The sequence below is a fragment of the Monashia sp. NPDC004114 genome (assembly GCF_053603855.1).
Genome location: NZ_JBSGGK010000002.1, coordinates 226,496 through 281,862, shown reverse-complemented (window position 1 = coordinate 281,862; position 55,367 = coordinate 226,496). Strand labels below are relative to the sequence as shown.

The 55,367-nt window shown below is 70.5% G+C and carries 57 protein-coding genes and 1 riboswitch (2 of these 58 running past the window's edge); of the genes, 25 read left to right on the top strand and 32 right to left on the bottom strand.

Features of this window, described 5'->3' with window-relative positions; translation table 11 throughout:
* From ACWEOW_RS04085 to lipB, 5 genes are all read right to left on the bottom strand, one after another.
* On the bottom strand, positions 1 to 141 hold the start of the coding sequence (locus ACWEOW_RS04085) for a DUF4191 domain-containing protein (protein WP_452267874.1). It extends 588 nt beyond the left edge of the window; 141 of the gene's 729 nt are visible here — the first part of the coding sequence; it begins with the start codon at positions 139 to 141; the stop codon falls past the left edge of the window.
* Between the two features lie 5 nt (positions 142 to 146).
* On the bottom strand, positions 147 to 1,172 hold the full coding sequence (gene lipA / locus ACWEOW_RS04080) for a lipoyl synthase (RefSeq protein WP_452267873.1): 1,026 nt from the start codon (positions 1,170 to 1,172) through the stop codon (positions 147 to 149).
* Between the two features lie 161 nt (positions 1,173 to 1,333).
* Positions 1,334 to 2,401: an ABC transporter permease subunit gene (locus ACWEOW_RS04075; protein ID WP_452268029.1), complete on the bottom strand. Its 1,068-nt coding sequence runs from the start codon at positions 2,399 to 2,401 to the stop codon at positions 1,334 to 1,336.
* A gap of 5 nt (positions 2,402 to 2,406) precedes the next feature.
* Complete coding sequence (locus ACWEOW_RS04070; protein ID WP_452267872.1) at positions 2,407 to 3,369, bottom strand: ABC transporter ATP-binding protein; 963 nt, start codon at positions 3,367 to 3,369, stop codon at positions 2,407 to 2,409.
* A gap of 70 nt (positions 3,370 to 3,439) precedes the next feature.
* Positions 3,440 to 4,099, bottom strand: coding sequence for a lipoyl(octanoyl) transferase LipB (gene lipB, locus ACWEOW_RS04065; RefSeq protein WP_452267871.1), 660 nt, complete (start codon positions 4,097 to 4,099; stop codon positions 3,440 to 3,442).
* Between the two features lie 119 nt (positions 4,100 to 4,218).
* Here lipB and ACWEOW_RS04060 point away from each other — a divergent pair, with 119 nt between their 5' ends.
* Positions 4,219 to 5,289: a Gfo/Idh/MocA family protein gene (locus ACWEOW_RS04060; RefSeq protein WP_452267870.1), complete on the top strand. Its 1,071-nt coding sequence runs from the start codon at positions 4,219 to 4,221 to the stop codon at positions 5,287 to 5,289.
* A gap of 68 nt (positions 5,290 to 5,357) precedes the next feature.
* Positions 5,358 to 6,866 carry a protein kinase domain-containing protein gene (locus ACWEOW_RS04055; protein ID WP_452267869.1) on the top strand — a complete coding sequence of 503 codons (1,509 nt, stop codon included), beginning with the start codon at positions 5,358 to 5,360 and terminating at the stop codon, positions 6,864 to 6,866.
* Here ACWEOW_RS04055 and ACWEOW_RS04050 read toward each other — a convergent pair.
* The 3 genes from ACWEOW_RS04050 to lpdA are packed head-to-tail and all read right to left on the bottom strand — an operon-like array spanning position 6,844 to position 11,042.
* Positions 6,844 to 7,752 (bottom strand): TIGR01777 family oxidoreductase, encoded by a 909-nt coding sequence (locus ACWEOW_RS04050; RefSeq protein WP_452267868.1) that lies wholly within the window; start codon positions 7,750 to 7,752, stop codon positions 6,844 to 6,846. The genes ACWEOW_RS04055 and ACWEOW_RS04050 overlap by 23 nt on opposite strands.
* 25 nt (positions 7,753 to 7,777) lie before the next feature.
* Positions 7,778 to 9,631, bottom strand: a complete 1,854-nt coding sequence (gene sucB, locus ACWEOW_RS04045) for a 2-oxoglutarate dehydrogenase, E2 component, dihydrolipoamide succinyltransferase (RefSeq protein WP_452267867.1) — start codon at positions 9,629 to 9,631, stop codon at positions 7,778 to 7,780.
* 31 nt (positions 9,632 to 9,662) lie between these two features.
* The gene (gene lpdA, locus ACWEOW_RS04040; protein ID WP_452267866.1) at positions 9,663 to 11,042 is read right to left on the bottom strand and encodes a dihydrolipoyl dehydrogenase; all 1,380 of its coding nucleotides are present in this window, start codon (positions 11,040 to 11,042) and stop codon (positions 9,663 to 9,665) included.
* 147 nt (positions 11,043 to 11,189) lie between these two features.
* Between lpdA and ACWEOW_RS04035 the strand changes: the two genes are divergently transcribed.
* Together ACWEOW_RS04035 and ACWEOW_RS04030 are read left to right on the top strand one after the other, a co-directional pair.
* The gene (locus ACWEOW_RS04035) at positions 11,190 to 11,537 is read left to right on the top strand and encodes a hypothetical protein (protein ID WP_452267865.1); all 348 of its coding nucleotides are present in this window, start codon (positions 11,190 to 11,192) and stop codon (positions 11,535 to 11,537) included.
* A 142-nt stretch (positions 11,538 to 11,679) separates the two neighbouring features.
* Positions 11,680 to 11,868, top strand: coding sequence for a DUF5302 domain-containing protein (locus tag ACWEOW_RS04030; protein ID WP_452267864.1), 189 nt, complete (start codon positions 11,680 to 11,682; stop codon positions 11,866 to 11,868).
* Between the two features lie 57 nt (positions 11,869 to 11,925).
* On the opposite strand, the gene ACWEOW_RS04025 is transcribed toward ACWEOW_RS04030, so the two are convergent.
* Complete coding sequence (locus ACWEOW_RS04025; protein WP_452267863.1) at positions 11,926 to 13,401, bottom strand: leucyl aminopeptidase; 1,476 nt, start codon at positions 13,399 to 13,401, stop codon at positions 11,926 to 11,928.
* 152 nt (positions 13,402 to 13,553) lie between these two features.
* On the opposite strand from ACWEOW_RS04025, the gene gcvT reads away from it, so the two are divergent.
* Complete coding sequence (gcvT, locus tag ACWEOW_RS04020; protein WP_452267862.1) at positions 13,554 to 14,672, top strand: glycine cleavage system aminomethyltransferase GcvT; 1,119 nt, start codon at positions 13,554 to 13,556, stop codon at positions 14,670 to 14,672.
* 40 nt (positions 14,673 to 14,712) lie between these two features.
* Here the strand turns inward: gcvT and ACWEOW_RS04015 are convergent, their stop codons facing one another.
* Genes ACWEOW_RS04015 through ACWEOW_RS03990 form a run of 6 tightly spaced genes read right to left on the bottom strand, consistent with a single transcriptional unit; the run spans position 14,713 to position 20,483 of the window.
* The gene (locus ACWEOW_RS04015; protein WP_452267861.1) at positions 14,713 to 15,579 is read right to left on the bottom strand and encodes an adenosylcobinamide-GDP ribazoletransferase; all 867 of its coding nucleotides are present in this window, start codon (positions 15,577 to 15,579) and stop codon (positions 14,713 to 14,715) included.
* Positions 15,572 to 16,168 (bottom strand): bifunctional adenosylcobinamide kinase/adenosylcobinamide-phosphate guanylyltransferase, encoded by a 597-nt coding sequence (locus tag ACWEOW_RS04010; RefSeq protein ID WP_452267860.1) that lies wholly within the window; start codon positions 16,166 to 16,168, stop codon positions 15,572 to 15,574. The genes ACWEOW_RS04015 and ACWEOW_RS04010 overlap by 8 nt, the downstream gene beginning before the upstream one ends.
* A complete protein-coding gene (locus ACWEOW_RS04005) occupies positions 16,165 to 17,034 on the bottom strand; it encodes an ECF transporter S component (protein ID WP_452267859.1) in 870 nt (289 codons plus the stop codon). The genes ACWEOW_RS04010 and ACWEOW_RS04005 overlap by 4 nt, the downstream gene beginning before the upstream one ends.
* Entirely contained in the window at positions 17,031 to 18,653 is a 1,623-nt protein-coding gene (locus tag ACWEOW_RS04000; RefSeq protein WP_452267858.1) for an ABC transporter ATP-binding protein, read from the bottom strand. The genes ACWEOW_RS04005 and ACWEOW_RS04000 overlap by 4 nt, the downstream gene beginning before the upstream one ends.
* Positions 18,650 to 19,726 carry an energy-coupling factor transporter transmembrane component T gene (locus tag ACWEOW_RS03995; RefSeq protein ID WP_452267857.1) on the bottom strand — a complete coding sequence of 359 codons (1,077 nt, stop codon included), beginning with the start codon at positions 19,724 to 19,726 and terminating at the stop codon, positions 18,650 to 18,652. Before ACWEOW_RS03995 ends, ACWEOW_RS04000 begins: the two co-directional genes overlap by 4 nt.
* A gap of 19 nt (positions 19,727 to 19,745) precedes the next feature.
* Positions 19,746 to 20,483 carry an SCO2322 family protein gene (locus ACWEOW_RS03990; protein WP_452267856.1) on the bottom strand — a complete coding sequence of 246 codons (738 nt, stop codon included), beginning with the start codon at positions 20,481 to 20,483 and terminating at the stop codon, positions 19,746 to 19,748.
* A gap of 93 nt (positions 20,484 to 20,576) precedes the next feature.
* A riboswitch (cobalamin riboswitch) is annotated at positions 20,577 to 20,736 on the bottom strand.
* Between the two features lie 47 nt (positions 20,737 to 20,783).
* Here ACWEOW_RS03990 and ACWEOW_RS03985 point away from each other — a divergent pair.
* Both ACWEOW_RS03985 and ACWEOW_RS03980 read left to right on the top strand, forming a co-directional pair.
* Positions 20,784 to 20,999, top strand: coding sequence for a hypothetical protein (locus ACWEOW_RS03985; RefSeq protein ID WP_452267855.1), 216 nt, complete (start codon positions 20,784 to 20,786; stop codon positions 20,997 to 20,999).
* Positions 20,996 to 22,360 carry a serine hydrolase domain-containing protein gene (locus ACWEOW_RS03980; RefSeq protein WP_452267854.1) on the top strand — a complete coding sequence of 455 codons (1,365 nt, stop codon included), beginning with the start codon at positions 20,996 to 20,998 and terminating at the stop codon, positions 22,358 to 22,360. The genes ACWEOW_RS03985 and ACWEOW_RS03980 overlap by 4 nt, the downstream gene beginning before the upstream one ends.
* 58 nt (positions 22,361 to 22,418) lie before the next feature.
* Here ACWEOW_RS03980 and ACWEOW_RS03975 read toward each other — a convergent pair whose 3' ends face one another.
* From ACWEOW_RS03975 to ACWEOW_RS03965, 3 genes are all read right to left on the bottom strand, one after another.
* Entirely contained in the window at positions 22,419 to 22,997 is a 579-nt protein-coding gene (locus ACWEOW_RS03975) for a DUF3043 domain-containing protein (protein WP_452267853.1), read from the bottom strand.
* A gap of 98 nt (positions 22,998 to 23,095) precedes the next feature.
* Positions 23,096 to 23,665: a protein-L-isoaspartate O-methyltransferase family protein gene (locus ACWEOW_RS03970; RefSeq protein ID WP_452267852.1), complete on the bottom strand. Its 570-nt coding sequence runs from the start codon at positions 23,663 to 23,665 to the stop codon at positions 23,096 to 23,098.
* 40 nt (positions 23,666 to 23,705) lie between these two features.
* The gene (locus ACWEOW_RS03965) at positions 23,706 to 24,518 is read right to left on the bottom strand and encodes a class I SAM-dependent methyltransferase (RefSeq protein ID WP_452267851.1); all 813 of its coding nucleotides are present in this window, start codon (positions 24,516 to 24,518) and stop codon (positions 23,706 to 23,708) included.
* Between the two features lie 96 nt (positions 24,519 to 24,614).
* Between ACWEOW_RS03965 and ACWEOW_RS03960 the strand changes: the two genes are divergently transcribed.
* The gene (locus tag ACWEOW_RS03960) at positions 24,615 to 25,979 is read left to right on the top strand and encodes a M20/M25/M40 family metallo-hydrolase (RefSeq protein WP_452267850.1); all 1,365 of its coding nucleotides are present in this window, start codon (positions 24,615 to 24,617) and stop codon (positions 25,977 to 25,979) included.
* 61 nt (positions 25,980 to 26,040) lie between these two features.
* On the opposite strand, the gene ACWEOW_RS03955 is transcribed toward ACWEOW_RS03960, so the two are convergent.
* Entirely contained in the window at positions 26,041 to 26,829 is a 789-nt protein-coding gene (locus tag ACWEOW_RS03955) for a metallophosphoesterase family protein (RefSeq protein ID WP_452267849.1), read from the bottom strand.
* Positions 26,830 to 26,837: 8 nt separating this feature from the next.
* Positions 26,838 to 28,052 (bottom strand): quinolinate synthase NadA, encoded by a 1,215-nt coding sequence (gene nadA / locus ACWEOW_RS03950; protein ID WP_452267848.1) that lies wholly within the window; start codon positions 28,050 to 28,052, stop codon positions 26,838 to 26,840.
* 139 nt (positions 28,053 to 28,191) lie between these two features.
* On the opposite strand from nadA, the gene ACWEOW_RS03945 reads away from it, so the two are divergent.
* The 4 genes from ACWEOW_RS03945 to erpA all read left to right on the top strand — a co-directional run bounded on the left by ACWEOW_RS03945 (position 28,192) and on the right by erpA (position 32,055).
* Positions 28,192 to 29,010, top strand: a complete 819-nt coding sequence (locus ACWEOW_RS03945) for an SDR family NAD(P)-dependent oxidoreductase (RefSeq protein WP_452267847.1) — start codon at positions 28,192 to 28,194, stop codon at positions 29,008 to 29,010.
* Complete coding sequence (locus tag ACWEOW_RS03940) at positions 29,007 to 30,137, top strand: S-adenosylmethionine:tRNA ribosyltransferase-isomerase (RefSeq protein WP_452267846.1); 1,131 nt, start codon at positions 29,007 to 29,009, stop codon at positions 30,135 to 30,137. Before ACWEOW_RS03945 ends, ACWEOW_RS03940 begins: the two co-directional genes overlap by 4 nt.
* A gap of 192 nt (positions 30,138 to 30,329) precedes the next feature.
* The gene (locus ACWEOW_RS03935; RefSeq protein WP_452268028.1) at positions 30,330 to 31,496 is read left to right on the top strand and encodes a glycerate kinase family protein; all 1,167 of its coding nucleotides are present in this window, start codon (positions 30,330 to 30,332) and stop codon (positions 31,494 to 31,496) included.
* Positions 31,497 to 31,677: 181 nt separating this feature from the next.
* Entirely contained in the window at positions 31,678 to 32,055 is a 378-nt protein-coding gene (gene erpA / locus ACWEOW_RS03930; RefSeq protein ID WP_452267845.1) for an iron-sulfur cluster insertion protein ErpA, read from the top strand.
* Between the two features lie 100 nt (positions 32,056 to 32,155).
* On the opposite strand, the gene ACWEOW_RS03925 is transcribed toward erpA, so the two are convergent.
* Positions 32,156 to 32,350, bottom strand: coding sequence for a hypothetical protein (locus tag ACWEOW_RS03925; protein WP_452267844.1), 195 nt, complete (start codon positions 32,348 to 32,350; stop codon positions 32,156 to 32,158).
* An 87-nt stretch (positions 32,351 to 32,437) separates the two neighbouring features.
* On the opposite strand from ACWEOW_RS03925, the gene ACWEOW_RS03920 reads away from it, so the two are divergent.
* Complete coding sequence (locus ACWEOW_RS03920) at positions 32,438 to 33,424, top strand: carbohydrate kinase family protein (protein WP_452267843.1); 987 nt, start codon at positions 32,438 to 32,440, stop codon at positions 33,422 to 33,424.
* 58 nt (positions 33,425 to 33,482) lie between these two features.
* Complete coding sequence (gene aat, locus ACWEOW_RS03915) at positions 33,483 to 34,157, top strand: leucyl/phenylalanyl-tRNA--protein transferase (RefSeq protein WP_452267842.1); 675 nt, start codon at positions 33,483 to 33,485, stop codon at positions 34,155 to 34,157.
* Here the strand turns inward: aat and ACWEOW_RS03910 are convergent.
* Both ACWEOW_RS03910 and ACWEOW_RS03905 read right to left on the bottom strand, forming a co-directional pair.
* A complete protein-coding gene (locus tag ACWEOW_RS03910; RefSeq protein WP_452267841.1) occupies positions 34,126 to 34,443 on the bottom strand; it encodes a sulfurtransferase TusA family protein in 318 nt (105 codons plus the stop codon). The two genes, aat and ACWEOW_RS03910, sit on opposite strands and share 32 nt — an antisense overlap.
* Positions 34,440 to 35,621, bottom strand: a complete 1,182-nt coding sequence (locus ACWEOW_RS03905) for a cysteine desulfurase family protein (RefSeq protein ID WP_452267840.1) — start codon at positions 35,619 to 35,621, stop codon at positions 34,440 to 34,442. Before ACWEOW_RS03905 ends, ACWEOW_RS03910 begins: the two co-directional genes overlap by 4 nt.
* Positions 35,622 to 35,769: 148 nt before the next feature.
* Between ACWEOW_RS03905 and ctaC the strand changes: the two genes are divergently transcribed.
* Genes ctaC through ACWEOW_RS03890 form a run of 3 tightly spaced genes read left to right on the top strand, consistent with a single transcriptional unit; the run spans position 35,770 to position 38,851 of the window.
* Entirely contained in the window at positions 35,770 to 36,687 is a 918-nt protein-coding gene (gene ctaC / locus ACWEOW_RS03900; protein WP_452267839.1) for an aa3-type cytochrome oxidase subunit II, read from the top strand.
* Positions 36,684 to 38,444, top strand: coding sequence for an aa3-type cytochrome oxidase subunit I (gene ctaD / locus ACWEOW_RS03895; RefSeq protein ID WP_452267838.1), 1,761 nt, complete (start codon positions 36,684 to 36,686; stop codon positions 38,442 to 38,444). The genes ctaC and ctaD overlap by 4 nt, the downstream gene beginning before the upstream one ends.
* Before the next feature lie 5 nt (positions 38,445 to 38,449).
* On the top strand, positions 38,450 to 38,851 hold the full coding sequence (locus tag ACWEOW_RS03890; protein WP_452267837.1) for a cytochrome c oxidase subunit 4: 402 nt from the start codon (positions 38,450 to 38,452) through the stop codon (positions 38,849 to 38,851).
* A 347-nt stretch (positions 38,852 to 39,198) separates the two neighbouring features.
* On the opposite strand, the gene ACWEOW_RS03885 is transcribed toward ACWEOW_RS03890, so the two are convergent.
* The 5 genes from ACWEOW_RS03885 to ctaE all read right to left on the bottom strand — a co-directional run bounded on the left by ACWEOW_RS03885 (position 39,199) and on the right by ctaE (position 44,131).
* Positions 39,199 to 39,552, bottom strand: a complete 354-nt coding sequence (locus ACWEOW_RS03885) for a metallopeptidase family protein (RefSeq protein WP_452267836.1) — start codon at positions 39,550 to 39,552, stop codon at positions 39,199 to 39,201.
* 126 nt (positions 39,553 to 39,678) lie between these two features.
* Complete coding sequence (qcrB, locus tag ACWEOW_RS03880) at positions 39,679 to 41,436, bottom strand: cytochrome bc1 complex cytochrome b subunit (protein WP_452267835.1); 1,758 nt, start codon at positions 41,434 to 41,436, stop codon at positions 39,679 to 39,681.
* A complete protein-coding gene (gene qcrA, locus ACWEOW_RS03875; RefSeq protein WP_452267834.1) occupies positions 41,433 to 42,542 on the bottom strand; it encodes a cytochrome bc1 complex Rieske iron-sulfur subunit in 1,110 nt (369 codons plus the stop codon). Before qcrA ends, qcrB begins: the two co-directional genes overlap by 4 nt.
* Before the next feature lie 49 nt (positions 42,543 to 42,591).
* Complete coding sequence (gene qcrC / locus ACWEOW_RS03870; RefSeq protein ID WP_452267833.1) at positions 42,592 to 43,398, bottom strand: cytochrome bc1 complex diheme cytochrome c subunit; 807 nt, start codon at positions 43,396 to 43,398, stop codon at positions 42,592 to 42,594.
* Between the two features lie 70 nt (positions 43,399 to 43,468).
* Entirely contained in the window at positions 43,469 to 44,131 is a 663-nt protein-coding gene (gene ctaE / locus ACWEOW_RS03865) for an aa3-type cytochrome oxidase subunit III (protein ID WP_452267832.1), read from the bottom strand.
* A 180-nt stretch (positions 44,132 to 44,311) separates the two neighbouring features.
* Between ctaE and ACWEOW_RS03860 the strand changes: the two genes are divergently transcribed.
* Both ACWEOW_RS03860 and trpD read left to right on the top strand, forming a co-directional pair.
* Positions 44,312 to 44,782, top strand: a complete 471-nt coding sequence (locus tag ACWEOW_RS03860; RefSeq protein ID WP_452267831.1) for a response regulator transcription factor — start codon at positions 44,312 to 44,314, stop codon at positions 44,780 to 44,782.
* Positions 44,783 to 44,790: 8 nt separating this feature from the next.
* Positions 44,791 to 45,843 (top strand): anthranilate phosphoribosyltransferase, encoded by a 1,053-nt coding sequence (gene trpD / locus ACWEOW_RS03855; RefSeq protein WP_452267830.1) that lies wholly within the window; start codon positions 44,791 to 44,793, stop codon positions 45,841 to 45,843.
* A gap of 3 nt (positions 45,844 to 45,846) precedes the next feature.
* On the opposite strand, the gene ACWEOW_RS03850 is transcribed toward trpD, so the two are convergent.
* Both ACWEOW_RS03850 and ACWEOW_RS03845 read right to left on the bottom strand, forming a co-directional pair.
* Complete coding sequence (locus ACWEOW_RS03850; RefSeq protein ID WP_452267829.1) at positions 45,847 to 46,131, bottom strand: Lrp/AsnC family transcriptional regulator; 285 nt, start codon at positions 46,129 to 46,131, stop codon at positions 45,847 to 45,849.
* Between the two features lie 19 nt (positions 46,132 to 46,150).
* Positions 46,151 to 47,926, bottom strand: a complete 1,776-nt coding sequence (locus ACWEOW_RS03845) for a DEDD exonuclease domain-containing protein (RefSeq protein ID WP_452267828.1) — start codon at positions 47,924 to 47,926, stop codon at positions 46,151 to 46,153.
* A gap of 239 nt (positions 47,927 to 48,165) precedes the next feature.
* Here ACWEOW_RS03845 and ACWEOW_RS03840 point away from each other — a divergent pair, with 239 nt between their 5' ends.
* Both ACWEOW_RS03840 and ACWEOW_RS03835 read left to right on the top strand, forming a co-directional pair.
* Positions 48,166 to 48,462: a hypothetical protein gene (locus tag ACWEOW_RS03840; RefSeq protein WP_452267827.1), complete on the top strand. Its 297-nt coding sequence runs from the start codon at positions 48,166 to 48,168 to the stop codon at positions 48,460 to 48,462.
* 103 nt (positions 48,463 to 48,565) lie between these two features.
* Entirely contained in the window at positions 48,566 to 49,918 is a 1,353-nt protein-coding gene (locus tag ACWEOW_RS03835; RefSeq protein WP_452267826.1) for a hypothetical protein, read from the top strand.
* Positions 49,919 to 49,960: 42 nt separating this feature from the next.
* Here ACWEOW_RS03835 and ACWEOW_RS03830 read toward each other — a convergent pair whose 3' ends face one another.
* Positions 49,961 to 51,751 carry an AMP-dependent synthetase/ligase gene (locus ACWEOW_RS03830; RefSeq protein WP_452267825.1) on the bottom strand — a complete coding sequence of 597 codons (1,791 nt, stop codon included), beginning with the start codon at positions 51,749 to 51,751 and terminating at the stop codon, positions 49,961 to 49,963.
* Between the two features lie 210 nt (positions 51,752 to 51,961).
* Here ACWEOW_RS03830 and ACWEOW_RS03825 point away from each other — a divergent pair, with 210 nt between their 5' ends.
* Genes ACWEOW_RS03825 through ACWEOW_RS03815 form a run of 3 tightly spaced genes read left to right on the top strand, consistent with a single transcriptional unit; the run spans position 51,962 to position 53,923 of the window.
* Complete coding sequence (locus ACWEOW_RS03825; RefSeq protein ID WP_452267824.1) at positions 51,962 to 52,405, top strand: SRPBCC family protein; 444 nt, start codon at positions 51,962 to 51,964, stop codon at positions 52,403 to 52,405.
* Positions 52,406 to 52,409: 4 nt separating this feature from the next.
* Positions 52,410 to 52,958 (top strand): hypothetical protein, encoded by a 549-nt coding sequence (locus ACWEOW_RS03820; RefSeq protein ID WP_452267823.1) that lies wholly within the window; start codon positions 52,410 to 52,412, stop codon positions 52,956 to 52,958.
* Positions 52,955 to 53,923 (top strand): ROK family glucokinase, encoded by a 969-nt coding sequence (locus ACWEOW_RS03815; RefSeq protein ID WP_452267822.1) that lies wholly within the window; start codon positions 52,955 to 52,957, stop codon positions 53,921 to 53,923. The genes ACWEOW_RS03820 and ACWEOW_RS03815 overlap by 4 nt, the downstream gene beginning before the upstream one ends.
* 131 nt (positions 53,924 to 54,054) lie before the next feature.
* On the opposite strand, the gene ACWEOW_RS03810 is transcribed toward ACWEOW_RS03815, so the two are convergent.
* The gene (locus ACWEOW_RS03810) at positions 54,055 to 54,672 is read right to left on the bottom strand and encodes a hypothetical protein (RefSeq protein WP_452267821.1); all 618 of its coding nucleotides are present in this window, start codon (positions 54,670 to 54,672) and stop codon (positions 54,055 to 54,057) included.
* A gap of 138 nt (positions 54,673 to 54,810) precedes the next feature.
* On the opposite strand from ACWEOW_RS03810, the gene ACWEOW_RS03805 reads away from it, so the two are divergent.
* Positions 54,811 to 55,367, top strand: the 5' portion of a protein-coding gene (locus tag ACWEOW_RS03805; protein WP_452267820.1) for a 1-acyl-sn-glycerol-3-phosphate acyltransferase. The gene runs 310 nt beyond the window's last position; the window shows 557 of its 867 coding nt (coding positions 1-557); it begins with the start codon at positions 54,811 to 54,813; its stop codon lies off the right edge, out of view.

Below are 55,367 nucleotides of genomic sequence, written 5' to 3'. Positions count from 1 at the left end.
CACCGCCAGGAACGCCAGCAGCATGTACCACCCGATATTGGGGTCACTCTGCTTGGTGATCCGGTAGACGTCGCGGATCTGGGCCAGCCGGCCCTGCTTCTTGTCCTCGGGCGCGGTGTCGCCGTCCTTCTTGCGTGCCATGGTGCTCAGGATACGGCTGCCTGTGCGCGAGCCACCAATGACGCCGCCTCTTGGCGGGCCGGCGACTCGGCGGCGTCGGCCAGGTGGGCGAGGTGGGCGGGGATCTCACGGCCCCACTTGCGCATGGCCGTCGCCCAGAGGCGCCCGGCGCGGTAGGAGGACCGCACGAGCGGACCGGCCATGACGCCCTTGAAGCCGACCTGCTCGGCCAGCTCCGACCAGTGCACGAACTCCTCCGGCTTGACCCAGCGGTCGATCGGGTGGTGCAGCTTGGACGGGCGGAGGTACTGCGTGATCGTGAGGATGTCGCACCCCGCGTCGTGCAGGTCGCGGATCGCCTCGTCGATCTCCGCGTCGGTCTCGCCCATGCCGAGGATGAGGTTCGACTTCGTCACGAGACCCGCCTCGCGGGCCATCGACAGCACCTTGAGCGACTTCTCGTACGTGAAAGCCGGACGGATCCGGCGGAAGATGCGCGGGACCGTCTCGAGGTTGTGCGCGAACACCTCGGGACGGGCGTCGAACACCTGCCCGACCAGCTCCGGCTTGGCGCCGAAGTCGGGGGGCAGGATCTCGACCCCGGTGTTGGGGTTGAGCAGGTGGATCTGCCGGATCGTCTCGGCGTAGAGCCCGGCGGCACCGTCGGGCTGGTCGTCGCGAGCGACGCCGGTGACCGTGGAGTACCGCAGCCCCATCTGGCGCACCGACTCGGCCACGCGCCGCGGCTCGTCCAGGTCGAGGTCACGCGGGCGTCCGGTCGCGATGTCGCAGAAGTCACAGCGCCGGGTACAGATGTCGCCGCCGATGAGGAAGGTGGCCTCCCGGTCCTCCCAGCACTCGAAGATGTTGGGGCAGCCGGCCTCCTGGCACACGGTGTGCAGACCCTCGGTCTTCACCATGGAGTGCAGGGCGGTGTACTCCGGGCCCATCTTGGCCGTCGTCCGGATCCAGGACGGTTTGCGCTCGATGGGGGTCTCGGCGTTGCGCGCCTCGACGCGCAGCAGACGGCGGCCGTCGGGGGCGACAGTCACTGGCTCTCCTTGGTCGGGTGATGCTGCACCCACAGGTTACGCCCCCGCCGGGGAGCCCCTGACCACCGAGGTATGCCGGCCGGTGAGGCCCGTCGCACCCGCCGCCGCCGCGCGTGGCGGGCCTGTCGACGTCGACGTCGGCCCGAAGTCGCCGCCGATGCTCAGCTGACGTCGCGGCGACGGAAGGCGAGCAGTGCGGCGGCCACCCCGAGGGCGCTGACGATGACGAGGTACACCCAGCCGTGGGTGTAGCTGTTCGTCAGCTGTTCGGACATGCACTCGGTCGGCTTGCAGACCGTGGCGTAGTACGTCGAGCCGTCGTGGACGAACGACTCCACGTTGGTGCGCATGAACCACGGCTGCCAGCGCCCTCCGGACAGCTCCGAGGCGATGAGTCCCTCCGCCACCACGGTCCAGGCCAGCACGGTCCCGATCACGCCCGCGGTCGAGCGGAGCAGGATGCCGATCACGGCGCCACCCAGCCCGCCGAGTGCGACCACCACCCCGACGCGCAGGAGCTCCTGCGTGATCGTCCCGGTGCTCGGGCCGTCGGGCAGGGCCAGGTCCGAGTCGGGGCGGTTGATGGTCGTGATCATGGTGGCGCTGAGGATGGCCAGGCCGATGGCGACGGTCGCGATGCCGACGCCGGCGAGCGTCGCGGCGACGAGCTTGGAGGTGGCAACGCGGACCCTCCGGGGCACGAAAGTCAGCCAGTTGCCGAGGGACCCGGTCGCGTACTCGGCCGCGACGAAGCTCGCGCCGAGGATGAATGCCAGGAACGCGAACACGTAGAAGCCCTCGACCGCGATCGACCGGATGATCTCGTCCTTGGCCAGGTTGGTGAGCCCGAACTGCTGCAGCGTCGGCGGGTCGAACATGTGGTCGCAGCCGAAGTCAGCGGGAGCGCCGTCTTGTTGCGACTGTGCCTCGCTCTTCTTGCAGTCGGCGAGCTGCTGGGCCTTCTGCGCGGGGTCGAGCTGTGCCTGGTCCCGCTGCATCTGCTCGACCATCGAGTGGTACTCGTCCACGCGCTGGGCGATGTTCTCGGGCGTCGTCTCCTGGTAGATCGAGAACGTCGCCATGCCGACGACCGCGAAGATCGCGACGATGACGGCCTTGGTGAGCCGACGCCACCAGAGTCGTCGCAGCTCGACGCCGACGAGACCGACGAACGAGGTGCCGGTCGGCCGGACGTCCGAGCGCGGCCGCGAGTCGGAGCCGGCCAGCATGCTGGTCACGCCGCACCTCCCATGAGTCGCCCGCCTGCGGCCCGGTCCGCTGCGCTGCCCAGGCCTTCCTCTGCCGTGAGCGCCAAGAACGCCGACTCGAGGTCGGGCCGGATCGGCACGAGCTCGCTGACGAACAGGCCATGTCCGGCCAGCGCCCGCGTCACCGCCGATGGGTCGTCCGTTGTGACGATCAGGTGCCGGCCTTCGCGAGTGACGGTGAGACCCTCGGCCTCGAGGACCTCGTGTGCGCGTTCGGGCGACGCGACGCCCACCTTGACCTGCGCGACACCCTGCCCGCCGAGGATGTCGCTGACGACGCCCTCGGCCAGGAGCGAGCCATGCCCGATGATCGACACGGTGTCGGCGACCTGCTCGACCTCGGCCAGGATGTGTGAGCTGACAAGCACCGTCTTCCCTTGTGCGCCAAGCGATTTCATCGTGTCGCGCACCTCCCTGATACCTGCTGGGTCGAGGCCGTTGGTCGGCTCGTCGAAGATGAGCAGGTCGGGGTCCTTGAGCAGGGTGGCCGCGATCGCGAGGCGCTGCTTCATGCCCAGCGAGAAGCCGGCATACCGGTCGCGGGCACGGTCGTGAAGGTGGGTGGCCTCGAGCACCTCGTCGACCCGGTGCCGCGGGGTGCCGATGGCACCCGCGAGGAGCGTGAGGTTCTGGTGCGCCGAGAAGGCCGGGAAGAACTTCGGGGACTCGACGATGGCCCCGACCCGGTCGATGACGGCGGGAAGGGTCCGCGGCACCTCGTGCCCGAAGATCTCAGCGGTTCCCGAGTCTGCCCTGGCCAGGCCGAGCAGCATTCGGATCGTCGTGGTCTTGCCCGAGCCGTTGGGGCCGAGGAAGCCGTGCACCCCGCCGTGCGGGACGGTCATCGTGAGCCCGGCGACGGCGACGCGGCGGCCACCACGGCTCAGGTAGGTCTTGCGCAGATTGACGGTGCGGACGGCGACGTCCATCGAGTCCCCCTTGGGCGCCCATGAGTTCGGTCTGGGTCAGGCACACCCTAGGCGGTCGGCACGGGATGCATCAGGCGGGGACACGCCCGTTCGGCCGGAGAGCTGGAACCAGGTCGGACAGGTGCTTCTCGACGTGCGGGAGTACCTCGACCACCGGCACGTCCCGCCCCAGCTCGAACGACAGTGACGTGACACCCGCGCCGACTATGCCGCAGGGGATGATGACCTCTCCCCAGGACAGGTCCGGGTTGCAGTTGAAGGCGAAGCCATGCATGGCGACCTGACGGCTCACCCGGATGCCGATGGCGCCGATCTTGCGACGCGGACCCCGCTCGTCGGCGGCGATCCACGTCCCGCTCTCGCCCTCGACCCGGCCGGCCTCGACCCCGAAGTCCGCACACACCCGGATCATCATCTCCTCGAGCGTCCGGACATACCCGACGACGTCGATCGGGGCCGGCAGCCGGACGATCGGGTAGCCGGTGATCTGGCCCGGTCCGTGCCAGGTGATCTTGCCGCCGCGGTCGACGTCGATGACCGGCGTGCCGTCCTTGGGACGCTCCTGGGGCTCGGTGCGCTTGCCGGCGGTGTACACCGCCGAGTGCTCGAGCAGATAGACGGTGTCGGGCTCTTCGCCGGCTACGACCTTCGCGTGGGTGTCGCGCTGGACCTGCCACGCCTGCTCGTAGTCGACGAAGTCAGGGTCGAGCCCGAGGTGCACGAAACGCATGGCGTCAGCGTACGCGCGCCGCGCGACGGGTCCGCACCCGTCCGAGGCTGCGCCGACTCAGCCGCCCTCTCCGCCGCGGTTCGTTTGCGCGCGAGCCTCGGACGGCATACAACCTCGGTATGCCGCCTTCCGACGTCACGTCCGCCCCGTCCCTTCGCGTCGGCCTCGTGGGCTACGGCTCGGCCGGCCGTGGGATCCACGCTCCACTGATCGTTCGGGCCGGGCTCACGCTCGCGGCCGTGTCGACGTCCAACCCGACCCGTGCCGAGGAGGTGCGCGCCGAACACCCGGATGCGGTCGTCGTGCCCGACCTCGACACGCTGCTTGCGCTCGACGGAGTCGACGTGGTCGTGCTCGCGTCGCCGAGCGGCGTTCATGCAGAGCAGGCCGAGCGTGTCATCGGCGCCGGTCTGCCCCTCGTGGTCGACAAGCCGCTGGGGGTGGACGCGAGGAGCGCACTCGACGTCGTCGACCTCGCAGCGCACCACGGTGTGCCCCTGACCGTCTTCAACAACCGGCGGTTCGACCCCGAGCTGGCGGCCCTCACCCGCGTCCGGGACGACGAGCTCGTCGGCGAGATCTGGCGCGCAGAGTATCGCTGGGACCGTTGGCGGCCTGTGCCGAAACTGCGGTGGCGCGAACAGGTCGGCCCGGAGGAGGGAGGCGGGCTGCTGCTCGACCTGCACACGCACCTCGTCGACCAGGCGGTGCTCCTGCACGGCGAGGTCGAGGCGGTCTACGCCGAGGCCGACTCGCGAACCACGGTCGCGGAGGACGACACGTTCCTGGCGTGCCACCACACCTCCGGCGTCGTCAGCCACCTCATGGCGAGCTCGGTCAACGGCGCTCCCGGCCCTCGCGCACGCGTGCTGGGCTCGGGTGGCTCCTACATCATCGGCAAGCAGTTCGACGACGTCAGCTCGTTCACGGAGTTCTTCAACCAGGGGGATGCGGTCGGGTGGGTGGTCCGCGGAGACGAGCGTGAGCCCGGTCCGGTCGTGACCGGAGCTGACCAGGCGGACTTCTACCGTGCGGTCGCAGCGGCCCTGGCGACCGACGACCCGCAGGCGACGATGCCGGTGGACCCGCGCGACGCGGTGCACGTGCTGGCTGTGATCGACGCGGCACGCGTCAGCGCCCGCGGCTGCCGGGTCGTGGACGTCGTGACGCCGGGCGAGGTGCCCGACTGACCGAGACGTCCCTCCCTGCCTGTGGATGACGCCCACGCGGCTGGGCGCGGTGCTGCTTGCATGGACGAGTGACGGAGCGACAGCAACCCTTGGCGGTGCCGGGCTATGCCCTCGGGCGGGTGATCGGCGAAGGGGCGAGCGGCGTCGTGTGGTCCGGGACCGGTCCCGGCGGTCGACCGGTCGCCGTCAAGGTGCCGCATCTGCGGGCGGATGCATCGGACCTCGCGCAGGCACGGGTCGAGCAGCATGTCCTCCGTGCCGTCCGACACGAGCATCTGGTTCCGCTGCGCGACGCCGTCGCTCTCCACGACGGCCGCACCGCCCTGGTGTTCGACCTCGTCCCGGGCCAGGCGCTCGCGGGCATCGTGCGATCGCGCGGGCGCCTGCGCGCGGGCGAGACCGTCACGGTCCTGACGCCCATCTGTGAGGCGGTCGCGGCGATCCACTCCGCCGGCGGACTCCACGGCGACCTCTCTCCAGGCAACGTCATGGTCACGCCTGCTGGCCGGCCCGTCCTGCTCGACCTTGGCTCCACGCGCGTCGTCGGTGCGGAGCCCGGGCTTGTGCACGGCACGCCGGGATTCGTCGCGCCGGAGATCCGCGCCGGCGACGAGCCCTCGATGGCCACCGATGTCTACTCCCTCGGGGCGCTCGCCTGGTTCTGCGCCACGGGCAACGGGGCCCCCGACACGCCGCTGCGCCTCGACCCGGAGGTGATCGAGAGCCACGTCGGCCCAGCGCTCGCCGGGCTGATCAGCGCCTGCATCGACCCGGATCCTGCATGCCGCCCGACCTCGGCTGAGCTGCCGCGGCGCTTCTTCGACGCCGCTGTGCCCGAGCCGGTCGAGGTCGTCCTCGACCTGGACCCGGCCGCGGCCCTGACCCACCGGCTGCGCGAGACGGCCGGCCACGACGCCGTCGGTCCGGACGCCGTGGCGGCGCGAGACCGCGGCTCGTGGAAATGGCTCACCCGTTCAGGCGTCGCCGCCGCTGCTGCCCTCACGCTCGTCGCCGCCGCCGGCTGGGCACTGGCGGCGAGGGTGCCGCCCGGCGCCACGACACCCGGCAGTGTGCCAACTGGGAGGCCGGTCGCACGGGCCGCTGCCGCCACCGTGGGCGGTTTGGGCACCCCATCGGCCAGGTCGGGCGCGCGGCGTGGGGACCAGGTGGTGTCGGCGCCCGGGTCTCCGTCGGTCCGGCCATTCGCCCTCCTCCAGGCGCTGAGCGACCGTCGGGGCCGCGCGCTCGTCCGGCGCGACACGGTGGCGCTCGCCGCGGTCCATGCCGACGGGTCGCCGAGCGCCCTCGCGGACCAGCAGCTCGTGGCGTCGATGCGCGAGTCGGGGACTCACTGGGAGGGCCTGCGGTCCCAGGTCGCCGACGCGAAGTTCGTGTCAGGGACAGGCCGCATGGCAGTCGTCCGCGCCCGAGTGAGCTGGGCGGCATACGTCGTCGTCGACTCAGGTGGCGTGCGCCATCAGCGGGCGGCCGAGCGCGGCGACCTGCTGGACTTCCGCCTCCAGTGGGGCGCAGCGGGCTGGCGGATCGTCTCGATCAGCGCTGCACGAGCCAGCTGACCGCAGTGTCGAGGTCGCGGTGCTCGAAGTCGAAGCCCGAGCTGTGCAGGGCTGCCGGCTCGACCCGCTGGCTGGCCAGGATGGAGTCGGCGAACTCTCCGACGACGACGCGCAGCGCCAGCCGCGGCGCGGGCAGGACGGCGGGACGCGACAGCGCTGAGCCGATGGCCCGGGCGATGTCCTTCTGTCGAGCCGGCTGCGGCGCCACGACGTTGAACGCCCCGGTCAGCTCCGGCCGGTCCACCAGGTGCGTGATCGCCCGGACCTCGTCGACGAGGGTGACCCATGGCCACCACTCCGTTCCCGACCCCAACGGGCCGCCCAGCCCGAGACGCGCCAGACGCAGCAGCGGCTCGAAGGCGCCGCCCTGGCGCGACATGACGAGCCCGCTTCGGACCCAGGCCACGGGTATGCCGGCGCTCACCGCCGGCTCGGCGGCGGCCTCCCAGCGGGTGACCAGGCCGGCGAGGAAGTCGTGCCCTGCCTCGCTCTGCTCCGTCAGGACCTCGTCGCCGCGGTCGCCGTAGTAGCCGACCGCCGAGGCGTTGACGAGGCGGACCGTCCGGCCGGTGCGAGCACGGTGAGCGACCAGGGCCTGTGCGATCGTGCCGGTCGCGTCGGTGCGGGAGCGCTCGACCTCGCGCTTGTGCTCCGGGGTCCAGCGCCGGTCGCCGATCCCGACCCCGGCCAGGTTGACCACCGCGTCGACGCCATCCAGGGCGCTCTCTTCGAGGCGGCCGCGCTGTGGGTCCCACCCGACCTCGTCAGGTGTCGTGGCATCCCGGCGCACGACCCGCAGCACGCTGTCACCTCGGTCGGTGAGATGACGACGAAGCGCGTCGCCGATCAGACCGGACGAGCCGGTGATGGCAACGCGCTTCGTCATGATCACAACCCTGGGAGGCCTCTGCTCAGGCCTCGAAGCGGCCCTCCTCGAGGCGGGTCTTCATGGTGCCCAGGAAGCGGGCAGCGTCCGCGCCGTCGACGATGCGGTGGTCGTACGACAGTGCGAGGTACATCATCGAGCGGATCGCGATGGTCTCGCCGCCGTCGGGGTCGGTGACGACGACCGGGCGCTTGACGATCGCGCCCGTGCCGAGGATCGCGACCTGCGGCTGGTTGATGATCGGGGTGTCGAACAGCGCGCCCCGGCTGCCGGTGTTGGTGATGGTGAAGGTGCCACCGGCCAGGTCGTCGGGCGTGATCTTGCTGTTGCGGGTGCGCTCGGCCACATCGGCGATCGCCCGGGCGAGCCCGGCGATGTTGAGGTCACCGGCGTTCTTGACGACCGGGACGATGAGGCCCTTGTCGGTGTCGACGGCGATCGAGAGGTTCTCCGAGCCGTGGTAGACGATCTCGTCGCCCTCGACGCTCGCGTTGACCATCGGGTGCGCCTTGAGCGCCTCGGTCGCGGCGAGCGCGAGGAACGGCAGGAAGCTGAGCTTGACGCCCTCTCGCGCCTCGAAGTCCCGCTTGGAGCGGTCGCGGATCCGGGCCACCTTCGTCAGGTCGACCTCGACGACCGTCGTCAGCTGCGCTGACACCTGCAGCGACTCGACCATGCGCGTGGCGATGACCTTGCGAAGCCGGCTCATCTTCTCGCGCGTGCCGCGCTTGGGGGAGACGGTCGCCGACGGTGCAGCGGCCGCCGGAGCGGCCGGAGCCGCCTGGGCGGACGGGGCCGCGGGCTGCTCCGGGGCCGGAGCTGCGGGGGCCTTGGCTGCCTCGGCAGCATCGAGGACATCCTGCTTGCGGATCCGGCCGCCGACGCCGGTGCCCTTGATGCTCCCGAGGTCGACGCCGTGCTGGCTGGCCAGCTTGCGTACGAGGGGCGTGACGTATGCCGCAGCCTCGTCGCGGGAGGCGGCGTCCCCGGACCCGTTGCCCTCGGGTGACTGCTGCGCTGCGGGACGCTCGGCGTCGGCCGGAAGCCCGGCGGGTGCGGGAGCTGCTTCCGCCGCCTCGGGAGCCGCTGCGGGCGCAGGCGGTGCCGGCGGAGCGGGAGGTGCGGCGGGAGCGGGAGCCGGGGCCTGCGGGGCCGGAGCGCTCGACGCCTGCGGCGCGGCGGAAGCGGCGGCTGCCGGTGCGCCACCGCCGATGATGGCGAGGTCGCCACCCACCGGCACCGTCTCGTCCTCGCCGACGAGGATCTTGGTCAGGGTGCCCGCGAACGGGGACGGGATCTCGGTGTCGACCTTGTCGGTCGAGACCTCGAGGAGCGGCTCGTCGACGGCGACCTCCTCGCCCTCGGACTTGAGCCAGCGAGTCACGGTGCCCTCGGTGACGGACTCGCCGAGAGCCGGCATCGTCACGGTCTGGCCGCCGCCACCCGACTGCGCAGCTGCCGCAGGGGCCTCAGCTGCGGGGGCTGGCGCGGCGGCTGCGGCCTCGGGCTCGCTCGTGGCCGGCGCCGGCTCCTGCTCGGTGCTCGGTGCCTCGGCGGCCGGTGCCGGCTCCTGCGCGGGTGCGGCCTCCGGAGCGGGTGCCTCGGTGGCGGCAGGCGCGTCGCCCCCGCCCGGCGCTGCTGCTACGTCGCCGATCACGGCGAGGTCGGCGCCGACGGGCACCGTGTCGTCCTCCTGCACGAGGATCTCCTGCAGAGTGCCCGCGACAGGTGAGGGGATCTCGGTGTCGACCTTGTCGGTCGAGACCTCGAGCAGCGGCTCGTCCACCTCCACGCGGTCACCGACGTTCTTCAGCCAGCGGGTGACGGTCCCCTCGGTGACGGACTCACCCAGGGCCGGCATGGTCACGCGATCTGACATGACGTGTTTTCTCCTCTTCCCAGTGACTGGCTCAAGCGTGTGCGTGCAGGGGCTTGCCCGCCAAGGCCAAGTGTGCCTCGCCGAGCGACTCGTTCTGTGTCGGGTGCGCGTGGATGAGACCGGCGACGTCCTCGGGGTGTGCCTCCCAGTTGACGATGAGCTGGGCCTCGCCGATCTGCTCGCCCATGCGGGCACCGATCATGTGGACGCCGACGACAGGTCCGTCCTTCTGGCGCACGAGCTTGACGAAGCCCTGGGTGGCCAGGATCTGCGACTTGCCGTTGCCGCCGAGGTTGTACTCGTAGGTCTCGACCTCGCCGTACTGCTCCTTCGCCTGGGCCTCCGTGAGGCCGACGCTGCCGATCTCGGGGTCGCAGTAGGTGACCCGCGGGATGCCGGCCTCCTCGATGACGGCGGGGGACAGGCCGGCGATCTCCTCGGCGACGAAGATCCCCTGGGCGAACCCGCGGTGCGCGAGCTGAAGGCCCGGCACGATGTCACCCACGGCATACACGTTGGAGACGTTGGTGCGCAGCCGCTCGTCCGTCGGCACGAAGCCGCGGTCGACGGTGACGCCGGCTGCCTCGAAGCCGAGCCCGTCGGTGACGGGGCCGCGCCCGACGGCGACGAGCAGCAGATCTGCCTCGATGGTCTCGCCGGAGTCGAGCGAGATGCTCACGACGTCGCCGGTCTGCGTGGCGCCGGTGAACGACACCCCCGTCTTGACAGAGATCTTGCGTTTGCGGAAGGCGCGCTCGAGCTGCTTGCTGATCGCCTCGTCCTCGGCGGCGACGAGCCGGGGGAGCGCCTCGATGACGGTCACCTCAGAGCCGAAGCTCTTGAAGACCGACGCGAACTCGACGCCGATGACGCCACCGCCGAGGACCACGACGCGGGCAGGCACATGGTCGATCTGCAAGGCCTGCTCGCTCGTCATGATGCGGCCGCCGATCTCGAGCCCGGGCAGCGACTTCGGGTAGCTCCCGGTGGCGAGGACGACGTTGCGCCCGGTCAGCCTCCGGCCGCCCACGACCACGGTGTTGGGGCCGTCCAGCGCGCCGATGCCTTCGACATAGGTGATCTTGGCCGCCTTGACCAGGCCCTGCAGGCCCTTGTGCAGCCGGGTGACCACGCCGTCCTTGTAGCGGTGCACCCCTGACATGTCCACGGCCTCGAACGTGGACTTGATGCCGAACTGGGCGCCCTCGCGTGCCACGTCGGCGACCTCGGCCGCGTGCAGCAGGGCCTTGGTCGGGATGCAGCCGACGTGGAGGCAGGTGCCGCCCAGCTTCCCCTTCTCGACCAGGGCCACCGAGAGGCCCAGCTCTGCAGAGCGGAGGGCGCAGGCGTAGCCGCCGGACCCCCCGCCGAGGATGACGACGTCGTAGTCGTCCGCGGCACCAGCCGACATATGGTTGCGCTCCTTTTGGGATGGGTGCGTAGCTCAGGGTTCGAACTGCACAGCATCTTGTCATTGATCGAGGGCGACGTCACAGCCAGGTCACGCCTGCCCGCGCAGTGACGGCCCGACCACGGGTCGAGCACGTACAGTGCCGCCATGGGCTGGTTCTCACGCCGCGGAGGTCGCAAGAGCGACGACCACCAGGGTCGCTCCGACGGGCCCCAGATGGACATCGACCGCAAGGCCGTGGACAGCCACCTACGCTCGTTCGCGGAGTCGCACCTCGGTGTCGAGGCCTATGTGGAGCCCGCCACGAGCGTCACGAAGACGACCATCGTGCTCATCGCCTGGGACGGCGAGTGGACTCGTCGGGCGGTCGGGTCACCGAAGGACGCGTTCGAGATCAGCCAGAAGCTCGGCATCCCCGCCTACGACGTGAACCACACTGGGTATCCCAGCCGCATGCGCGAGTGGAACTCCCGCAAGCGCAGCGGAGACGCCTGAACGGGGCGGACGGGATACATCCAGGGCCTGTCGAACCTCTGTCAAGGCAAAAGTACTGGCGCGTATGCCGGTCGGTTGGCAGGGTGGGAGGCGTCCCACCGTGCCGTGAGCGGCGCGCCACCACACCGAGGAGGCACTTCGAATGACCAAGAAGGATGCGGCGGCCGCCGGCCCGAGCGAGGAGATGAAGGCGAAGTTCAAGGCAGCCCTGGACAAGAAGCACGCCCACGGCGGCAAAGACGTCTCCGACGACGGCGACCGGTCGAAGGTCCACGGTGCACACGGACCGGCCAAGCAGCAGCAGATGTTCCGGCGCAAGTCCGGCGGCTGAACTACTCTGGCTCGCTCCGCTTGGTCTGACGAACACGCGAGCGGAGCGAGCCCGAAATTACGCGTAGGACTCCGCGAGGCCCACGAGCGTCCGGACCCCGAAGCCGGTACCGCCCTTGGGCCAGTAGCCCGTTGGGGCCTTGTCGTTGAACGCCGGTCCGGCGATGTCGATGTGGCTCCACAAGATGCCCTCGCCGACGAACTCGCTCAGGAAGATCCCGGCAGTCAACATGCCGCCCTCGCTGCCGCCCTTGTGCGCAAGGTCGGCGTTGATCGAGTCGAGCGCCGGCCGCAGGTCCTTCGACAGCGGCATCGGCCACATGGCCTCGCCCACCTGGTCGGCGGCCTGGAGCACCCTCCCGCGGAAGGTGTCGTCGTTGGCCATGACGGCCGCGGTGTTGGCGAGGGCGACGACCTGGGCCCCAGTCAGCGTCGCGACATCGACGATGGCGTCGGGTTTGGTCTCCGACGCGAGCGCGATGCAGTCGCCGAGCACCATCCGGCCCTCGGCGTCGGTGTTGAGGACCTCGACGGTCTTGCCACCGCGCATCGTCACGACGTCGCTCGGGCGCTGCGCGGTAGCGCTCGGCATGTTCTCGGCGAGCCCGAGGTAGCCGGTCACGGCAACGGGCAGCCCCAGCTCGGCGACGGCCAGCACCGCACCGGCGACCGCCGCCGCACCCGCCATGTCGCACTTCATCGTGAGCATGCCGGTGGCGGGCTTGATGCACAGGCCACCCGAGTCGAACGTGATGCCCTTGCCCACGAAGGCGATCGAGGCCTTCGGGCGAGCCGGGGAGTAGCTGAGCACGGCGATCCGCGGCTCGTTTGCCGAGCCCTGTCCAACGCCGACCGTGCCGCCGAACCCACCGTCCCGCAGCTGCTTCATGTCGTAGGACTTGAGCTTGACCTTCGTGCCCTTGATCCGCTCGGCCAGGGAGTCGACGAAGGTCTCCGGGTAGAGCAGGTTGGGCGCCAGGTTGACCAGGTCGCGCACGTAGGCGACCGCCTCGCCGAGGGCGGCGGCACGCTTGACAGCGCGACGCGACGCGGCGTCGGCCGGGCCGACGATGGCGACGGCGCCCACAGCGTCGGTGCTCGTCGTTCCGGCCTTCGACACGGCATACCCACCCAGGGCGCAGCCCTCGGCGACAGCGGCGACCAGCTCGGCCGAGCTGCCCGGGACCACGACGACCGCCTTCTTCTTCTTGCTCAGCGAGCGGACCGCCGCGCCGACGCCCTTGCGAACGTCCTCGAGGGACGTCGAGTCCGGCTTCGACGTCAGCTCGCCGACGCCGGCAAGGACGACGAGCTTGGCGGCGACCTCCGGGACGGCGGCGAGCGTCGTCACCTCGCCGACCTTGCCGGCGAGCTCGAGGTCGGCGACGACCGACTTCAGGTGCGATGCCGTCTTGCGAGGCAGCCCGTGCCCGGCCGCGAGGGTCGCCCCGTCCTCACCGGAGACGAGGGCGACGACGAGCGCATCGCCGGCCGTCTCTGCGGCCGATCGGGTGGAGAGGGTCAGGTTGGGCACGTCGGACTCCTTCGTCGTGTGCTCGCGGGCGCACGAGTGTGGGCGCGTCCGGAGGGGCAGATGGTGTGTCACCGTGGGGCACGGTCTGCCGTAGGCGGCGCTCGATGATAACGAGCCCGGCCGTGCGTGTCGGTGGCGGTAGGTTGGCGGCCATGACGACAGAGACGTCGGGGACGACCTCCCCGCTCACCTCGCCCCTGCACGACCGCCACGTCGCCCTCGGCGCCAAGATGGCGGACTTCGGAGGCTGGGACATGCCGATCGAGTATCCGGGCGGTGGTGTCGTGGCCGAGCACACGGCGGTGCGCGAGCGGGTCGGTGTCTTCGACGTGAGCCACCTGGGCAAGGCCTCGGTCAAGGGGCCGGGCGCCGCTGACTTCGTCAACGCGTGCCTCACCAACGACGTGCGACGGATCCAACCGGGCCAGGCGCAGTACACCCTCTGCTGCGACGAGTCCGGCGGCGTCGTCGACGACCTCATCGTCTATCTCAAGGCAGACGACGACGTCTTCCTCATCCCGAACGCCGCGAACACGGCGGAGGTCGTGCGTCGCCTTCAGGCCGCAGCGCCCGAGGGCATCGAGGTGACCAACCTGCACCACGACTATGCCGTCATCGCTGTGCAGGGGACCAAGTCGGACGAGACCCTCGAGGCGCTCGGACTGCCCGCGGGTCACGGCTACATGTCGTTCGTCGAGGCGGAGTGGAACGGCCGGCCGGTCATCGTCTGCCGGACGGGCTACACCGGCGAGCGCGGTTACGAGCTGGTCCCGCTGTGGGACGACGCGCCCTCACTCTGGGACGCCCTCATCGATGCCGTCCAGCCCTACGACGGTATGCCGTGCGGCCTCGGCGCGCGAGACACGCTGCGCACTGAGATGGGCTATCCCCTTCACGGACAGGACCTTTCGCTCGAGATCTCTCCAGTGCAGGCGCGAGCCGGCTGGGCGGTCGGGTGGAAGAAGGACACGTTCTGGGGCAAGGCCGCACTGGAGGCCGAGAAGGCTGCACCGGCGCGCCTGTCCCGTGGGCTGCTGGTGACCGGCCGCGGCATCCCGCGAGCCCACTGCACGGTGAGCCGAGACGGCGCGCCGGTGGGCGAGGTCACTTCGGGGACGTTCTCACCCACGCTGAAGCAGGGGATCGCACTGGCACTGCTGGCACCTGACGTGGCCGACGGCACCGCCGTCGAGATCGACGTCCGCGGGCGGCCGGTCGCGGCGACAGTGGTCAAGCCGCCCTTCGTGGAGGTCCAGGTCCGCGAGGCCTGACGGTCACTTCGAGTGGCTCACCCTCTCGTCGAGGGAGCGCTCAGTCTAACTGGCCCCAAAGGCCGTTCACGGCCGTGGCCGTCACCAAGGCCACGGCAAGGGCGATCTCCATGGCCGCCCCGATGACGTCGCCCGTGATCCCGCGAAGCCGGCGCACGGCACGGCAGCGGATGGCGAGGGCGCCGACGACACCCGCGAGCACCACGACGACGCAAGCGGCAGCCGCCCGAAGATGTCCGGGCGGTTTCGCCGCCGACACGGTGAGCCATCCCACCCCCCCGGCCAGCAGGCAGACGACGACGATCTGGGTCACGACGGCCTTGCGTGACACCGACCCCGCGACCGCCTGACCGAGACCCTCGGGTCGAGCAGCCGGTATGCCGCTGCGCGCGCAGATCGCGGGAGCCAGCCGGCTCGCGAGGAGCGCCGACCCGGCCATCGTGATCCCGGCATAGTCGACGAGAAGCCCCGCGAGACAGGCGGCGTCCAGCAGGAGCACCAGGACGAGGACCGCCATCCCCGCGGGACCGACATCGCCTTTGCGCATGACGGCCAGCGAGCGCTCGGGGTCGTGGCCCGCCGTCAGCCCGTCCGCGAGATCGGCCAGGCCGTCGAGGTGGAGCGCCCGTGACAGCAGGGCCGTGATTGCCAGCGCCAGCGCGCCGGCCACGAGTCCGGGCAGCACGCCATGTGTCGCGAGCAGCCCGAGCGCGACCCAGGACGCGAGCGCCGGCCCGATGGTGGCTGGTGCAAGGAGCATGGCCGTGCCGAACGTCCTGACATCGACGCGCCGGGGGTGGCCCACGGGCAGGGCCGTGAAGGTGCCGAAAGCCAGGCGGCAGCCGTTGGTGAGCAGCCGCCCGCGCTGGTGGCCGGGTGTGTCGTTCGCAGACACGGCGTCAGCCATCGGGGGAGCGGGGCATGCCGGCGGCTCCGACGACAGGGACGTTGCTGAGGTCGAGGACGCGTCCCGCGACGACGAGGTGGACACGTGCGGCCACTTCCGCCACGGCTGCGTTGAGCCGGCCCAGCTCGTCCTGGAAGAGCCGTCCGGATGCTGTGGTCGCCACGAGCGACCAGCCGACCTCGTTCGTCACGACGACGACGGGCTGGCTAGTCGAGCACAGCGACTCGACCAGCTGGGCCGATCGGGTGCGAAGCGCAGCAGCCCCCTTCTCGAGGTCGTCCCAACCCACCTGGTCCACGACAGCGGTCATCCAGGTGCCGAGGCAGTCGATGAGCAGCGGTCCGGTCGCACGGTCGATCACCGCAGCGATCTCGGTCGACTCGACCGTGCGCCACGTCTCGGGTCGGCGGGCCTGGTGGGCCTCGACGCGCCGCGCCCACTCCGGGTCCGACCCGTCGGCGGGCCGTCCGGTCGCGACGTAGGTGACCGCGGCCGACCCGCGGAGCAGCTCTTCGGCGTGCCGGCTCTTTCCGCTCCGCACCGGGCCGGTGACCAGGGTCGTCGTCGCTGCTCGCGGGCTGGGGCTCACCGGGCACCTCCCTCGCTGTCAGGCGCTTCGGGCTCGGGCCTGCCGCCAACGGCAACCGGGACCGGCGGGGGAGCGAACTCTACCGGTGCCCCGAACGCCGCCCGCCTCGCGCCCCGCCGGAACACCCGCAGCAGCGCCGGTCCGGCTGCGAGGACGAGGGCCGCGTTGAGGACTCCGCGGGGCAGGTCCCAGGCCAGAGACGTGGACAGGTAGAAGAGCGCGTAGTGAGCAAGGTTGTCGGACAGGGGTGCTCCCGGCACGAAGCCCATCCCGGTCGGGGCGTTGGCGCCGAGGAAGGGCCAGAACCAGAGGTTCATGACGACGCCGTAGGCGAGCCCGGTGACGAGGGCGTACCCGGCAAGGACCCAGCGCTCGGAGCGCGCCCCGGCATGCCCCGGCAGCAGCCCGGCGCCGAGGCCTATGCCTCCAGCACAGATCATCTGGAACGGCAGCCAGGGCCCGACCCCGCCCGTGAGCAGGGCGCCGGTCGTGACGGCCAGTGCACCCGAGACGAAGCCGACCCCCGGACCGAGCACGCGCCCGGCGACGATGACGATGAAGAACATCGGCTCGAGGCCGGCCGTCCCGGCGCTGAGCAGGCGCAGCATGCCTCCAGCCGCTGCCGCTACGCCGAGCACCGCGATCGTCTTCGCGTCCAGGCGTCCGGCAGTCACTTCGGCCAGGCAGACCACGACGAGCAGGCCGAGCAGCAGGGCGAACAGCCACGGTGCGTCGTTCCCGTGGTCGCGCGCGAAGCCGGCAGACACGAAGAACGGCCAGAAGAACGCGACCAGGCCGACGACGCCGACGATGGCGACGGCCGTAACGGCCGGCCAGCGCAGCGGGATGACACGGTGTCCGGTCATGCCGTCCTCCCGAGAGCTTCGGCGACCTCGTCGACCGTCAGCCAGGTCTGGGGCAGCAGCACCTTGGTCACCTGCGGCGCGAACGCCGGTGAGGACGAGAGGATCTCGCGAGCCGGGCCGTCGGTGACGATCTCCCCGTCGGCCAGGATCACGACGCGATCGGCGATCTCTGCCGCCAGCTCCACGTCGTGGGTGGCGACGAGGACAGCCGTACCTCCGGACGCGAGGCCGGCGAGGACCTCCCCCAGCCGCTTCTTGGCGCCGTAGTCGAGCCCGCGCGTCGGCTCGTCGAGCAGGAGCACCTCGGGCGAGGCGGCCAGGATGACGGCCAGCGCGACCTCGAGGCGCTGGCCCTCGGACAGGTCACGAGGGTGGGTGGAGCCGTCGATCCCTGACGAGATCCGGTCGAGCAGCCCGCGGGTCGTGCCGGCAGCGGCGCCGAAGTCGGCGTCGGCCGCTGCACACTCGGCCGAGACGGAGTCAGCGTAGAGGAGCAGCTCGGGCTGCTGTGGCACGAGGCCTACGGTGCGGACCCGCTCACGAGCGGGGACCCCGTGCGGGTTCATCGCGGAAGGGCCCAGCCGGATGCGCCCTGAGGCCAGCCTGTGCTGTGCTGCGAGGGCTCCGAGAAGGGTGGACTTGCCGGCACCGTTGCGGCCCATCAGGGCCGTGACCGACCCCTGCGCCACCACGAGGTCGAGATCGTCGATGACGACCCTGCCCGCGCGCGTGACTCGGGCACCGGAGACGTTGATCGCGTCACGCGGACCGGCACGGCGGGGTGTCGCGGTCTTTGCGGGAGGGCTCGCGTCGAGAGTCGCGCGCAGAGCCCCGGCTCGTCGGCGTGCGTCACGGATGGACAGGGGAGTGGGCGACCAACCGGCAAGGCGCGAGAGTCCCACGACGGGTGGGAAGATGCGGGACCGGCTCATCGCCTCGGCCGGGTCGAGCAGCGCCGACACCGTGCCGTCGTCGACGAGGAGGACACGGTCGGCGTGATGCACCACCCGCTCGAGCCGGTGCTCGGCGAGGACCACCGTCACACCGAGATCGTGCACGATGCGATGCAGGGACGCGAGGACCTCCTCGGCCGCGACCGGGTCGAGCGCCGAGGTCGGCTCGTCGAGCACGAGGATCCGCGGGCCGGCTGCGAAGAGCGCTGCGATGGCGACCCGCTGCTGCTGCCCGCCGGAGAGCGCGGCCAGGGGCCGCGAGCGCAGCGGGGTCAGCCCGAAGAGGTCGAGCGTCTCCTCGACCCGCCGCCGGATGGTGGTGGAGTCCAGGCCCAACGTCTCCATCCCGTAGGCAACTTCGTCCTCGACCACGTCCGTGACGAACGTGGAGGAGGGGTTCTGCTCGACGAGCCCGACGACCGTGGCCAGGTCGCGCGGCCGGTGCTGCGCCGTGTCCAGACCGTCGACCGTGACCCGCCCACGCAAGGTGCCGCCGCTGAAATGCGGGACGAGGCCGTTCACCGTGCGCAGCAGGGTCGACTTGCCGCTGCCGGTGGGGCCCACGACGAGCACCAGCTCGCCTTCCGGGATCTCCAGCGTGACGTCACGAAGGCTGGGACCCGGAGCGCCGGCATACTGCACGGACACCTGTTCGAAGACGATCACGGGGTCACCTCACGGGGTCTGGGCGTGAGCCAGGCCGGCAGCGCGGCGACCAGGATCGCGACGACAGCAAGCAGCGGGACTGCCGGGAGCTCGGCCTGCTGGCCCGGGACGAGGCCCGGCCAGCCCTGGGCGGAGGCGACGACCAGCACCGCCGCCGGGACCGCGCCGGCCAGGACGGTCAGGGTCTCGGTCCACGCCCAGCGGTCGCGGCGGTGTCCGGACCGGTGGTCGCGCGATGCGCCGACGAGCAGGCTCGCCGCGGCCAGGGCAGCGCCGGCGAGCAGCAGGGGCAGTCCGAGCACGCCGCCCGCCGAGGAGTCCAGCAGGCCGTACAGGCCGGCGAGGACGCCCGCGAGGCCGGCCAGCGCGAGGCCGGTGGCCAGCCGGCGACTCGAGGACGTCGTCGTGACGGCCCGCCCGTAGCCTCGGGACTCCATCGACGCGGCGAGAGCCAGCGAGCGCTCGAACGCCGTCTCGAGCACCGGCACGGCGAGGCGCGCCAGCTCGCGCAGCCCGCGGCCGTCCCGGCCACGCAGCGTGCGGGCGGCACGGACGTTACGGGCGTCCGTCACCAGCTGGGGCGCGAACGTGAGCCCGACGACGACCGCCGTGCCCACGTCGTAGAGCGTGGCAGGCAGGTAGCGCAGGAGGCGTCGCGGGCTCGCCAGAGCGTTGGCTGCACCGAGGCACGCGAGGATCGCCGCGAGCCGAAGGGCGTCGTATGCGGCATACAGCAGCGACTCGAGCGTGACCTCACCGCCGATGCGGATGGTCGAGGCCCAGTCGGGCAGCGGCACCTGCGGGATCGTGAACAGCGGTGTGTCGCCACGGATGCCGTTGCCCAGCACGGCCGTCATGACGACACGGAAGGCGACGACGGTCACCCCGACGACGAGGAACGCCAGGAGCACGTTCGGAGTCGCCGGGTCGCGGCGCTCGCTCACGACGAGCACGCACACCCCGATGACGAGCAGGAGCAGGACCGGGTTCGTCGTGCGGGACGCAGCTGTCGCGAGCCCCAGCCCCCACAGCCACCAGGCTGCGGGGTGCTGGAGTCGCGGACGGAGCTGCATCGAAGGCCGGTCCTCCTCCTCAGGCGTCGCTGCCGGCGCGAGAGCGCGCCCGGTAGACGAGGTAGCCGATAAGGGCGAGGAGGGCCAAGCCGACGATGACGTATGCCGCCGTCGACCCTCCGCTGCTGCTCGACGTCGGCTGGGCGGCCGCGTCGGCGGGAGCGGTCGTCGACGGTGTGGCTGACGTGCTGGCGGCCGGTGCAGCGATGGCGACCGCCGTGTCAGGGGCCTTCGCCTCGGCGCTGACCTCCTTGACCTCGCCGCCGCAGCCCGCGGCCGGGTAGCCGGCGACCGAGCAGATGAGTCCCTTCTCGACCCGCAGCTCGCCCGCGGCCTTGAGCACATCGGTGCTCGTCCCCTTCTCCGGGACGACGGCGCAGACGGCCTTCGGCTCGGGTGGGGTCGCGCCGTTCTCGGAGTCGGCAGGGCGCCCGAAGTCGACGACGACCGCGACCCGCTTGCTGCCGGCCTGCGGCGCCGTCGAGCCACACACCTGCTCGAAGGTCATGACCGCGCGGGGGAAGCGGCTCGAGCTCTCGTCACCGACGGCATACCGCCAGCCGTCGACGGACCCGTCGGCGGGGACGGTCTGGTCGGGACCCTTCTGGGCGAACACCCACGCGCCGTTCTCGAGCTGGTAGAAGCCCCAGAACCGGTAGGCCGCAGCCTGGGCGGGCGCGACAGTGAGCGCGCCCAGGAAGGCTGCGACGAGCAGGGCAAGGACGACCCGGAGCGGGCCACGACGAACAGGGGACACGGTTACCTCCTCGCGGTCGGACACCGTGTCGGACCTCGACCATCGGGTCGGCCCGGCAGGGTGACTCCGGTCCGCATTCCACGACAGACTGACAAAGGAGCCGGTAAGGGCGCGGGTTTTCCGGCTGGTCGCCTGGCGAGGCAGGGCCTCGTTCGAGCGGCATCACGGTTGCGGGTCAGCGCCGGATTCTCACCGGCTTGCCCCGTCGCCCTTCGGTACTGCGAACCGTGGCACGCCCGTGCGGGGCCCGTCAAACACGCCCCATGCGGCCAGGGTGGACGCGCCAACTAGGGTGACGCCATGAGCGGTGACTGGACCTGGCTGTATCTCGACGCCCACGGCAACAGCATGGCCGGAGAGGGCCTGGCCACGAGCGGCTTCCCGACCCAGAGCGATGCCGAGAGCTATCTCGGCGAGTCGTGGCGTGAGCTGCTCGCTGCAGGTGTCGAGGCGGTCACGCTCCGCCAGAACGACGCCGTCGTCTACGGCCCGATGAGCCTGCGAGCAGCCGAATGAGCGCCGTGGACGCCGCGGCCGCTTCGGAGTCGCTCTCCGACGGGCTGGAGCGCTCGCTGCTCCGTCAGGTGGTCGCCGCACAGAAGGAGTGGCGGTCGCCAGGGGTCAGCGCCGGAGTGGTGCGGGACGGCCGGCTCGTGTGGTCGGCACACGTCGGCTCGGCTCGTCTCGGCGAGGCGCCGGTCGCGGCCGACGACGACACCCAGTTCATGATCGGCTCGGTCACCAAGACCTTCACGGCCCTGGCCGTGATGTCCTTGCGTGACGAGGGCCGCCTGAGCCTCGACGACCAGCTGGGGACGTTCCTGCCCGGCACCAGGCACGCTCAGGTGCCGGTGCGGCAGATGCTGGCTCATGCCTCGGGCCTGCAGCGCGAGCCGGTGGGCAACATCTGGGAGAGTCTCGAAGCCCCTGACCGTGCTGCGTTCCTCGACGGCGTCGAGGAGGCCGAGCAGGTCCTTCCCGCGCACCACGCGTTCCACTACTCCAACCTCGCCTACGGGCTGCTGGGCCAGGTGATCGAGCAGGTCACCGGGCAGGACTGGGAGGACGTCGTGCGGGCGCGGATCCTCGAGCCACTGGGGATGACCCGCACCGGCCTCGAGCCGGCTGACGACCGCGCCCTCGGCTACCAGATCGACCCCTACGCGGGGACCGCCCGCGAGGAGCCGCTCTTCACGCTGAATGCGACGGCGCCGCTCGGCGGCCTCTGGTCCACGGTGGCCGACCTGGCCAGGTACGCCGCATACGTCGCCGACCCCGACGACCGGGTCGTGCGCCCGGAGACAGTCGAGGAGATGTGCCGGCCGCTGATCATGACCGATGTCGACGGCTGGAGCGGGGCATATGGCCTCGGCTTCGGCATGGGCCGCCGCGGCGACCGCGTCTATGTCGGGCACGGCGGCGCCATGCCCGGCTACCTCGCCGGCCTGCGAGTGCGCCGCAAGGAGGGACTCGCGGCAGTCGTCTTCGCCAACACGACCTCAGGCGCGCTGCCGTTGACACTCGCGACCGACCTCGTCGAGTCGGTCCTCGAGGCCGAACCGACGCTGGCCTCGGCGTGGGTTCCCGAGTCGGCCCACGCCGAGCTCGACGAGCTGCTCGGGCTGTGGTGGTCCGAAGGGTCGCCGCTGACCTTCTTCGTGCGCGGCGGCGAGCTCTGGTCGCGCCTCAGCGAGGACGAACCGCTCTCCGAGACGCGGTATGCCGCTGACGGCCCGGACCGGTACCGCGCCGTCGCCGGGCGCGAGCGCGGCGAGGTGCTCGAGGTGGTCCGTGCATCCGATGGGTCGGTCGAGAAGCTGTACTTCGCGACCTATGCCGTCACGCGGCAGCCGCTCGCCTTCGCCGACCTGCTCTGAGCTGTCTGGCTCGCTTTGCTCGTCGGTCCAGGCGCGACGCGCGCCGAACCGCCGTTGGTCAGCGGGGACTCTCGCCGCGCGCGACCTGAGGCTTGGGCATCCGGGTGCGGCGCATCTGGAACGCGCGCATGATGGCGTACCACGCGTCGCCCTTCTCCGCGTGGCCGAACTTGTCCTCGACGCGCCTGCGGATCCGCCGCCACATGAGCATGGCGTCGCCGATCGCGACGAGGATCAGGCCGTAGACGAGGACGAACACCGCGAGCAGGGCCCAGCTGGTCTTCACGAAGCTGAGCAGCAGCACGATCAGCATGATCGGGAGCATGAACTCGCCGATGTTCCACCGAGCATCGACACTGTCGCGGATGAAGCGACGGCGGGGTCCCTTGTCCCGCACGGGCAGGTAGCGCTCGTCGCCGGTCATCATGCCGGCACGCTGCTTGGCCATCGCCTCGCGGCGGGCCGTCTTGTCGGTGGAACGAGCGGCCTTGCGGTCGGTCACGATGAGCGGACGCTTGTTCAGCGCCTCCTGGTCGCGCCGCTTGGGCGTCGGCCGACCCTTGGCGCCGGATCGGTCGGGCTGCGTCTCGACCTGGGGTGCGAGCTCGTCGTTGAGGGTCTTTTTGCGTCCGAACACGGGGACACTCTAAGCCGCGCGGGCCCCTGGGCCTGAATCCGCCCGAATCCACACCCGTTCGGTGCCCCATCGGGCACTCGTGGCCAGCGCCACGACCGTCACTCCCGCCTCTGCCGCAACGGGACGAAGCGGTAGAGACCGTGCGTGCTCGTCGTCAGCTCGGCCCGGTCGAGCTCCACGAGCGTCATCCGGCTCTGGATCGGCACGACCATCCGGCCGGGGTCGGCCAGCTGGTCGACCAGCGGCTGCGGTAGCGAGGTCGCCTCGGCTGACACGAGCACCCGGTCGAACGGTGCGTGCTCGGGGTCGCCGAGGACGTCCGGCGCGGCCTCGTGGATCGTGGCCCACGGCATACCGCATCCGGCGAGGTTGGACGCGCCCCAGCTGACCAGGTCCGGCTCGAGCTCGACCCCGACCACCTCGCCGTCGGGGCCGGTGAGGTGGGCAAGCAGGGCGGTCGTCCACCCCGAGCCCGAGCCGACATCCAGCACCCGATGGCCCGGCTGCACGTCCAGCAGCCTGAGCATGTCGGCCACGGTGCGGGGCTGGGAGTTGGTCTGGCCGTGGCCGATGTGGATCGGACCGTCGTGGCCGGCGCGCCAGCGCGCTCCTCGGGGCAGGAAGCGCGCCCGCGGAACCGCGATGAAGGCCTCGTCGACCGGGTCCATGATCCGAGTCAAGCACCACTCGCCCGTCCTGCGGCGGCTGTCAGCGGGGACGGGGCCGGGCGATGACGTGCAGGAGGGTGCCGAGGCGGCGATATGGCTCGGTTGCGCCGAGGCGGTCCTCGACGTCGAGGAGCGCCGACAGCTCCGGCTCGCCCGGGGCCGGGGTGTCGACGGCGACGTCGTCGGTCGCGACACGAATGCCGTACCACGCTTCCATGGTGAGACCGGCTGCGGCGCAGGCAGATTCGAGCGAGGTGAGCGTGTCGGCGCGAGCGTCGACGCCGATCTCGTTGCGGTAGCGCGCATCCCGGCCCTCGGCTGCCGCCTGCGCGATCTCCTCCAGCATCAAGCTGGCGCCTGCCCAGTCGTGTCGCGCGGCAGGTCGCCAGGCCATGGCGTCGCCGTTGCGCGCAACGACGGAGACGACGCCTCCCGGCACCACGTGGCGCGCGAGAGCCCTGATCGCGGCTGCGCTCTCGGGGAGGTACATGAGCACGCCGTGGCACATGACGACGTCGTATGCCGTCGGGCGCGCCACGGTCGCGAGCCCGGTCAGGTCGGCGGCGAGGAGAGTCACGCGGGCGCGCTGCTCCTCGGTCAGCGCGGCGGCGGCCCGCTCGAACTCGCCGCGCATCCGGGGGTCGGGCTCGACCGCGGTGACAACGTGGTCGCGGGCGGCGAGCCGGAGGGCCTGAGTGCCCTGGCCCGCGCCGACGTCGAGCACCTGAAGTCGCCCCGAACGAAGGTGCCGGTCGAGCTGTCGGCTCACGAGCTCCTGCCGGACGACGTTGCGCAGGTTGCCCAGCCGCTCCAGCCAGGGCTGCTGACCTGCCACGAACGCGTTCTCTCCCATGCCCTGCAGAACCTACCGCCAGGAGTCGACACCAAGCCGACAGCGAGCCGACACCGGCCTTCAGCCGGATGACGGGCGGCTGGATAGAGTCGGCGGGTGACCGAAGACGTGCTCGCTCCCGACCAGATCCAGTCCATCCGCGACCGCGTGGACCAGCTGATGCCGCAGGTCCAGGCCGACCTCGAGGCGCTGACCCGCATCCCGAGCGTCTCGCTCGGGTCGTTCCCGCAGCAGCACGTCGAGGAGAGCGCAGAGGCGGTCGCCGCCCTCCTGCGCGCGGAGGGTCTCGACGTCGAGATCGTGCATGAAGGGGGCCGCCCCGCCGTGATCGGGCACATCGATGGCCCAGAGGGCGCACCGACGGTCACGCTCTACGCGCACCACGACGTCCAACCGCCGGGAGACGACGCGGACTGGACCAGCAAGCCCTTCGAGCCGACGGAGCGCGACGGCCGGCTCTACGGGCGCGGCGCGGCCGACGACAAGGCCGGCGTCATGGCTCATGTGGCCGCACTGCGCGCCCACGCCGGCAACCTCCCCGTCGGCGTCACGGTCTTCGTCGAGGGTGAGGAGGAGATCGGCTCGGACTCGCTCGAGACGATCCTCGAACGGCATGGCCACAAGCTCGAGGCCGACGCGATCGTGCTGGCCGACTCGACGAACTGGGACATCGGCACCCCCGCCCTCACCACGACACTGCGCGGCATGGTGCGTGTGGTCGTCACCGTGCGGACGCTGGACCACTCCGTGCACTCCGGCATGTTCGGTGGCGCCGCACCCGACGCGATCATGGCCCTCGTGCGGCTCCTGGCCACGATGCACGACGACGCGGGCAACGTCGCGGTCGCGGGCTTCGAGCCGACGGAGGCCGCTGACCTCGACTACGACGAGGCCCGGCTGCGTGCGGAGTCCGGGCTCCTGGACGGCGTCGACGTGATCGGCTCAGGTTCGATCCTCAGCCGCATCTGGACCAAGCCCGCCATCACGACGATCGGGATCAACGCCCCGTCCGTCGAGACGGCGTCGAACACCCTGGTCGCTGCCGCGTCGGCGAAGGTGTCGATGCGCATCCCGCCGGATGCGGACCCGGCCCAGGCCTTCCAGCTGCTCAAGGGCCATCTCGAACAGCACGCGCCGTGGGGCGCCAGGGTCGAGGTCGCGCTCGACGAGCACGGCAGCGGGTTCTCCGCCGATGCCGACGGCCCCGTCTATGACCAGGCGCGCGCCGCCTTCGCCGACGCGTGGGGCGCCGACCCGGTCGACATCGGCGTCGGTGGGTCGATCCCCTTCGTCGCGTCGTTCGCCGAGCGTTTCCCGAACGCCGCGATCCTCGTCACCGGGGTCGAGGACCCCGACACCCGGGCCCACGGGGCGAACGAGTCGCTACACCTCGGCGAGTTCGCGAAGGTGTGTACCGCCGAGGCCGTGCTCCTGGCGCGTCTGGGTGCGCTGCCCCGCTGACCGGCCACTCGAGCAGCGAGCCCCGGCTCACCCACGGCATACCTGACCAGCAGGGGGCTCCTCAGGTGACGGGCAGCGACGACCCGCGGTACAGCTGCTCACGCAGCTCGAGGGCGTATGCCTCCACCCCCGGCATACCGAGCTCGGCGGCAACGGCGATCTCCGCCTCGACGTCGTAGGGCACCCGCACGAACCCGATCGTCACGTGACCAGGCGCCGCCCCGGGATCCGGTTCGTCCGGGTCGTCGGGCTCGCCCTCGAGGATGACGTACGGCGCGCCGGGGGCGTCCAGGGCGTTGCCCACCGACCCGGCATTGAAGACGGTGATGCCGTAGTCGACGGCCAGGTAGGCGCCGTGGATGTCGCCATACCCGACGATGGTCGGCACGGGGCCGTCGCCGGTGAAGTCGGTCTGGGCGACGAACGCGCGGAACTCCGCCTCCTCCGTCGGCGTGAAGACGCGGGTGAACTCGCTGACGGGCGAGGCATGGAAGAGCCGGATCGGCTGTCCGCTGAGCACGAGCTCATGGACGTTCGGCAGCGCCCCGAGCCAGGTCAGCTCGGACGGTGACAGCCCGTCGCGGACCCACTGTGCGTGCTCCCAGGGCTGGACGGTGTCGCGGGCGATGAACGCGTCCCAGTTGCCGCGAACGGTGACGGCGCAGCGCTCCTGCGTCAGGCGAATGCACTCAGAACCACGCGGGCCCTTGCCGACGACGTCACCGAGGTTGAAGACGCGCTCGATGCCGCGGCGTTCGATGTCCGCCAGCACCGCCTCGAGCGCCGTGAGATTGCCGTGGACGTCGGAGATCACCGCGACCCGGTCGAGGTCGCCAGGGGCGCCCGGCACGGGGGCCCTCAGTCCTTGTGGGTCGTGCCGGGCAGGGCGAGCATCCGGTCGAGCGCGGCCCGAGCCTCGGCCTGCACCTGTGGGTCGACGCGGATCGGGTTGACCACGCGCCCCTCGACGAGCGACTCGAGCGCCCAGACGAGGTGCGGCAGGTCGATGCGGTTCATCGTCGAGCAGTAGCAGACGTTCTTCTCGAGGAAGGCGATCCGCTGGGCCGGGAACTGCTTCGCCAGACGTCGCACGAGGTTGAGCTCGGTGCCCACGACCCACGACGTGCCGTCCGGCGCTGCCGCGATCGTCTGGATGATCTTCTCGGTCGACCCGACCTCGTCGGCCAGCTCCACGACCTCGTAGCGGCACTCGGGGTGCACGATCACCTTGACGTCCGCGATCTCGCGTCGAGCAGTCTCCACCGCGTCGACCGAGAAGCGCCCGTGCACGGAGCAGTGGCCCCGCCAGAGGATCATCCGGGCGCTCGTGAGCTGGTCGGCGGTCAGGCCACCGTTCGGACGGTGCGGGTCCCACACGACGCAGTCGTCCAGTGAGAGCCCGAGCTCGCGAACGGCGGTGTTGCGGCCGAGGTGCTGGTCCGGAAGGAAGAGGACCTTGCCGGTGCCGCTGCCGTCCAGCCCGAGCCCGCCGACCTGCTCGAACGCCCAGTCGAGGGCGGTCCGCGCGTTGGACGACGTGCAGATCGTGCCGCCGTGGCGCCCCGTGAAGGCCTTGATGGCGGCGGAGCTGTTCATGTACGTGACGGGGATCGTCTGGTCCGCGACGCCCGCCGCCCGCAGCTGCTCCCAGCAGTCCTCGACCTGGGCGATCGCCGCCATGTCGGCCATGGAGCAGCCGGCTGCGAGGTCCGGGAGGATCACCGTCTGGTCGTCCCCGGTGAGGATGTCGGCCGACTCGGCCATGAAGTGCACGCCACAGAAGACGATGTAGGGCGCGTCGGGGCGTGCGGCCGCATCTCTCGCGAGCTTGAAGGAGTCTCCGGTGACATCCGCGAACTCGATGACCTCGTCGCGCTGGTAGTGGTGACCGAGCACGAACACCTGGTCCCCGAGAGCGGCCTTGGCCGCCCGAGCGCGTTCGACGAGGCCCGGGTCGGAGGCGGCGGGCAGGTCGCCCGGACACTCGACGCCGCGCTCGGTGTGCAGGTCGGCGCCCTGGCCGAGCACGAGCAGGGGCAGCGGGGCCGGTGCCGAGGCCGTGTCCGTCGTCATGCCCAGATCGTATGCCGCCGGCGGGGTCGACCGGCCAGTGGTCCATGCCCACATCGAAGTCGACCCTTGACTTCAAGTCAGCTTGATGTTCGACGCTGGGCGCAGCAGGGCACCTTGGCCCTGGAGCAAAGGAGTCGACATGCCAACCGCACTCATCACGGGCGCCACCCGCGGCCTCGGCCGAGCGCTCGCGAGCGCCCTTGCGGATCGGGGCTGGCGCCTCGTCGTCACGGCCCGTGGCGTCGACGACCTCAGCGACACCGTCAGTGACCTCTCTGGCCGCACAGCCTCTCGGGGGACCCTTCCGACCGTGGCCGGCGACGTGACGGTCGTCGGCGTCGTCGGCGATGTCGCCGACGCCGTGCACCGCCGCGAGGTCGTCGCCGCAGTGTCCGAGGTGGTTCGGGACGCCGGGCTCGACCTGCTCGTCAACAACGCCAGCACGCTGGGCCCGGTGCCACTGCGTCCGATGCGCGACCTGACGACTGACGACCTGGCAGCGGTGCTCGCAGTCAACGTCCTCGGGCCGCACGATCTCGTGCGAAGCCTGCTTCCCGCCCTGGAGGTGGCCCACGGGGCCGTTGTCAACGTGTCCTCGGACGCGGGGGTGGAGCATTACGAGACCTGGGGCGGCTACGGCGCCTCGAAAGCCGCGCTCGACCACCTCACGCTGACGCTGGCTGAGGAGGCGGTCGGCATTCGGGCGTATGCCGTCGACCCGGGCGACATGCGCACCGCGATGCACCAGGACGCCTTCCTCGGGGAGGACATCAGCGACCGGCCGCTCCCGGAGGAGGTTGCGGTGCCTGGAATCCTGGCTCTGCTCGACGCAAGGCCGCCGAGCGGTCGCTACCGGGCCGCTGACCTCAGGGAGGGCGCGGCCGGTGACGCGAGCGGGGCGAGCGCCGGTGGCCCCTCGGATCGCAAGGCCGTGGAGCACCCGGCGGTGGTCTCGTGACTGCTGCGCTCGCACACCGGCCGCACACGACCTTCCGGCCGACCGACGACCTGACCGCCGACGCGCCGCCGGAGGCCCGAGGAGTCCACCGTGACGCCGGCCGGCTCCTGGTGGCTGCGCAGGCCGCCACCGACAGCGGTGGCGCGACGTCCGTGACCCACACGACCTTTGACCACATCGGTGAGCACCTGCGTCCGGGCGACCTGCTCGTGGTGAACAACTCGGCGACGGTCGCTGCCGAGACCGACGGCCGACTCGCGGGTCGGGGCTCGGTCGTCGTCCACGTCGCCACCGAGCTCGACGACTGCAGCTGGGTCGTCGAGCTGCGCACCGCTCCGGACGGTGCGCTACCGATCCTCGATGCGACTGACGGCGACCTGGTCGAGCTCCGCGGCGGGCGCGGCGCCCGTGGTGCCGCGCCGCGACTGCGCCTCGAGGCGCCTTACCCGGAGGCCGGGTCCTCGCCAAGCGGTCGCGGGAACCGACTCTGGCGTGCGGCTGAGCTCGGCGACTGCGGCCTCGCCGCGTACCTGCGCGCCCATGGCAGGCCCATTGCCTACGGCTACCTGCGCTCCCGGTTCCCGCTCGCCGACTACCAGACCGTCTTCGGCCACCTGCCCGGCAGCGCCGAGATGGCGAGCGCGGCACGCCCGTTCACGCACGAGCTCGTGACGCGTCTCGTCTCGGGGGGGATTCTCGTGTCGCCGGTGACGCTGCATACGGGCCTCTCCTCGCAGGAGGCAGGCGAGGCGCCGCAGCCGGAACGGTTCGCAGTGTCGGGAAGCACCGCTGCGCTCGTCAACCACGTGCGCACCCGCGGCGGGCGGGTTGTCGCGGTCGGGACGACGTCGACGAGGGCGCTGGAGTCGGCGACGGACGAGTTCGGCCTCGTCCATGCGGCGGCCGGCTGGACCGACCTCGTGATCTCTCCCGAGCGCCCGGCCCGGGTCGTCGACGGTCTTGTCACCGGGTGGCACAACCCCGACGCCTCGCACCTGCTCCTCGTCGAGTCCGTGGCCGGTCCGGAGCTGACTCAGGTCGCGTACGACGCTGCGGTCGAGCACCGCTACGCGTGGCACGAGTTCGGCGACTCAGGCCTCTTCCTGCCCGCCCGGCAGGTGACGTAGGAGACCGCATGGGACGACGCGGCCACTCGACCGGAGATGCCGTCACGTCGAGTGGCCGCTCCGTCACACCCCGTCACGGTCGAGTGGCCGCTCCGTCACACCCCGTCACGTCGAGTGGCCGCTCCGTCCCACCCCGTCACGTCGAGTGGCCGCTCCGTCACACCTGCCACACGGAGTGGGAGGATGCCGCACGTGCACGTCATCCTCGCTCCCGACGGCTACACCGGGTCACTCACCGCGCAGCAGGCGGCCGCCGCGATGGCGGACGGGTGGGCCCGCTCAGCACCGCACGACACGCTGACGCTCGTGCCGCTCTCGGACGGCGGGCCCGGCTTCGTCGACGTGCTCGCGGCCAACCTCGAGGGCGAGATGCAGGCGGTGGTCACGACGGACCCCCTCGGCCGCGAGGTGCCGGCGACGATCCTGCTCGTCGACGGCGCCGCCGGGCGGACGGCATACGTCGAGTCTGCGCAGGCCGCCGGGCTGCACCTGCTCGCTCCGGACGAGCGCGACCCGACGCGAACGACCACCTCCGGGGTCGGGACACTCGTCCTCGCCGCCCTTGACGCGGGGGCCCGGCGTGTCGTGGTGGGCCTCGGCGGGTCGGGCACCAACGACGCCGGTGCGGGGCTGCTGGCAGCGCTCGGGGTCGGGAGCTTGGCGCGGCTCGCCCAGGGCGGCCTGGCCCTCGAGGTCACGACCGTCGACGACGTGGCCGGCCTGGACGCGGCGCGTGACCGACTCTCCGGCGTCGACCTCGTCATCGCGAGCGACGTCGACTCGCCCCTGCTCGGCCTCAAGGGCGCGAGCGCCGTGTTCGCTGCGCAGAAGGGTGCCTCCGAGGAGGACGCGCAGCGACTCGAGAACGCCCTCGGGCACTTCGCCGACATCGTGTCCCGGGTCAGGCCCCCGGCACGGGACCTGCTCACCGGCAACCTGCTCCGTCCGGAGCGGGAGCCCGGAGCGGGAGCAGCAGGAGGCCTCGGGTACGCGCTGCACCTGCTCGGGGCACGACGCGTCTCCGGGGTCGAGGCTGTGCTCGACGCGGTCGGGTTCGGCGACCTGCTGGCCGACGCCGACCTCGTCGTCACGGGGGAGGGCTGCTTCGACTGGCAGTCGCTTCAGGGCAAGGTTGTCGTCGGGGTCGCCGAGTCCGCAGCCCGCGTGGGGATCCCGGCCATCGCGATCCCGGGGCAGTCGCTGGTCGGCCGGCGAGAGTCGATGGCAGCCGGCCTGGCCGCTGTGTATGCCGTCGCCGACCGCCCGGAACAGGTCGCCGCATCCCTCGCGGACCCCGTCGGACAGCTGACCGCACGCACCGCCAGAGTGGCGCGAACCTGGTCGCCGTCCCCATCGTGAGCCACTTTGAGCCCGACATGAGCCGACGTGAGCCTGACGTGAGCCCATCGTGAGCCGGAGAACACGGCGGGGATGCATGGCACGAGGCGCACCCGACGTATCCTGGGGTGACCGGGAACAGATCCGGCATGGCATGGGTTGTCACTCCTGACCCGTGCTCCACGACGTGAAGGACCAACACATGAGTGTCGAGACGAACGCTTCTCCCGCCGAGGTTGAGACCGAGGCTCCCGCCCACGGTGTCGTGCTGACGGACGTCGCCGCGACGAAGGTCAAGAGCCTGCTCGAGCAGGAGGGTCGTGACGACCTCCGTCTCCGCGTGGGCGTGCAGCCCGGCGGCTGCTCCGGCCTGATCTACCAGCTCTACTTCGACGAGCGCACCCTCGACGGTGACCTCGTCCGCGACTTCGACGGCGTCGAGGTCGTCGTCGACCGTATGAGCTCGCCGTATCTCGAGGGCGCGACCATCGACTTCGCCGACACGATCGAGAAGCAGGGTTTCACGATCGACAACCCCAACGCGGGAAGCAGCTGCGCCTGCGGCGACTCCTTCAGCTGACCCCAGCTCGTCGCCGGACGCCAGACCGGCAACCACGAAGGGCCCGACCGTCACCGGTCGGGCCCTTCGCGATGTCAGGCACTGCTGCGGTCAGCCGGCGTCAGCTGCCGTAGTCGCCGAGACCCAGCAGCATCCGCGGCGCCTCCTCCGGCACGACGATGTCGACGTGCTGGGGCTGCCATGCCGGCGGCGCGGTGCGAGGGAGGGAGAGGTCCCGGCAGTCCTCGACGAGCTCGGCAACGCTGCCCGAGTCGAGCCCGTCTCGTGGCGAGGGGAACTCCAGTGCCTGGCTCATGGATCAACGCTAGGTCGCCGGCTTCCCGCTGAACACCCGTACCAGCGGGTAGGTCGCAGCGGTGTCGCACGCGCTAGGTTCTCTGCTGTGCAGATCGCAATCACCGGGTCCATCGCCACCGACCATCTGATGACCTTCGACGGCCTCTTCGCCGACTCGCTCGTCGTGGAGCAGCTCGACAAGATCTCCCTGTCGTTCCTCACCCAGGACCTTCAGGTCCGCCGTGGCGGCGTCGCGGCGAACATCGCCTTCGGCATGGCGAACCTGGGCTTGCGGCCAGTGCTGGTCGGCGCGGTGGGGGAGGACTTCACCGACTACCGCTCCTGGCTCGAGCGCCACGGTGTCGACTGCGGTTCGGTGCACTACTCCGAGTCCCAGCACACGGCCCGCTTCATCTGCACCACCGACCGGGACATGGCCCAGATCGCGACGTTCTACGCGGGGGCGATGACCGAGGCACGCGACATCGAGCTCGCGCCGGTGGCGGCGCGCGTCGGCGGCCTCGATCTCGTGGTCGTCGGCGCCAACGACCCGGAGGCGATGCTGCGCCACTCCGACGAGTGCCGGTCACGCGGCATACCGTTCGCGGCGGACCCGTCCCAACAGCTCGCGTTCTGTGACGGCGACACCATCGAGCGGCTCGTGGACGGCGCCGAGTACCTGTTCACCAACGAGTACGAAAGCCACCTGGCCTGCCAGAAGACAGGGTGGAGCGAGGACGAGCTCGCCGAGCGGGTCCGCGTCCAGGTCAAGACCCGCGGCAAGGACGGCGTGACCATCCGGGTGCGCGGCGAGGACCCGATCGACGTCGGCATCGCCCGCGAGGTGCGCAAGGCCGACCCGACCGGCGTGGGCGACGCGTTCCGGGCCGGCTTCCTCACCGGCCTGGCCAACGACCTGCCGATGAGACGATGTGCCGAGCTGGGGTCGATGCTCGCGACCTACGTCATCGAGACGGTCGGCACCCAGGAGTACGAGCTGGGCCAGACGCGGTTCCTGCAACGGCTGACCGAGGCGTACGGCCCTGAGTCGGCCGCCGAGATCGGTCCCCGCATCCACTGCCCCCGGCCCTGACCCAGCCCGTCTGACGGTCACCGATACCGAGCGCCGAACGAGAGCCGAAGCGGTCACCGTGCCCACGCCACCGCCACCGACGCCCTGGGACTTCGCGCTGGACCGCGTGCCGGACGGGGAGGACCTCATCGGCATCGGGGCCGACCTCGAGCTCGGCACGCTGTTCGAGGCGTACTCGATCGGCGTCTTCCCGATGGGCATCGGCGACCACGGCAGCGAGCCGATCGGGTGGTGGTCGCCCGACCCGCGCGGAGTCCTCCGCCCCAGCGAGCTCAAGGTGAGCCGGTCGCTGCGAAAGTCGTTGCCCCGCTTCGAGATCCGGGTGGACAGCGCCTTCGGCGCGGTTGTCGCGGCCTGTGCCTCGCCCGATCGCGAAGGGCGCTGGATCACCCCGCAGATCGCGACGGCATACCACGCCCTGCACGAGGCGGGATGGGCTCACTCGGTCGAGACGTGGCAGGGCGGCGAGCTCGTCGGCGGGCTCTACGGTGTGGCGATCGGGGGGCTCTTTGCGGGGGAGTCGATGTTCCACCGCGTTCGCGACGCGTCCAAGGCCGCACTGGTCGGCCTGCGTGACCTGCTCGTCGTCGACGGGGACCCCCGCCGTCTCATCGACGTCCAGTGGCAGACACCGCACCTGGCGACGCTGGGCGTGCGCGAGGTGCCGCGCGCTGACTACCTAGCGATGCTGCCGGCCGTGCTCAGCGCCCCGTTGCCGGCGTGCTGGGCCTGAGCAGCTCGACGAGGTATGCCGTGTGGTCGCCCTCGTCGCGCGACGTGACGTAGCGGTGGCCGCGCATCCGGCACCAGGCCGGGATGTCGTGGGCGGCGGCCGGGTCGGTGGCCAGAACCGTCACGGCGCGCAGTGCCGGCTGCTCGCCGACCACCCGAGCGAGCCGGATCACCGGCAGGGGGCATCGCTCGCCGCGGGAGTCCACCACCACGTGGCCACTGTCGGGCACGTCGTCGGGCACGTCGTCGGGCACGTCGTCGGGCACGTCCCTCTGCTGGTCCGTCACAGGTCGGCCACCCCCAGCTGCTCGCGCACCGAGCGAACGGTCGGTCCGATCGCGGCACAGAAGTCCTCGACGTCGGACGCAACGCCGGGGGAGACGGCCGGCAGAGGGAGGGTGATCCTGACATTGCCGTGAGTGAGCACACCCATGGCGGCCAGGACATGGCTCGGTTCGAGGGTGCTCGACGTGCAGGCCGAGCCGCTCGCCACGGCGAAACCCGCCGCGTCGAACGCGCCGACCACGACCTCTCCGTCGACGTACAGGCTGGAGAAGGTCACCACGTGGGGGAGACGGTCGACCGGATGGCCGACGACCTGCGTGTCCGGGACGGCTGCGGCCGCGGTCCGCACCTTGTCGACGAGGCGTCGCTCGATCGCGTCGTCCGCGCTGCGGGTCGCCTGGGACTGCTGCCAGGCCTCGGCCGCCGCGAGCGCCAGCGGCACCCACGGCGTCACGTCGGTGCGACCGTGCTCGACGTCCGCGCGGGCGTCGGGCCAGCTCCAGCGCACGCCGTCGCGCACCACGAGCACACCGAGTGGTGGACCGCCCCACGAGCGGGCGTCGCCGACCAGGACCTCCCAGTGTGGCGGCACGGGCTCGCGCCCCAGTGATGCCATGGCGTCGACCACGAGAGGTATGCCGTTGGCCTCGGTCGCCGCGTGGGCGATCTCGAGCGGCTGGCGGGTTCCGACCTCGCCGTTCGCGCTCTGCAGCGCCGCCACGACGGTGCCGGGGGCCCCCAGGGCCGCGCGCCAGGCATCGAGGTCGACCCGGCCGGTCCCGTCGACGGGGATCTCCGCGAGCAGGCCGGGGTCGTCCGCGCGCCCCGATCGCCCGCGGCCAGGGACCAGGACGGCCGAGTGCTCGACCGCGGAGGCCACCGTGCGCGCTCCGCGGCGGCTGGCGGCCGTGAGGACTCCCTCCAGCGCCCTGGTGAGCGCGCTCGGACCGCTCTGGAGGAAGCTCACCTCGCTGGGTCGGACCCCGATCCCGGCGGCTATCACCTCACGGGCCCGGTCGAGCAGCGCTCGGGCCCGACGCCCCTCGGCGTAGAGCCGCGCAGGGTCCGCCCAGCCGGCCTCGACGGCAGCCACGAGAGTGTCGCGGGCGACGGGGTGAAGGGGGCCCGACGCGGCGTCGAGCAGGCGCCTCGCGGGCGTGCCCAGATCGTGACTGACCACGCCGCAACGTTAGCCGCCCCCTGCCGGACAAGGCGCTGGGCAGGGCGGTAGGGTTCGGTGGGTGGGCACAGCGTGCCCTGAGATCGACGTGAACTCGCTCGAATGTGCGCGCGCCGCGCACTCACGAACGGAACGAAAGGTGCACCTGGTGCCTGAGCACGATGAGACGCCCGCGGGAGCGCCGGTGGTGACCCGGGCCCGAGGGCGACGCAGGGCGATCCGCATGGCGGGGCTCGCCGCGGTGGCCGGTCTGGCGCTGACAGGCTGCCAGGGCCGGATCCAGAACGGCTACCTCCCGCAGCCGGTCTCCGACAGCGGCTACCGCGTCGAGAACCTCTGGGTCGGCAGCTGGATCGCCGTGCTTCTCGTCGGCTTCCTCACGTGGGGCCTGATGATCTATGCGGCCATCCGGTTCCGCAAGCGCAAGGGTGACGAGACGCTGCCCGTCCAGCTTCGGTACAACGTGCCGATGGAGCTGCTCTACACCGTCATCCCGGTGTTCATGGTCGCGGTCTTCTTCTACTACACCGCCCGCGACGAGTCGGCCCTCACCAGCACCAGCCAGAAGCCCGACCTGACGATCAGCGTCGTGGCCAAGCAGTGGAGCTGGGACTTCAACTACATCGACTCGAACGTCCACGAGAGCGGCGTCCACGTCCAGCTCGACGGCAGCACGGGCAAGCGGGCCGATATGCCGGTGCTCTTCCTGCCCGTCGACAAGCGGGTCGAGTTCGTGCTCAACGCGCGCGATGTCATCCACAGCTTCTGGGTGCCGCAGTTCATGATGAAGATGGACATGATCCCGGGCAAGACGAACAAGTTCCAGCTCGTGCCCACCCAGACCGGCGAGTTCCAGGGCAAGTGCGCCGAGCTGTGCGGCGCCTACCACTCCGAGATGCTCTTCATGGTCAAGGTCGTCACCCAGCAGGAGTACGACCAGGAGATGGCGCACCTGGCGTCCATCGGTCAGACCGGCCTGATCCCCGTCGACGCGAGCCGCGAGAAGATGGTCCCGGCCGACGCTGACAAGATCCCCGCACCCGCCCGCACTGGGAGCAACCAATGACCTCCGCAACCGTGAACCGTGAGGCCCAGGTCCCGGCCTCGATGGCGCGCCCGCGCCTCGCGAAGGGGCAGACCTTCGTCAAGTGGGTGACGACGACCGACCACAAGGTGATCGGCAACCTCTACTTCATCACCTCGTTCATCTTCTTCCTGCTCGGCGGCATCATGGCCCTGCTCATCCGGGCCGAGCTCATGGCGCCGGGCCTGCAGGTCGTGGACAACCAGGAGCAGTTCAACCAGCTGTTCACGATGCACGGCACGATCATGCTGCTGCTGTTCGCGACTCCGCTGTTCGCCGGGTTCACCAACGCCCTCATGCCGCTGCAGATCGGTGCGCCCGACGTGGCGTTCCCGCGGCTCAACATGTTCGCCTACTGGCTCTACCTGTTCGGTGGCCTGATCGCCTCCGCGGGCTTCCTCACGCCGTCGGGCGCTGCCGCGTTCGGCTGGTTCGCGTACGCGCCGTTGTCGGACGTCAGCTACACGCCGGGCCTTGGCGGGGACCTATGGGTCTTCGGCCTCGCGCTCGCTGGCTTCGGCACCATCCTCGGTGCGGTCAACTTCGTGACGACCATCGTGTGTATGCGTGCGCCGGGAATGACGATGTTCCGGATGCCGATCTTCACGTGGACCGCGCTGGTCACCTCGCTGCTGATCCTCATCGTGTTCCCGATCCTCGCGGCCGCGCTGTTCGCGCTCGGCGGCGACAGACGGTTCGGGATGCATATCTTCGACCCGGAGAACGGCGGTGCCATGCTGTGGCAGCACCTCTTCTGGTTCTTCGGCCATCCGGAGGTATACGTCATCGCCTTGCCCTTCTTCGGCATCATCAGCGAGGTCCTACCGGTCTTCTCGCGCAAGCCGATCTTCGGGTACAAGACGCTGGTCTTCGCCACGATCGCCATCGCCGCCCTGTCGGCGAGCGTCTGGGCGCACCACATGTACGTCACCGGCCAGGTGCTGCTGCCCTTCTTCGCGGTGATGACGATGCTCATCGCCGTGCCGACCGGTGTGAAGTTCTTCAACTGGATCGGCACCATGTGGGGCGGCAAGGTCGTCATGGCGACCCCCATGTGGTGGGCGATGGGCTTCCTCATCACCTTCCTGTTCGGCGGCCTGACCGGCATCATCCTGTCCAGCCCCGCCCTCGACTTCCACCTGTCCGACAGCTACTTCGTCGTGGCGCACTTCCACTACACCGTCTTCGGCACCGTCGTGTTCGCGATGTTCGCCGGGTACTACTTCTGGTGGCCGAAGCTCACCGGCCGCATGCTCGACGAGCGGCTCGGAAAGATCCACTTCTGGATGCTCTTCATCGGCTTCCACACGACCTTCCTCATCCAGCACTGGCTCGGTGTCGAGGGCATGGCCCGCCGATACCCCGACTACCTGCCGGAAGAGGGGTTCCAGGCGGCGAACATCGTGTCGAGCTGCGGCGCGTTCCTGCTGGGCGCCTCGATGATCCCGTTCGTCTACAACGTCTGGAAGACGTGGAAGAAGGCCCCCCTCGTCGAGTCCGACGACCCGTGGGGCTACGGCGCCTCGCTCGAGTGGGCGACCTCCTGCCCGCCGCCGCGGCACAACTTCACGTCGTTGCCGCGGATCCGCTCCGAGCGGCCCGCGTTCGACCTGCACCACCCCGAGGCCGCAGCCGGATACGCTCCCGTGGCCGACCAGGGCACCCTCGTGCAGGTCATGGGCGGCGCTGACACCGCCGAGCACGAGCCGGCGACCACCACCGACAGGCGTGAGGACTGACCCCGATGCGCGTCGAGACCAAGCTCTTCATCTACCTGTTCGTCTTCTTCGTCCCGGTGACCCTGATCTACGGGTTCTGGACCAAGTGGACCGAGCCGATCGGGCTCACCGCCCTGGTGCTGACCGGCGGGCTGTTCCTGCTGTCGGGCTTCTACTTCTGGATGACCGGCAAGAAGCTGCCGCTGCGCCCCGAGGACAACGTCTCCGGCGAGATCGCCGAGGCCGAGGGCAACTACGGCTACTTCGTCGCCAGCTCCTGGACCCCGCTGTGGCTCGGCGCCTCGGGCGCGATCTGTTTCGCGGGTCTCGCGATCGGGTGGTGGCTGTTCATCATCGGCGCCTTCTTCGGCGTCGTCGCGGTATGCCTGTGGGTCTTCGAGTCCTTCTCGGGTGAGTACTCCATCTGAGGCCACACCAGCTGTACCTGAGGCCCGGTCGCTGACGCGCCGGGCCTCACCCGTTCCGGAACATGCTGAAGGGGAAGGCGCCTGGCCTTCCCCTTCAGTCGTCTGGCTTCCTTCACGGCCCTTCAGGCTCGCAGTGCGATCGTGTGGGAGAGAACATCCGAGGGCACCTCCGTCCGATCGGTTGTTGGTTCCCTCGACGCTAGACCTCGCCCCTGGGGTCGTAAAGGGCCCTCACAGGGTTCTCTGAGGAACTGTCCCACCGGCGAGACGCCGTGCACATCCATGCGCTTCTGGCGCTCTGAGCGGTCCTCGGGCGTCTCTGTATGTGGGCGATGGCTGTCGTCGGCTCAGCCCCAGCCGAGCTCGTGCAGGTGGGCGTCGTCGATGCCGAAGTGATGGGCGATCTCGTGCACGACGGTGATCGCGATCTCGTCGCGCAGCTCGTCCGTCGAGTCACACATGCGCTCGAGGGGTCCCTTGAAGATGGTGATCCGGTCCGGCAGGGATCCGGCGTCCCACCAGGTGCCCCGCTCGGTCAGTGGAGTGCCACTGTAGAAGCCCAACAGGTCAGGGTCGTCTGGCGGTGGCTCCTGCTCCACCAGCACGACGACGTTGTCCATGGCACGGGCGAGCTCGGGTGGGATCGAGTCGAGGGCCTCGCCGACGGCTTCCTCGAACTCCTCGTCCGTGAGGTGTTGCATGGTGCGAGTCTCGCACGCCGCGCAGACGCCTCCGGGCGAACCCCGGGGGCCAACATCCCAGCCGAAAGGCCCCGGTCCCTTGCGGGAACCGGGGCCTTTCGAACGGCCACTGGGCGCAGTGCGCGCTCAGTCCTGCTTGGTCGCCTTGACCGTCTCGCGCTCCTGGCTGGCGCCGGCCTCGATGGCCTCAGGCTGTGCCTCGTGGACCGGGACGTGCGGGGCATGCTCGGCGTGTGCGGCCTCGAGCTCCGACGGGGTCGGCGGCGCGACGCGGTCCTTGAAGTAGAAGCTCGAGAGCTTGGCACGCAGGCGCTGGCTGCGGGCCACGGGGCTCGCGACGCCGTTGGGGTCCTTCTCGGCCGTGATCTGGAGAGGCTCCATGACCTCGTGCTGGACGAGCGGCCACCGCTCGTCGGGTGTGAGCGGAGCGTGGATCTCCTCGAACCGACCGTCGGCGTAGCGCCAGATCGTGCCCGTCTCGCGGCCGTGGAGCACCTTCTGGCGGTCAGCGCGCTGCAGGCTGAGGCAGATGCGCTTGGTGATCCAGAAGGCGATCGGCGGGCCGATGAAGAACAGCAGGCGCAGTGCCATCGTGATGTCGTTGATCGACAGGTGCAGCTTGATCGCCATGAGGTCGTTGCCGGCGGCGAAGAAGAGCACGAGGTATGCCGTGATGCCGGCGACGCCGATCGCGGTGCGGGTCGGGTTGTTGCGCGGGCGGTCGAGCAGGTGGTGCTCCCGGTTGTCGCCGGTGACCCATTTCTCGACGAACGGGTAGACGCCGATGAGCGTCCACATGATCGGTAGCAGCAGGATCGAGCCCGGGAAGATGTTCATGCTCCACGTGAAGCCGAACGTCTCGAACTCGAGGAAGCCCGGCAGCAGGCGGAGTGCTCCGTCGGCGAAGCCCATGTACCAGTCAGGCTGGGACCCGGCGGTGATGGGGGACGGGTCGTAGGGGCCGTACGCCCAGATCGGGTTGATCGTGACGACCGCCGAGATGAGGGCGATGACACCGAAGACGATGAAGAAGAAGCCGCCGGCCTTGGCGATGTACACCGGCATGAACGGGTAGCCGACGACGTTGCGGTTCGTGCGGCCCGGGCCGGGGTACTGCGTGTGCTTGTGGACGAACACGAGCAGGATGTGCGCCGTGAACAGGCCCACGAGGATCGCTGGGATGAGCAGCACGTGGAGCGAGTACAGGCGCGGGATGATCGCCTCGCCCGGGAAGGGCCCGCCGAAGATGAAGTACGACATGTACGAGCCGATGATCGGGATCGACTGGACGAAGCCGTTCATGGCTCGGATGCCGGTGCCGGACAGCAGGTCGTCGGGCAGCGAGTAGCCGGCGAAGCCCTCGATGCAGGCCAGCAGCGAAAGGATCGTGCCGAACACCCAGTTGATCTCGCGAGGCTTGCGGAACGCGCCCGTGAAGAACACGCGCGACATGTGGACGAAGACCGACACGACGAACACCAGCGCGGCCCAGTGGTGGATCTGGCGGATGAGCAGGCCACCGCGGATGTCGAAGGAGATGTCGAGCGTCGAGCGGTAGGCGTCCGAGACGGTGACGCCCTGGAGGGGAATGTACGAGCCGTCGTAGACCACTTGGCTGGCGCTCGGCACGAACCAGAAGGTGAGGAACACGCCGGTCAGCAGGCAGACGATCATCGAGTACATCGCGATCTCGCCGAGCATGAACGACCAGTGGTCGGGGAAGACCTTCTTGGACAGGTAGGAGACGCCCTTGGCGCCGCCGAGCCGGTCATCGAACCATCCGGCGATGCCGCCCAGCTGCTTGTTCGCGGCGTGCTGCGCGTCTGCCTGCCGGTCCCCGGCGCGCAGTGCGTCAGCGGGACGTGTGTCGTTGATCGTGCTCATCGGGCACGCTCCCAGAAACTCGGTCCGACGGGCTCCTGGAAGCCCTGCGGGGCGACGAGGTAACCCGCGTCGTCAACAATGATCTTAAGCTGCGGCAGCGGCCGCTTGGCAGGGCCGAAGATGACCTCGCAGTTCTCGGTGAGGTCGAAGGTCGACTGGTGGCAGGGGCAGAGCAGATGGTGCGTCTGCTGCTCGTAGAGGCCGACCGCACAGCCGACGTGGGTGCAGATCTTGGAGTAGGCCACCGTGCCGTCGATGCCCCACTCCTTCTCCTGCTGGTTGTTGATCAGGTTGGGGTCGAGACGGATCAGGATGACGGCCGCCTTGGCCTTCTGCTCGAGGACTTCCTTGCCCTCGTCGATGTACTTCTGGAGGGTCTCGGGCATCACGTGGAAGACCGAGCCGAGCGTGACGTCCGAGAGCTTGATCGGCGTCATCTCCGGGTCGCGCATGAGCCGGATCGGCTTGCCGTCGTTGTACTTCGGATCCCAGATCGTGGTCTTCAGCTGCTCGACGTTCGTGGGGCCGAGCGAGCCGACGACCTGCAGGCCGAGAGGCAGGATGAACAGGCCCACAGCCCCACCGAGGGTGTACTTCAGCATCGGGCGGCGGCCCAGCTGCGTCGAGGCCACACCGTCCGAGACGACCTTGACGGCCTCGGCGCGGTCCTTCGTGCTCGAGGCCTGCAGGTGGCGCTCCTCGACGATCTCCTCGTCCGACATGAGCGTCTTGGCCCAGTGGACGGCACCGATGCCGATGAAGAAGATCGCGAAGCCGAGGGAGAGGCCGAGCGCGACGTTGAGCGTCGATGCCTTGCCGACCCCCGGGAAGAAGAACGTCGCGTCGTCCGGGATGGCGAAGTAGCACACCAGGAAGACGAGCGTCGCGATCATCGAGAGGGTGAACAGCGCCACCACCTGGCGCTCGGCGCGCTTGGCCGCCTTCGGCTGGTCGTCGGCGAGTCGGTGGATGTGGGGCGGCAGGCCGGGGTTCTCGAACTGGTCGGCGCCACGGATCAGCGAGGCAGGAAGCAGCTCGTGTCCGTCGCTGGGCGCAGGGACGAGCTCGCTGCCCGGTTCGTCAGGCGTGGTCTCGTGGTCGGTCATCGGGTGATGGTCCTGTCGTCGTTCGTGAGCGGGACGATGCAGTTGCGGGTCATGCGGCCTTCTTGCCCAGCCAGACGGCGCAGCCGATGAGGATGCCGAGCGCGAACACCCAGGCGAACAGGCCCTCGGAGACGGGCCCGAGGTTGCCGAGGGTGAACCCGCCGACGTTGGTCTGGTTCTCCTGCGCCTTGAGGTAGGAGATGACCTTCTGCTTCGCCTCGGGCGTGAGGTTCGAGTCGTTGAAGACCGGCATGGACTGCGGGCCGGTGATCATGGCCTCGTAGATGTGCTGCGGCGTGGTCTCCTGCAGCGAGGGGGCGTACTTGCCGCGGGTGAGCGCTCCGCCCGCGCCGGCGAAGTTGTGGCACATCGCGCAGTTCACGCGGAAGATCTGGCCGCCTTCGGCGATCGCCCGGTTGTTCTCCGGGGTGCCGGGCTCGATCACCTTGGTGTACTTCTCGTCCGGGATCGAGGGGCCGGGGCCGAGCGAGGCGACGTAGGCCGACAGGGCGGCGATCTCCTCGTCGGAGAACTTCACCTTGTTGATGGGGGCCTGGACGTTCGGCCCGGCGAGCGGCATCCGGCCCGTGCCGACCTGGAAGTCGACCGCGGCCGCGCCCACGCCGACCAGCGACGGCCCCGACTTGGTGCCCTGGGCGTTGAGGCCGTGGCAGCTCGCGCAGTTGGCGATGAAGAGGTCCTTGCCCTCCTGGACCTGGTCCGCGGCCACCGAGGCGGCGGCGTTGGCGTCCTTCGGAGCCAGGAACGAGTAGGCGCCACCGGTCACGAGCAGGCCGAGCAGCAGCAGCACCGCGATCGCGGCGGGGTGTCGGCGTCGGGCGGCCAAGGCTTTCACTCTGTGTTCCTGTCGTCCAAGGTGGTCACGGGCTGGGCGGTGCGATGGGGCTTGGGGACCGGCATACGGGTCAACGCAGGATGTAGATGGTCGCGAACAGCGCGATCCACACGACGTCGACGAAGTGCCAGTAGTACGAGGTGACGACGGCGCCGGTCGCGTTGGCGTGGGTGTAGCGACGCGTCGTGAAGGTGCGGGCGATGATGAGCAGGAAGGCCATGAGGCCGCCGGTCACGTGCAGGCCGTGGAAGCCGGTGGCCATGAAGAAGACCGACCCGTAGGCGTCGGAGCTCAGCGTGACGTTCTCCGAGACGAGCTCGGCGTACTCCATCACCTGGCCGGCGATGAAGAACGCACCGAAGAGGTACGTGATGACGTACCACTCGCGCATGCCCCAGTTCTTGATGTCGAGCAGCTTGCCGGTGCGCGCCTTCTGCCCGCGCTCTGCCTTCCAGACACCGAGCTGGCACCACACGGAGGAGACGACCAGCACGAGGCAGTTGACGCTCGCGAAGGGCAGGTTCAGCTTCTCGGTCTGCTCCGCCCAGAGCTCGGGCCGAACCGACCTGAGCTGGAAGTAGACGGCGAACAGACCCGCGAAGAACATGAGCTCGCTCGAGAGCCACACGATGGTGCCGACGGCGACCATGTTGGGGCGGGTCGCCGGGCCGTGGTGGGCCGGATTCGCTACTGCGCTGGAAGGAACTGCCGATGCTGTCGCCACGTTGGACATTATTCCCACATTCATGTCGGGCTGTGCGAGCGACCCCCCGGATTCGAGGGCGCCCCTCGGGGTTTCGTGACCATTCCGTCACAGAGGCCCGACACCCTTGCGTACAGAGTGCGCAAACCGGTGTCCGCTGCGCGGGAGGTCGCTGCGGCGTGGGGGCGCCTCCCCGGTAGCATCTGGCCCATGACCGCCTCGAACGACACCCCCGACCAGGGCACGTCCACCACCGTCGCTCGGCAGACCGGTGCCGCGGAGCCCGTGAGGCAGGTCACCGTGCTGCTCTACAGCGACGACATGACCACGCGCGACGCCGTGCGCGCCGCTGTCGGGCGCCGGCCGGCCAAGGACGTCGAGGTCGTGCGCTGGCACGAGTGCGCGACCGCGGATGCTGTGGTCCACTCGGTCGAGACAGACCGGTTCGACATCCTCGTGCTCGACGGCGAGGCGGCCAAGGTCGGCGGTCTGGGCCTGGCACGGCAGCTCAAGAACGAGATCTACAACTGCCCGCCCATCATCGTGCTCACCGGCCGCCCGCAGGACAGCTGGCTGGCCGCCTGGTCGCAGGCGGACCTCGCGGTCCCGCACCCGCTCGACCCGATCGCGCTGACGTCGGCAGTCACGACGCTGGCGCGCTCCGCGGTCGCGACGGCCTGACGCCGCCGATGACGCAGGACGTGGCGCAGTCCTGGCCGTCCGTCTACGCCGAGCTGATCGCCGGCCGTGACCTCGACCGGGCCTCGGCCGAGTGGGCCATGGGACAGATCATGTCCGGTGAGGCAACGCCGGTACAGATCGCCGGGTTCCTCATGGGGCTGCGGGCCAAGGGCGAGAGCGTCGAGGAGATGCGCGGGCTCGCCGAGGTGATGCTCGCGCACGCGCACCGCATCGAGGTGGAGGGTCCGAGTCTCGACATCGTGGGCACGGGCGGTGACCGGGCCCACACGGTCAACATCTCGACGATGTCCTCGATCGTGGCTGCCGCAGCGGGCGTCCGCGTCGTCAAGCACGGCAACCGGGCGGCATCCTCGTCGTCGGGGTCGGCCGATGTGCTCGAGGCGCTCGGCGTCGACCTCTCGCTTCCTCCGGAGCGCGTGGTCGCGATCGCGGGCGAGGCCGGCATCACGTTCTGCTTCGCCCAGACGTTCCACCCGTCGTTCCGCTTCACGGCGGTGCCCCGGCGGGAGCTCGGGATCGGCACCGCGTTCAACTTCCTGGGCCCGCTGACCAACCCGGCCCAGCCGACGTATGCCGTCGTGGGCTGTGCGGACGCCCGCATGGCTCCGCTTCTTGCCGGGGTCTTCGCGGACCGCGGCAAGGACGCCGCGGTGTTCCGTGGCGACGACGGACTGGACGAGGTGACGGTCTCGACGACGACGAGCGTCTGGTGGGTCCGTGGAGGCCAGGTGCGGGATCTCGTCCTCGACCCGACGGCGGTCGGGTTCGAGCCGCACTCCGTCGAGGAGCTGCGTGGCGGTGACGCGACCCACAACGCACAGGTCGTGCGCGACGTGTTCGCCGGGGCGACCGGCGCGGTCCGCGACGCGGTCCTGCTCAACGCCGGCATCGCCCTGGCGCTGACCCGGCCCGACTCCGGCAGCACCGCGGAGGCGTTCCACGCGGACCTGCGCGCCGGCATCGACCTCGCGGCGCAGGCTATCGACAGCGGCGCTGCGACGCAGGTCGTCGAGCGATGGGTCGCCGCGACCCGGGCCTAGGGGCTACTCGCCGTCGAGTCCGAGGCTGAATGCGGCCTCGAGGTCGTGGGCGGAGTACGTGCGGAAGGCGATGTGGGTCGACGTGCCGACGACGCCCTCGACCTTGTTGAGGCGGTCGGCGATGACGTCCGCGAACTCGTCGTGTGCCTTGACCCGAACCATGGCGATGAGGTCGGCGTCGCCGGTCACGGAGTAGACCTCGGACACCGCCGGGATGTTGGCGATCTCCTCGGCGACCTCGGGGATCCGGTCGACCTCGCAGTTGATCATGACGATGGCGGTGATCACGGGACCACCCTAGCCGTGCCTAGCCTGCGTGACGCAGGGCGCCACGACGAGGCCTCGCGCCGGGCACGTCGTTGTCGAAACCGACGGCATCGCGGGCCGAGGCCGCGGCCGGCTCGAGCTGCTGGCGGAGCGCGCCGGCGCCGCCGACCGGGCAGGTCCACGAGCCGTCCAGCTCGACGATCCGCACGCCGGGAGCCTCGAGCCAGCGCAGCAGGATCTCGGTCTCCTCGGTCAGTGCCGACGGCCGGTCGGGGGTCGGCGTCGAGACCACCTCGGCGGTCGCCTGCATGGTGCGCACGTGGGCCATCGGGTCGGTGCCCCGCGGGCTCACCACGGTGCCGGCGAGCCGTCCGTGCCTGATGCACACGAGCTCCCATCCGCCGTCGTCGCTGCGTCGGGCTGCGACGATCTCGCGTGACTGTGTCAGCGGCGCGAGCCGCTGCGCACGGGCAGCGCCTCGCACGAGCGCGAGGAAGCGGTCGCGCACCCGAGCGGCGTCCTCGAAGCGCTCCTGCGAGGCGAGCTCCTCGAGGCGGGCGCGGATGAGCTCGCCCCCGGGGCGGGCGTCTCCGGTGAAGATCGCGGCACACTCGGCCACGACGATCGCGTAGTCACCCTCGGACTGGGCGCCGGTGCACGGCGCGCCGCACCGGCCCATGTCGGCGAGTGCGCACGCGGACCCCTTTCCGGTGAGACGACCGGTGCACTGCCGCAGTGGAACGACCTCGTGCACCGCGTCGACGGCCGCCTGGGCGGTCGCCCGCGACCGGAACGGCCCGATGTAGTGGGCGCCGTCGTCGCGCACCTGCTTGACGATGGACAGGCGCGGAAAGCGCTCCTGGGTGAGCTTGACCCACATCGTCCTGCGGCCGTCCTTGGAGCGGCGGTTGAAGCGTGGCTTGTGCTCGTCGATGAGCCGGAGCTCGCGGACCTGTGCCTCCAGGGACGTCTGGCACACGACCGGGTGCACGACATGGGCCAGACGCACCATCTCGGCCATCCGGCTGCGCTGCTCGGACGCCGTGAAGTACGTGCGCACCCGCGCCCGGATGTCGCGGCTCGTGCCGACGTAGAGCACCCGGCCGTTGCCGTCCTTGAAGAGGTAGACGCCAGGCGCGTGGGGCAGCGGGTCGGCCAGGAACCGCTTGCGTCGCTGGACCGGCGTCACGCGCGAGCTGTAGCTGGACAGCTCCTCAACGGTGTGCACGCCGAGGTTGCCGACCCGCGCGATGAGCCCATGAAGCACGTCGACCGTCGCCCTCGCGTCGTGCAGGGCGCGGTGGTCCGGTGTGGTCGTCGAGCCGAACACCTGCGCGAGGGAGGCGAGCCGATGGTTGGGCGACTCGTCCCGCACGACGAGCTGACGCGCCAGCTGGAGCGTGTCGAGCACCGGGAAGCCCGGCCACGGCGCGCCGGTGCGGGCAGCGGCCGACTTGAGGAAGCTGATGTCGAAGCCCGCGTTGTGCGCCACGAGGACACTCCCCGTCGCGAACTCGAGGAAGGCCGGCAGCGCACTCTCGATGCGTGGGGCGTCGTCGACCATGGCGTCGGTGATGCCGGTCAGCACGGAGATGAACGCCGGGATCGGCTCCGCCGGGTTGACGAGGGTCTGGAACTCTCCGAGCACCTCGCCGCCGCGCACCTTGACGGCGCCGATCTCCGTGATGCCGCACTCGGCCGGGGTGCCGCCTGTGGTCTCGAGGTCCACGACGACGAACGTGACGTCGGCCAGGGAGGTGCCGAGGTCGTCGAACGTCGACTGGATCGCGTGCATGACATTGACGGTATGCCGCACCGCCGACAACGCTGCGGAGGCGCGGCGGCGACGGGCCTTGTCGCACTGGTGGATCCAGAGGACGCAGCGCGAGAGCCGCTCGAGGGACGACGGTTCTGCGCTCCGCGCGACAGCGATGTCGGTGGTCTCTCATAGCGTCATCCGTGACAGATCGCAACGAGACACGAAGGGTGGCGAGGAAGATGCTCGTTGACTGCCAGACCTGCCCGGTGCGGGACGTCCACTGCGCCGAATGCGTCGTGACCGCACTGAACGCACTGCCCGCGATCCCCGTCCTCGGGGCGGACGGGTCGCCCGACCAGAGGATCGGCGTCGTGCGCCGCGCCGGCTACCGGGGCGGCACCGATGGCACCGAGGGCACCGAGGGCACCGAGGGCACCGAGGGGACAGTGCCTCTTGACCGGGCGGAGCGCCGAGCCGTGTCGGCGCTGCTGGCCGCCGGCCTGGTCACCACCGCAGCGGCGAACTCCGCACGTGCCGTGCTCGACGAAGAGGTTCCCCTCGGCCGTGCGCGCGGAGCCAGACGGGCTGTCTGAGGGGCAGCTACCCCTGCCGAGGGCGCTTCTGGACTCGCTGGCCGGCGTGCTCGGGCGCCCGCGCGTTCGGCTGGCTCACACGCTGTCATGTCACCATGACCGCGTGTCCCGCCAGCGCAGTGCCCGGTCCACGGCTGCTGCGGCGGCCGTGGTGGCGATGCTTGCCATCGGCGCGGTCGGCGGCTGCGACCGGGGGGTGTCACGGGTCGCGACGACTGGCACGGCCCAGACGTCGGCGACATCGGATAGCGCCACCCCCACCAACGGCGACATCACTGCTGCGGCGTGGGCTGCGGCCCGGAACGAGGCCGTCGGCCAGATCCTGCAACAGCGGTTCTCGGCCGTCGACCAGGGTGACCGGGCCGGTTGGCTCGAGGCACTCGGCAGCCATCCGGACGCGCGCCTCGCAGCGACCCAGCAGCGGGTCTTCGACCGCATGATGGCCATGGGAGCCGGGCGCATGAGCATCGTCGCCCTGCGCGAGCAGTCCGAACCCCTGCCGACCCCCGCGGGCACCCCCGTGAAGTGGGATGTCAAGGCCAACCTCAGCTACGAGCTGCACGGGTTCGACACCTCCCCGCGCAGCTTCGACCTGAACCTGACGTTCAAGGCGGATCCCGCACATCCCGAGGCGGCCGTCCTCACCGCATCGACGCCGTCCGGCCGCCCCCAGCCGTGGGACCTCGACGGGCTGGTGGTCCGCCGGACGCCGCACGCACTCGTCCTCGCCGTGGGCTCCAGGGCGCGCGTCGACGAGATCGTCCGCCGGACCGCCACGGCTCGCGCCCGCGTCGCCGCGGTCTGGGGTGAGTCCCAGCCGGCGGTCTGGGTGGCCCCGGCGACGGATGCAGACGCAGCCCAGCTGCTCGGTCGTAGCGCCGCCGATCTCGACGGGGTGGCCGCCGCGACCGACGGCCCGCTGACACCCGGCCAGCACGCCGGCGCGGACCGCATCGTGCTCATCCCGGGGGCGTGGACCGCGCTCCAGCCTGACGGGCGCGACGTCGTGATGACCCATGAGCTGACCCACGCGACCGTCCGCGCGGCAACGACGCAGACCGTCCCACTGTGGCTCGCTGAGGGCTTCGCCGACTATGTCGCGTACCGACGCATCGACCTGCCCGAGGCGACCATCGCCGCGCCGGCTCTGAAACAGGTTCGCGACCAAGGGCTCCCGCACACGCTGCCGACGGACGCGGACTTCGACCCGAGCGCGGGTCGGCTCCAGACGGCATACGGTCTGGCCCTGCTTGCCGTCCGCACGATCGCCGACGAGTACGGCACGCCAGACCTCGTGCGGCTGTACGAGGCGGCAGCGGGGGGCATCTCCCTGCCGACCGCCCAGGCCGGCGACCGCGACGCCGCGCTCGCCCAGGCATTCGAGCAGACGCTGCACACGCGGGAGAGCACGATCGTGCGAGCCTGGCAGGCGCGGATCCGTGAGCTCCTGGTCTGAGCGAGGGCACCGCGGCATGGCTCGGTGTCCTCGCTCGCCAGGTCAGGCGTAGAGCTTCTCCACGTCCTCGTTGAAGTCCTTCATGACGAGGGCGCGCTTGAGCTTCAGGGACGGCGTGAGGTAGCCGTTGGCCTCCGTGAAGTCCCCGGGCAGCACCGCGAACTTACGGATCGACTCGGCCTTCGAGACCGCCTCGTTCGCCCGGTTCACCGCCTCCTGGAGGGCCTGCGTCACGGTCGGGTTGCTTCGTGCCTCGTCGATCGATACGCCCTCGAGACCGTGCGACTGGGCCCACATCGGCCACATCTCGTCGTCGAGAGTGATGAGAACGGCGATGAAGGGCTTCTGGTCGCCGACGACGATGCACTGCGAGACGAGCGGGTGCGCGCGCAGCCGGTCCTCGAGGACCGCGGGGGCAACGTTCTTGCCGCCGGCGGTGACGAGGATCTCCTTCTTGCGGCCGGTGATCCGCAGGTAGCCGTCGTCGTCGAGCTCACCGACGTCGCCGGTGTGGAACCAGCCGTCGACGATCGCGTCGGCCGTGGCCGTCGGGTTGTTGTGATAGCTGCTGAAGACGCCGACTCCCTTGAGCAGGATCTCGCCGTCGGCGTCGATGCGGATGCCGGTGCCGGGCAGCGGCGGGCCGACCGTGCCGATCTTGATCTTGTCGGGAGTGTTGACAGCGGCCGGGGCAGTGGTCTCGGTCAGGCCATAGCCCTCGAGGATGACGACGCCGATACCGCGGTAGAAGTGGCCGAGGCGGGTGCCGAGGGGCGCCCCGCCTGACACGGCATGCCGCACCCGGCCGCCCATGGCGTCGCGGAGCTTGGAGTAGACGAGCCGGTCGAACAGGGCGTGCTGGAGCCGGAGCCCGAGGCCCGGCCGGCCGGCGTCGAGAGACTGGCTGTAGGCGATGGCGACCGTGGCCGCGCGCAGGAAGATCTTGCCCCTGCCGTCGGCCGAGGCCTTGGCCTCGGCCGAGTTGTAGATCTTCTCGAAGACGCGTGGGACCGCGAGGACGAACGTCGGCTGGAAGCCCGCGAAGTCGTCGAGCAGGTTCTTGATGTCCGACGAGTGACCCATGCGGGCCTTGCCCGCAACGCAGAGCACCTCGATGAACCGGGCAAAGACGTGGGCGAGCGGCAGGAAGAGCAGGGTCGACGCGTTGTCGACGAGGATGACCGGGCCGAGCTTCTCGATGGCGTTCTCTGCGAGGTCGAGGAAGTTGCCGTGAGTCAGCTCGCAGCCCTTGGGCCGGCCGGTCGTGCCGGAGGTGTAGATGATCGTTGCGAGCGAGGTCCTGTCCATGCCGGAGCGTCTGTCGTCGAGGGCCGAGTCGGGAACCCCGCGGCCCTTCTCGCGCAGCGCGTCCAGGCCTCCGGCGCCGATCTCGACGACGTCCGTGAGCGACGGCAGCGAGGGCCGGACCTCCTCGACGACGGCCCGGTGCGCCTGCGTCTCGACGACGACGGTCGAGGCACCGGAGTCGGACAGCGCCCACTGGACCTGCTCGGCGGAGGACGTCTCGTAGATCGGCACGACCACGGCGCCGGCGGTCCAGGCGGCGAAGTCCACCAGGGTCCACTCGTAGCGGGTGCGCGACATGAGCCCGACGACGTCACCCGGCTCCACGCCCGACGCGACGAGGCCCTTGGCGACCGCGTTGACATCGTCGGCGAACTGCACCCAGGTCACGTGGGTCCACCCGCCGGCAGGCGTCTTGCGGGAGAACGCCGTCTCGTTGGGGGACTCCTTGGCGTTACGCACCGGCAGGTCGGCGAGGCTGCCCTCGGACGTGGTTGGCGCGAGCGGTGCGACGACCTTTTCCTTCACTGGTCACTCCTGATGCGGGGCCGGATGAGCTGCACCTTACCGACCGGTAACCGCGACGCGCCGTCATGGTGCGCGCCGTCACGCGATCGAACGGAGGCGGTCCCCAAGTCGCAGAACGCTCCCCGCCGCTCACATCTTCGCACGTGCGTCGGCGCGCTGTGGGCGGGCACTTCAGAGTGGGGCCGGGGCGCACGCGATAGCCTTCGGCGCATGGCCGATCGTACGGAGTCCTCCATCGTCATCGACGCCGCTCCCGGCGAGGTGCTCGACGTCATCGCCGACTTCGAGGCGTACCCCGAGTGGGCCAACGACGTGAAGGAGGTGCGCGTCCTTGCGGAGGAGGGCGACGGGTGGGCCGACCAGGTGGAGTTCACCCTCGACGCGGGCGCGATCAAGGACACCTATGTCCTGGACTACGAGTGGGACGTCGTCGAGGACGGCACCGGTGTCGTGTCCTGGTCGCTCGTCTCGGCGCAGGTCCTCAAGGCGATGAACGGCTCCTACACACTGGCCTCCGACGGCGAGGGGACCAAGGTCACCTACCGCCTCGCGGTCGACGTGAAGATCCCGATGATCGGTCTGCTCAAGCGAAAGGCGGAGAAGGTCATCATCGACACCGCCCTCAAACAGCTGAAGAAGCGGGTCGAGGCCTGACCACGTGACGTCCAACGACGGTCCGCAGGAGACACCCGCCGAGGCCCGCGCGCGCCGTCGGGCCGAGCTGCCCCCGCCCGGCACGGTCCAGCAGGAGGCAGCCCTGCTTGTCGACCTCTTGTCCCAGCGTGGGTGGGCCCCACCGGCGGGTATGCCGTCCGGCCGCGCCGGTGAGGCGGCTGGAGACCGCCCGCAGCCGGGCCAGGACGCGCGCGGCGCCGGCGCTTCGTCCGAGGGCGGGCAGAGGCAGGAGAACGGGTCGCAGCGCTCGGGCCCCGATGGCCAGCACGAGTGCACGTGCGGGGGTCGCACTCCGGCCGCCTGCGCGGTGTGCCCCGTCTGCCAGCTCATCGCGTTCGTCCAGCAGGTGAACCCCGAGACGATCGACAAGGTCGCCGACTTCGTCGGGTTCGCCGCGACCGCGCTGCGCGACCTGGCGACCGCCCAGCGGGAGCGACAGTCCGAGGCAGGCAATCACGCCACGGACTCCGAGGCCGGCCACACGCACGAGGCCGACGACCGTCACCAGCCTCACGGAGAGCCTCCCTCGTGAGCCGGAACCTCGCCATCGGCATCGACATCGGCGGCACCAAGGTCGCCGGGGGAGTCGTCGACGAGAACGGCACGATCATCCACCGGACCCGTCGAGACACGCCGCACCGCTCGACCTCGCCGTCGGTCGTGGAGAACACCATCGTCGAGTCCGTGGAGGAGCTCCTCTCCAAGGTCGACCCGGCCGACGTCACCGCGGTCGGGATCGGGGCCGCCGGGTTCGTCGCCGAGGACCGCTCGACCGTCGTCTTCGCACCGCACCTGTCCTGGCGCAACGAGCCGCTGCGGGATGCGCTGTCGCAGCGGATCCACCTGCCGATCACCGTCGACAACGACGCGAACGCTGCAGCCTGGGCCGAGGCGACCTTCGGCGCCGCGCGAGGCGAGTCGCACGTCGTGATCATCACCCTCGGCACCGGTATCGGCGGAGCCCTCATCATCGACGGTGCGGTCCAGCGGGGCCGGTACGGCATCGCCGGCGAGTTCGGGCACATGCAGGTCGTGCCGGGCGGCGCGAGGTGTGAGTGTGGCAACCGTGGGTGCTGGGAGCAGTACGCCAGCGGCAACGCGCTGGTGCGCGAGGCGAGAGCGATGATCGAAGCCGGGTCGCCCGTGGTGGTCGACCTGCTCGCTCGGCTCGGTGGCGACACGTCCGCGCTGACCGGCCCGGTCATCACCGAGGCGGCCCGCGACGGCGACGCGACCGCCCGCGAGCTGATCGCAGACATCGGCGAGTGGCTTGGGATCGGCATGGCGAACCTCGCGGCAGCCTTCGACCCAGGGCTGTTCGTCATCGGTGGTGGCGTCAGCGCAGCCGACGAGATGCTCATCGCTCCGGCGCGTGAGGCGTTCCGGCGCCAGCTGCCCGGGCGCGGCTACCGGCCTCAGGCGCGGATCGTGCGTGCGGTGCTGGGCAGCGACGCGGGACTCATCGGAGCCGCGGAGCTCGCCCGCTCCGGCCGCTGACCCTGCAACACACCGAGAAGCCGCAAGCTCCTATCGGTTATTTCCGGAGGGGTTTGCAGGTGCTCGGTGTGTTGCGGAAGGACAGGGTCCAGGGGCCGATGCTCTGGTGTGGCCGGTCCGGACGCGAGGCTCTAGATGCGCGTGCCGTCGTCGAACGGGTCGCGCTCGGTGCCGCCGCGCAGCACGAGCAGGATGAAGCCGACGACGGTCATCGTCAGACCGGTCACGATCCACCAGCCGCTGCCGTCACGGTCGAACAGCAGCACGTAGAGCAGCAGCAGGGGCCCGCCCGCCAGTCCGACGACGATCGCCCAGTACATCGGGTCGGTCTCGGCCGATGGCAGGTCGATCTCAGATGGCGGCACGAAGTGGTCGTCGTCGGGGTCCACTGCATCGAGCAGGTCGTCGACGTCGTCGCTCTGCGGGCCGCTACCGCGCCAGGCGTGCGACGTCGTGGAGGCGATCGGGAGGTCCAGCACGCCACTGGACTGGCCGGGCGGCATACCCACGGTGCCCGAAGGGCCAGTGTCAGCGGGAGGGCCGCCGGCGTCCACGACGCCTTGGTCGGCACTCGCGCCGGCTGTGCCCTGGCCGCCCGGCTCGGTCGATCCGACCTCGCCGGTCTCGGCCGTCAGGTCGGGCGACGCTTCGAGCGCAGCGGCAGCAGGGTTCGCCTGCGGGTCGGGAGCCTCGTCGTCCCACCCGGCGATGATGCGCTCGAACTCCGCGTCGAGGTCGCGTTCGCTCACGACGTTTCCTTGGTGCTGTGGCCGCCGAGCACGAGGCTCGAGCGGCGATGCGTTCGGACCTGATGATCCTCGCATGCCCCGCTGTGCAGGCGCGAGTGTCGTAGAGTTCGAGCCGTCACATGTGGAAGGCGGACGCGGTTGTTCTACTGGTTCTTGAAGACGATCATCGTCGGGCCCATCATCAAGCTCCTCTTCCGACCGTGGGTCGAGGGGGAGGAGAACGTTCCCGAGAACGGCGCTGCGATCTTCGCCTCCAACCACCTGTCGTTTTCCGACTCGATCTTCCTGCCGATCTGCGTGCCGCGCCGCGTCACGTTCCTGGCCAAGAGCGACTACTTCACGGGCCGCGGTCTCAAGGGCCGCCTGACTGCCGCGTTCTTCAGGGGCGTCGGCCAGCTGCCCGTCGACCGGTCCGGTGGCAAGGCGAGCAACGCCGCGCTCAACTCGGGCCTGAAGGTGCTGCGCCGTGGTGAGCTCCTCGGCATCTACCCCGAAGGCACACGCTCGCCCGACGGCCGCCTCTACCGCGGCCGCACGGGCGTGGCCCGGATGGCCCTCGAGGCCAAGGTGCCGGTGATCCCGGTGGCGATGATCGGCACCGACAAGGCGCAGCCGACCGGCAAGGTCATCCCGCGGATCATGCGGGTGGGTGTGCGGGTCGGCAAGCCGCTCGACTTCTCGCGCTACGAGGGCAT

Coding starts and splice junctions, on each gene's coding strand:
- ACWEOW_RS04075 (WP_452268029.1), bottom strand. CDS start 2,401: ATGCTGGCCGGCTCCGACTCGCGGCCGCGCTCGGACGTCCGGCCGACC.
- ACWEOW_RS04070 (WP_452267872.1), bottom strand. CDS start 3,369: ATGGACGTCGCCGTCCGCACCGTCAATCTGCGCAAGACCTACCTGAGC.
- lipB (WP_452267871.1), bottom strand. CDS start 4,099: ATGCGTTTCGTGCACCTCGGGCTCGACCCTGACTTCGTCGACTACGAG.
- ACWEOW_RS04060 (WP_452267870.1), top strand. CDS start 4,219: ATGCCGCCTTCCGACGTCACGTCCGCCCCGTCCCTTCGCGTCGGCCTC.
- ACWEOW_RS04050 (WP_452267868.1), bottom strand. CDS start 7,752: ATGACGAAGCGCGTTGCCATCACCGGCTCGTCCGGTCTGATCGGCGAC.
- sucB (WP_452267867.1), bottom strand. CDS start 9,631: ATGTCAGATCGCGTGACCATGCCGGCCCTGGGTGAGTCCGTCACCGAG.
- lpdA (WP_452267866.1), bottom strand. CDS start 11,042: ATGTCGGCTGGTGCCGCGGACGACTACGACGTCGTCATCCTCGGCGGG.
- ACWEOW_RS04035 (WP_452267865.1), top strand. CDS start 11,190: ATGGGCTGGTTCTCACGCCGCGGAGGTCGCAAGAGCGACGACCACCAG.
- ACWEOW_RS04030 (WP_452267864.1), top strand. CDS start 11,680: ATGACCAAGAAGGATGCGGCGGCCGCCGGCCCGAGCGAGGAGATGAAG.
- gcvT (WP_452267862.1), top strand. CDS start 13,554: ATGACGACAGAGACGTCGGGGACGACCTCCCCGCTCACCTCGCCCCTG.
- ACWEOW_RS04015 (WP_452267861.1), bottom strand. CDS start 15,579: ATGGCTGACGCCGTGTCTGCGAACGACACACCCGGCCACCAGCGCGGG.
- ACWEOW_RS04005 (WP_452267859.1), bottom strand. CDS start 17,034: ATGACCGGACACCGTGTCATCCCGCTGCGCTGGCCGGCCGTTACGGCC.
- ACWEOW_RS03995 (WP_452267857.1), bottom strand. CDS start 19,726: ATGCAGCTCCGTCCGCGACTCCAGCACCCCGCAGCCTGGTGGCTGTGG.
- ACWEOW_RS03985 (WP_452267855.1), top strand. CDS start 20,784: ATGAGCGGTGACTGGACCTGGCTGTATCTCGACGCCCACGGCAACAGC.
- ACWEOW_RS03980 (WP_452267854.1), top strand. CDS start 20,996: ATGAGCGCCGTGGACGCCGCGGCCGCTTCGGAGTCGCTCTCCGACGGG.
- ACWEOW_RS03970 (WP_452267852.1), bottom strand. CDS start 23,665: ATGGACCCGGTCGACGAGGCCTTCATCGCGGTTCCGCGGGCGCGCTTC.
- ACWEOW_RS03965 (WP_452267851.1), bottom strand. CDS start 24,518: ATGGGAGAGAACGCGTTCGTGGCAGGTCAGCAGCCCTGGCTGGAGCGG.
- nadA (WP_452267848.1), bottom strand. CDS start 28,052: ATGACGACGGACACGGCCTCGGCACCGGCCCCGCTGCCCCTGCTCGTG.
- ACWEOW_RS03945 (WP_452267847.1), top strand. CDS start 28,192: ATGCCAACCGCACTCATCACGGGCGCCACCCGCGGCCTCGGCCGAGCG.
- erpA (WP_452267845.1), top strand. CDS start 31,678: ATGAGTGTCGAGACGAACGCTTCTCCCGCCGAGGTTGAGACCGAGGCT.
- ACWEOW_RS03925 (WP_452267844.1), bottom strand. CDS start 32,350: ATGAGCCAGGCACTGGAGTTCCCCTCGCCACGAGACGGGCTCGACTCG.
- ctaD (WP_452267838.1), top strand. CDS start 36,684: ATGACCTCCGCAACCGTGAACCGTGAGGCCCAGGTCCCGGCCTCGATG.
- ACWEOW_RS03890 (WP_452267837.1), top strand. CDS start 38,450: ATGCGCGTCGAGACCAAGCTCTTCATCTACCTGTTCGTCTTCTTCGTC.
- ACWEOW_RS03885 (WP_452267836.1), bottom strand. CDS start 39,552: ATGCAACACCTCACGGACGAGGAGTTCGAGGAAGCCGTCGGCGAGGCC.
- qcrB (WP_452267835.1), bottom strand. CDS start 41,436: ATGAGCACGATCAACGACACACGTCCCGCTGACGCACTGCGCGCCGGG.
- qcrA (WP_452267834.1), bottom strand. CDS start 42,542: ATGACCGACCACGAGACCACGCCTGACGAACCGGGCAGCGAGCTCGTC.
- ctaE (WP_452267832.1), bottom strand. CDS start 44,131: ATGTCCAACGTGGCGACAGCATCGGCAGTTCCTTCCAGCGCAGTAGCG.
- ACWEOW_RS03860 (WP_452267831.1), top strand. CDS start 44,312: ATGACCGCCTCGAACGACACCCCCGACCAGGGCACGTCCACCACCGTC.
- trpD (WP_452267830.1), top strand. CDS start 44,791: ATGACGCAGGACGTGGCGCAGTCCTGGCCGTCCGTCTACGCCGAGCTG.
- ACWEOW_RS03825 (WP_452267824.1), top strand. CDS start 51,962: ATGGCCGATCGTACGGAGTCCTCCATCGTCATCGACGCCGCTCCCGGC.